This is a genomic window from Xanthomonas sp. DAR33341 (genome assembly GCF_003992815.1).
Taxonomy (GTDB): Bacteria; Pseudomonadota; Gammaproteobacteria; order Xanthomonadales; family Xanthomonadaceae; genus Xanthomonas; species Xanthomonas cissicola.
Map to the genome: position 1 here is coordinate 1 of NZ_QEYV01000025.1, position 56,825 is coordinate 56,825.

The following is a 56,825-nucleotide window of genomic DNA, read 5'->3' on the forward strand; positions in this document are numbered from 1 at the left end:
TCATCGTCCTGCACCGCATCGCGCACATCCTGTGCCAGCGTCGCCTTGACGATGATCGAGCGGATCGCATCGGTGGCCTCTGACAGCGGCACATCGTTGCTCAGGCGCTGGAAGGTGTCGCGGCTGTTGTAGCCGGAGCCATCCTTCAGGTAATGCTCGTACATCGACAACAGATCCTGGCAGGCCGTGATCAGTGCAGCGACATTGCCACGCACCAGTGCGTGACCGATCTGATCGAAACTGTGCAGGCAATCGGCAAGCCAGTGCAGGTCGTAGCGCGCGGTGGTCGGCTCGGGGGCGTTGTGGCCGCGGCTGTAGGCGCTGTAGCGACGCAGGCTACGTGCCACGCGCGCCACATGCGCGAACAGCGTGCCGATCTCGCTGGCGATATCCAGCCGCTGCACCAACACCATGGGAATCACCTGGCCGGCAGCGGCCGCCTGCTGCTCGGAGGCGTTCTGCTCATGCTGTTCCAGCGATTGCTTGAGCACGGCATAGCTACGCTGCAGCGATTCCAGTTCCAGCGTGGTGGCCGCCGCACGCGCCTTCAGTTGCGACAGCGCCGCCTGATAGCGGCCAAGGCTGTCCTGCGTGCTGGCAAGCTCGCCGGATTCGGCACGCAGCTGGCGGCCACGTACGAACGCCAGCCCGGTAGCGATCAGCGCCCAAAGTGCGAATGCAGGCACCAGGTAGATCAGGATGCCCATGGGGATTCCTCGAAACGTTGCATATCTTGTCGGCCTGCAACGCGCAGACTTGAGGCTGATCCTTGGCGCATGCCCTGATTCGGGACGTCGTGCTCAGGCACGGCAACGACATGTTGCCGGCGCACAGGATCTCAGGTGGCGAATGGCACCCCGAAGAGGCCCGACAGCACGCCACTGCGGGGTAAGGGAATGCACGAAGAGGGGGCTGCGCGCGGGAGCGGCCCGGACGATGCAGCGGTGCCCCCAAGCGCGCTGTTCGGCTGGTCAGCGCAGAATGCCCGGCAAATCCAGCCCTTTTGCCTTCGCGCAATCGGTTGCAATGGCGTAACCGGCATCGGCGTGGCGCATCACGCCGGTGGCCGGGTCGTTCCAGAGCACGCGTTCCAGGCGCTTGTCGGCGGCCTCGCTGCCGTCGCAGACGATCACCATGCCGGCATGTTGCGAGAAGCCCATGCCGACGCCGCCGCCGTGGTGCAGCGATACCCAGGTGGCGCCGCTGGCGGTATTGAGCAGGGCGTTGAGCAGCGGCCAGTCGGAGACCGCGTCCGAGCCGTCGGCCATCGCTTCGGTTTCGCGATTGGGCGAGGCCACGCTGCCCGAATCCAGATGGTCGCGGCCGATCACCACCGGTGCCTTCAGCTCGCCGCTGCGCACCATTGCGTTGAAGGCCAGGCCCAGCCGGTGGCGGTCGCCCAGGCCGACCCAGCAAATGCGCGCGGGCAGGCCCTGGAAGGCGATCTTGTCGGCTGCCATGTCGAGCCAGCGATGCAGATGCGCATCGTCGGGAATGAGTTCCTTGACCTTGGCGTCGGTCTTGGCGATGTCGTCCGGGTCGCCGCTGAGCGCGACCCAGCGGAACGGGCCAATACCGCGACAAAACAGCGGGCGGATGTAGGCAGGCACGAAGCCGGGGAAATCGAACGCGTTGTCGACGCCGGCCTCCAGCGCCATCTGGCGCAGGTTGTTGCCGTAATCCACGGTAGGCACGCCCAGTGCGTGGAAGGTGAGCATGGCGCGGATGTGGTTGGCCATCGAATCGCGCGCCGCCGCTTCCACTTCTTTGGGCGCGCTCACGCGCTTTGCGTCCCACTCTTCCACGCTCCAGCCCTGCGGCAGGTAGCCGTTGACCGGGTCGTGTGCAGAGGTCTGGTCGGTCAACAGATCCGGCTTGATCCCGCGCAGCAGCAGTTCGTCCAGCACGTCGGCGACATTGCCGAGCAGGCCGACCGACAGTGGCTTCCTCGCGGTGCACGACGCTTCGATCAGGCGCAGCGCTTCATCCAGCGAATCGGTCCAGGTATCGAGATACCCGGTGCGCAGGCGCATGTCGATGCTGGAGCGGCGGCACTCCACCGCCAGGCACGAGGCGCCAGCCATCACCGCCGCAAGCGGTTGCGCGCCGCCCATGCCGCCGAGACCGCCGGTGAACAGCCACTTGCCGGCCAGGTTGCCGGCATAGTGCTGGCGGCCCATTTCCACGAAGGTTTCGTAGGTGCCCTGCACGATGCCTTGCGCGCCGATGTAGATCCAGCTGCCGGCGGTCATCTGGCCGTACATGGCCAGGCCCTTCTGATCGAGTTCGTTGAAGTGGTCCCAGTTGGCCCAGCGCGGCACCAGGTTGGAATTGGCGATCAGCACGCGCGGCGCATCGGCATGGGTGCGGAACACGCCCACCGGTTTGCCGGACTGCACCAGCAAGGTGTGGTCCTCGTCCAGACGCGTGAGCGCAGCAACGATCGCGTCGAAGGATTCCCAGTCGCGCGCGGCGCGGCCGATACCGCCGTAGACCACCAGTTCCTGCGGGCGCTCGGCCACGTCCGGGTCCAGGTTGTTCATCAACATGCGCAGCGGCGCTTCGGTGAGCCAGCTCTTGGCGGTGAGCGTGGTGCCGGTGGCGGCGCGGATGACGCGGGTTGCATCGTGACGGGTCATGCCGGGTTCCTTGCAATCAGCGGTTGGCCGCAGGCGGCGCGGTGTCGGAAGAGGGCGCGTTGGCGAAGTGCAGGCAGGCCTGCAGCACGTGGCGCAGTACCGCGCGCAGCGCGACGGCGTGTACCGGCTGCCACGGCGTTGGCCAGTTGTCGGGAGTGAGGCTGTCGGGTTCGCGCATGTAGCCGCGGCAGGCCAGTTCCATCTGCAAGGTGTGCACGCCGTGCTCGGGCTGCGCGTAGTGGCGGGTGATCCAGCCGCCCTTGAAACGGCCGTTGCGCACCGTGCTGGAGCCGCTGTTGCGGCACAGGCTCTCCACCGCATCGACCAGGCGTCGGTCGCAACTGCGGTCCTCGTTGCTGCCGATGTTGAATTGCGGCAATTCGCCATCGAACAGATGCGGGATGAACGAGCGGATCGAATGCGCGTCGTAGACCACGATCTTCGCGTGCCGCGCGCGCAGGCGCGCGATTTCTCCGGCAAGCGCGGCATGGTACGGGTCGAACCAGCGCGTGCGACGCAACGCGATCTGCGCCTGATCCGGTGCCGCACCATCTGCATACAGCGGCTGATTGTCGAAGGTGGTGAGCGGGCACAGACCGGTGGTGTTCTGGCCCGGATACAGCGAAGCCCCGCTCGGGTCGCGATTGACGTCGATGACCGAGCGCGAGATGGCGGTCCGCAGCGTGGTGGCGCCCAGCGACTGTGCGAAGTCGTAAAGCTGGTGTACCCACCAATCGGTATCGCGGCGCGCCAGCCACGGCGACACGAACTGGTCGGCCACGTCCTCCGGTAAATCGGTGCCGGTATGCGGAAAACTGATGATCAACGGTGCGTCGCCGCGGTGCAGTTCCAGCCAGTCGGGCAGGGCGTTCATCGCTGCGCTCCATGCACGCGTGCTGCGAGCGTGCGGCATGCGTTGCACAGCTGTGCGTTGCGGATGCGTCGCGTGCACGGCGCGGCGTCATCGCAAGTGCGTGTGCTTGGGGAGATAGCGAAAAACCGCAGTTGCGACCGCGACGATGCAGGTAACGATTCGCTGCATAAGCGCTGCCCACTCATACGTCCTGCTCCACACCCGGCAACGGGATCGCCACTGCCTGCGCCAGCGCGCCCGAGCGCACCAACGCGCTGGCAGCCAGCATATCCGGATGGAAATAACGGTCGTCCTGCAACGTGGGCACCTGTGCGCGCAACAGGGCACGTGCCGCTTCCAGCGCAGTGCTGGAGCGCAGTGGCGCATGGAAGTCGCAGCCTTGCACGGCAGCCAGCAGCTCGATGCCGATCACGTGCGCGGCGTTCTCGGCCATCGCCAGCAACCGGCGCGCACCGTGCGCAGCCATGGAGACGTGATCTTCCTGATTGGCCGAGGTCGGGATCGAATCGACACTGGCCGGATACGCGCGCTGTTTGTTTTCCGACACCAGCGCGGCGGCCGTCACCTGCGGAATCATGAAGCCGGAGTTCAAGCCCGGGCGCGGTGTGAGAAAGGCGGGCAGGCCGGACAGCGCCGGGTCGACCAGCATCGCGGTGCGGCGTTCGCTGATCGAGCCGATTTCGCAGACCGCCATCGCCAGCATGTCCGCGGCAAAGGCGACCGGCTCGGCGTGGAAGTTGCCGCCAGACAGCGCTTCGCCGGTATCGCTGAAGACTAGCGGGTTATCGGACACGCCATTGGCTTCGATCTCCAGGGTGCGCGCGGCCTGACGCATCACATCCAGCGCCGCACCCATCACCTGCGGCTGGCAGCGCAGGCAGTACGGGTCCTGCACGCGCACATCGCCAAGCCGATGCGATTCGCGGATGGCCGAATCGGCCATCAGGGCGCGCAGCGCTGCGGCAGTGGCGATCTGTCCAGGCTGCCCGCGCAGCGCATGGATGCGCGCATCGAAGGGCGTATCCGAGCCCTTGGCCGCTTCCACCGACAACGCACCGGTGACCAGCGCGGCCTGCAGGACGGTTTCGATCTCGAACAGACCGGCCAGGGCGCAGGCGGTGGAAAACTGGGTGCCGTTGAGCAGGGCCAACCCTTCCTTTGCGCCCAGCACGCGCGGCTGCAGCTGCGCATGTGCAAGCGCGTCGGCAGCAGGCAGACGCTGCGCGCCGACGAAGGCCTCGCCAACGCCGATCATCGCCGCAGCCAGATGCGACAGCGGTGCCAGATCGCCGGAAGCGCCCACCGAGCCCTGGCACGGCACCACCGGCGTGATGCCGGCGCGCAGCATCGCGTCCAGCAGTGCCAGCGTGTCCGGCTGCACGCCGGACGCGCCCTGGGCCAGGCTGGTGAGCTTGAGTGCCATCATCAGCCGTACCACCGGCACCGGCGTGGGCTCGCCCACGCCTGCCGCATGCGAGAGCACGATATTGCGCTGCAGGGCCTGCAGATCCTCGCGCTCGATACGCACGCTGGCCAGCTTGCCGAAGCCGGTGTTGACGCCATACACCGGCTCGCCACGCGCCACGATGGCCTCCACCGTTTGCGCGCTGCGCAGCACCGCAGCAGCACATGCATCGTCCAACGCGACTTCGGCACCGCGATACAGCGCACGCCATTGCGCCAGCGTGACCTGGCCGGGTTGCAAGACAATAGAAACACTCATGACGACTCCGGATTCAGCACGGATGCCCGCGCCACACGCGGGCATGAAGAGGATTGAAGCCCATGCGATAGACCAGATCGGCCGGCGCATCGATGTTCCAGATCGCCAGGTCGCAGTCCATGCCGGCGCGCAGCTGGCCCAGGCGCGCGCTGCGCCCAAGCGCACGCGCAGCCTCGCGGGTGAACCCGGCGATGCATTCGTTCACGGTCATGCGGAACAACGTCGCCGCCATGTTCATCGCCAGCAGCGGGCTGGTCAGTGGCGAGGTGCCCGGGTTGCAGTCGGTGGCCAGCGCCAGCGGCACGCCGGCCGTGCGCAGCGCGGCGATCGGTGGCAGCTGGGTATCGCGGGTGAAGTAGAACGCGCCTGGCAACAGCACTGCCACCGTGCCGGCAGCGGCCATCGCCGCAACGCCGTGCTGGTCCAGGTACTCGATGTGATCGGCCGACAACGCGCCGTAGCGTGCGGCCAGTTCGGCGCCGTGCTGGTTGCTCAATTGTTCGGCGTGGATCTTGATGCGCAAACCATGCGCTTGCGCCGCGATGAAGACCTGTTCGGCCTGCGCCTGCGAGAACGCCAGATGCTCGCAGAACACGTCCACCGCCTCGGCAAGCCCTTGCGCGGCGATCGCCGGAATCATCTGCGTGCAGACCTGGTCGATGTAGGGCTGCGCCTGCTCGCCAGGCGGCACGGCATGCGCGCCGAGGAAGGTCGGCACCACTTCCACCTTGCGCTGCGCGCCGAGCTGGCGCGCCACGCGCAGCTGCTTGATTTCATCGTCCAGCGCGAGCCCGTAGCCGGACTTGATTTCCAGCGTGGTCACACCTTCGGCCAGCATCGCATCCAGGCGCGGCAGGCTGGCGGCCAGCAGTGCCGCATCGTCGGCGGCGCGGGTGGCGCGCACCGTGGCCACGATGCCGCCGCCGGCTGCGGCGATGTCGGCATAGCTGGCGCCGCGCAGGCGTTGCTCGAACTCGTTGGCCCGATTGCCGGCGTACACCAGGTGCGTGTGGCAATCGATCAGGCCGGGGCTGATCCAGCGACGCTGGCAGTCGTGCGCAGTGTCGGGCTGCAGTGCGGGCGCCCGTGCGGCCGCGCCGGCGTAGACGATATGGCCGTGCCGGCAGGCGACGATGCCATCGTCCACGATGCCCAGGCCGCCAGCGGCCGCATCCAGGGTCATCAGTTGCGCGTTGTGCCACAGAACGTCGCAATGCATGGCGCAGGCTCGTGGTGTCTGATATGTATATACAATAGATTCGGCGATCGAGGGTGTCCAGTGGCAGACCAACAGATGCAGGTGTTCTGGGCCGCCCGGGCATTGTTGCCCGACGGCTGGGCGAGCGGCGTGCGGATCGCACTAGCGCAGGGCCGCATCGGCGCGGTGCAGGTCGATGCGCCTGCTGCCCCCACCGACACGCGTTGCGAGGTATTGCTGCCAGGCCTGGGCAACCTGCATAGCCATGCCTTTCAGCGCGGCATGGCGGGGTTGACCGAAGTGAGTGGGCGCAGCGGCGACAGCTTCTGGAGCTGGCGCGAGCTGATGTACCGCTTCGTCGACCGGCTCGACCCGGACAGCCTGCAGGCGATCGCCGAGCAGGCCTATGTGGAAATGCTCGAAAGCGGCTTCACCCGGGTCGGCGAATTCCATTACCTGCACCACGCGGCGAGCGGTGCGCGGTATGCGCAGGCCGGCGAAATGTCCGAGCGCATTGCCGCCGCTGCCGCCAACGCCGGTATCGGGCTCAGCTTGTTGCCGGTGTTCTATGCGCACTCGGATTTCGGTGGTGCCGCCCCCAGCCCGGCGCAACGCCGTCTGATCCACGACATCGACGGCTTCGCGCGTTTGCTGGACGACTGCAGACACAGCCTGAAAGCGCTGCCGGACGCGGTGCTCGGGCTGGCGCCGCACAGCCTTCGCGCGGTCACTCCGCAGCAACTGGCAGCGCTGGTGCCGCTTACCGATGGCCCCATTCATCTGCATATCGCCGAGCAACAGCGTGAAGTGGACGCCTGCCTGGCCTGGTCCAAGCAGCGCCCGGTGCAGTGGCTGCTGGCCAACGCGCCGGTGGATGCGCGCTGGTGCCTGGTGCACGCCACGCATGTGGATGCACGCGAACTGCAGGCGATTGTCACCAGCGGCGCGGTGGTCGGGCTGTGCCCGATCACCGAAGCGAACCTGGGCGATGGCGTGTTCCCGATGCAGGCCTTTGCTGCTGCGGGCGGGCGTTTTGGAGTGGGTTCGGATTCGAATGTGCTGATCGATGCGGCCGAAGAACTGCGCCTGCTCGAGTACGGCCAGCGCCTGACGCTGCAGGCGCGCAATGTCCTGGCGCAGGGGCCTGTCTCGAGCGGGCGCTGGCTCTACGATCAGGCTGGCATGGGTGCCGCGCAGGCGCTGGGCCTCGCGCAGACCGGCATCCGTGCCGGCGCAGCGGCCGATCTGATCGAACTGGACGCCGCGCATCCGGCCCTGCTGGCGCGCAGCGACGACGCCTTGCTGGACAGCTGGCTGTTTGCCGCGCGTGGCACCGCGGTGCGCAACGTCTGGCGTGGCGGGCGCTGGGTGGTGCGCAACGGGCAGCATGTCGACCGCGCCCGTATCGCCATACGGTTTGCCGCGGTGTTGCGCAGCCTGCTGGGCCAGTGACATTGGCCATCGCACGATGCAAGAGTGGCCAGGTGGATGCCCAACGGCGCGCAGAAGTCGTGGTGTACGCTTTACACCTGCCGATGACGGGCCCCGGCCGCAACCGCCAGTGGCTGCGCCTGAGCCGCTTCAAACGGATGCGCGCGCAGTGCTGCTCCAGGAGCCGCTGCAGAGGCAGCAGCGTCGGCGGTGCAGGTGCACCGGTGCCCTCGTCCATGCAGCGTGCATGGTGCATGTCGCAACGTGCTGCTGGCGCACGCTGCCGACCATGTGGCATGCCGATTGAATAGCCGCTCTTTCCGGAGACCCGCGCGTTGAACGCCATCACCACCATCGTGCCTGGCACCTTGCATCAGCGCATCCGCCAGGATCTGGAACAACGCATCCATAGCGGCGACTGGCCGCCCGGGCACCGCGTGCCGCCCGAGCATGAGTTGATGGCGCAGTACGGCTGCTCGCGCATGACCGTGAACAAGGTGCTCGGCTTGCTGGCCGATGCCGGCATGATCGAACGCCGCCGCCGTACCGGTTCATTCGTGGCACGGCAGCACCCGCATCTGGAACAGGTGGCGCTTTCGATCCCGGACATCGAAGTGGAAATGACCACGCGCGGCCATGCGTACCGGTTCTCTTTGTTGTCGCGGCAGCTGCGCAACGTGCGGCAGCGCGTGCCGCAGGAACGTGCGCTGGGCAGCACCGGCAAGGTGCTGGAATTGCAGAGCGTGCACCTGGCCGACGGCCGCCCGTTTGCGCTGGAGCACCGCGTGATCGATATCGCCACCGTGCCCGACGCATTGGACCAGCCGTTCACGGAGGTGGCGCCGGGCAGCTGGTTATTGCGCAACGTGCCATGGACGCGCGCCGAGCACCGCATCAGCGCTGCCAGTGCCGATGCCGCGCAGGCCGAGCAGCTCCAGGCGGACGATGGCGCGGCCTGCCTGGTGATCGACCGCCACACCTGGCGCGGCGACCTGCCGGTCACCTACGTGCGCCAGATGTTTCTAGGCGGGTCGTACGATCTGGTGGCGCGGTTCGCGCCGGGGCTGCGTTGAGGTGATGTCGGCAGGCGACGGACGCTACCGCAGCGCTCAAGTCGCCGGGGATTGTTGGCTGAACGGTTATCGGCCGTGTTGAAGTCGCACGCCAAGATGGCGGCGACTGCGCTTCACGATCAGGTGCCCAGCTGAGCAGGCCAAGCCGCGCGGCACGATGACAGCCGCCAACGCCCCAGGATCAGATCGTGCTGCACTGACGCCAGCGCACCGGCTCGGCGGTGCCCGGGCGCGGGTTGAGCTGCACGCGCACCGTGCGCAGGTAGGGGTAGCGTTCCAGCTCGCGGCAAATCAGCGGCCATGCCGCGCCGTCTTCCACCGTCCGGTCCACGACCAAGGTCGCCTGGGTCAGCCAGATGCCGCGCACCAGCCCCGGTGTCTGCGCCAGCGCCTTGGAGACCTCGCGCTGATAGCCCTGGATGGTGGCCGCATCCGGTTCTGCGCCTTCACCCACCGCGGCCGGGGCCGCCGCGGTGGGTGAAGGCATCGGCTGGGCGGGACTGGCGGGAGGCGTAGCCGCAGCAATCACGCGAGCCGGTGCGGGAACAGGCGAAGACGCCGCAGTGCGCGGTGCAGCCGGCGTCGGAGCCGGCGGGCGCAGCGCCAGCACCGCCATGGCTGCCAGCGTCGCCAGCGCCGCGCCGGCGATGACGCTGTGGCGGATCGCGCGGCGGCGCGCCGCCCCGACCACGCCGGCTTCCACGTCGCCAGGCAGATAAGGTTTGAGCAGCGGCCACAGACGCACACCGTCCAGGACTTCGATCGATTGTTTCTCCGCGGCGGCGATACCTTCGCGCTCCATGCGGCCTTCGGTCACCATCACGCCGCCGTTGGCGCCAGCCAGCCGCGCCATCGCGCCGAGCTCGTTCACTGCCGCCACGCCGATGCGATAACCGCGCCCGTGCTTGCAGGCCACCAGCCGGGTGCCATGCTCGGTCTGCATCATGAAATCGGCAGTGGGCAGGCCGTCCTGCGGCAACTGCGTGGGCTGCCATCCCCGTTGATCCTGCAGAACGCGCAGCACCACGGCGGAAAAATCGCGCCAGTGCATGATGGCCAGCGCACGTACGCCTTCATGCACTTCATTGGCGCGTCGTCGCACCAGCCAAAGATAGGCAGACACGGCCAGCCAGAGCAGCAGTGCAGCCAAGGGCGCCAGAATCCAGGAAGGCATGAGCATCAAGCAATGGCGCGTATAACGAATCGTGCGTGTAGAAGAATCCTTCGCGAAAGATTCGTCAATGGATCGTGCGCGGCGATATCGCGAGCCGTGATCCAGATAGCGAAAGACCCGCCAGTCCGAAGCCGTGAGGGGAGGGGAGCAAACGGACTTCGTAACGCAGGACTGGCGGGTCGTCCCCGATTGTCTGAAAAATCATGTTGCTTTGCAACATCGGGAGGTAGGGCTGTGTCGAAGCGCTAAGGTCCTGATTCCAAAGGCTATGCGGATCTGACTCGCCTCCTGGCTTCACGTCGAACCATCGCCAATGCCGGGCTGCCGCTTCAACAAGCGCACCACGCAGGGCAATTGCCCGCACCAGGTCAGGTGGCGCAGCCGGTGCCACTGCTTGAGGTGGCTGGGGGCGACCACGCCGGCACGCATCTCGAAGCGTAGTCTGCACACCAGCACCAGCACCAGCACCAGCACCAGCACCAGCACCAGCGATGATTTTCTCACCGTCCCGTGCGACAACCGCGCCGTCCGATGACAGCGCGGTTGCTTTCACCGTTGCGCTTATTCCGGGTCGAACGCACCGGGGTTGCTGGACGACGATGCCGCCCCGGCGCCCGCGCCGCCAGCACCGGTCGTCTCGCTGGCAGCCTGCGCCGCCTGGTTGGCGGTGCGGTTGGCGCGCTTGGTGGCCGCCGTGTTTGCGCGGACCTGGGCCTTCAGCGACTCGACCTCGCGCCGCAGGTTTTCCAATTCTTCCTGCTCGGGAATGTTGAGCGTGCGCAGGACACCCTTCACGCGTTCGTCGAAGGCCTTGCCCAGTTTGTCCCAGCCGCGCACCGCAGTGTCGCGTGCCTGCTCGAACTGGGTTTCCACCTCTTCGCGCAACTCATCCACGCTCTCGGCCGCCCTGCGCTGACCGGTGCGTTCATACGCGGCGCCTTCGCGTACCAGCGAGTCGAACAGCTTGCTGCCTTCGTTCTGCACGCGCCCGAGCGCGCCCAGGCCAGCAAGCCACACGGTCTGAGCCGATTCGCCAAGCCGGCGCGAGATCTGTTCCGCCTGCGCCTGGAAGCCCTGGGCCGCGTTGCCGCGGTTACCGTTGTGATCGTATCCGGTCGTCATGCGATGCTCCTGTAGGTTGCCAACGTGACATTGCGTTCACCCTAGTGCCGACCCTGCATCGGGCAGGTGAAGCAGTGCCCGATCAGGCGGACTGGAAGCATCTACCCGCACGCGCCCGAGCAGGTGACTTGAGGCTGAAGCAGCGCAGCGCCAACGGTACGATTCAGGCGAGTTTTTCGGCCAGCAGGCGCCGGATTTCCGATTCCACCATCGGCTGGACGGCCGACAGCAAAAAGCCGAGCTCGGCGGTGACGTGCACTTGCTGCGGCAGCAGCGCGATCGCCCCGTCCACGCCGGCACGTGCGATGCGCAAGGTGTCGCCTTCCCAATGCGAAGCGACGCCGTAGCGATCGGTCAGCTTGCGCGCCGCCTCGTCGATGGCCGCGCGGGCCTGGGCCGGCGTCAAGGAATGGTCGTGGCGGATATCGATGTTGGACATGGGTGCGATGGGTCAGGCGAAAAGTGAGGGCGCATTGTGCGCATGCGCGGGCCAGGCTCCAAGTGCGGCCACGCGTGGCGTCGCTGTCGATGTCAGACATGCGGGTCTGCGAGCTGCTGCCGCGGCGCCTGCTCAGCCGACGGCAGCGCGCCAGCACGCTCCGATCACTCCTGGATGGCCGCGCATGGGGGCAAACCTGCTAGGCTGCGGCGGGTGCGCGACCTGCAAGTTCACTTCACCCACCGGCAGCAGCCGGATCATTCCCTCAAGCCCGGCGTCCACCGGATCGTCCGTCATGCCTCCGGCAGCGTGCGGGTGGTCGGCGATGCGCAGGGCGCATTGCTGTTGGCGCAGTTCTGCCTGGACCAACGCGGCCTGTGGCTGCAGGTCGCCAACGGAATCCGCGGTATCCACGTCAATGGGCGCCCGGTGCGCCGCATGGCGCTGCTGCGTGCGGGCGATGCGATCTATGCCGATGGCGTGGAAATGCTGTTGCGCAGTGCCCCGTCCAGTGCGCCGGCCAACGATACCCAAGACGACACGGCCAGCCTCGGCGAGGTCTGCCTGCTGTTGCGCGGCATCGGCGGGCGTCATCACGGTCGCAGTTTTACCCTGGATCGCGCGCGTCTGGTCGGCAGCGATGCCGCCGCCGATATCGTCATCGACGACCCGGCATTCGCGGCGCAGCATGCGCGCCTGGAACGGCACGGCGACCGTGTGCTGATCCGCGATCTGGGTTCGGAAGAGGGGAGCTGGATCAATGGCGTCCAGGTGCGCGACGGCTGGCTGCAGGCGGGCGATCAGGTCGTCTTCGATGCGCGCCACCGCTTCGTGGTGGAAGTGCCGCGGACGCACCACAGCACCACCTGGGATCTGCCCGATACCGAACCCCTGCCGCCGCCGAGCGCCGTTGCAGAGCCGACGCGCGCACCGGTGAAGGTGGCACGCTGGCCCTGGTTGCTGCTCAGCGCGGCGTTGCTGGCGGCGGCGTTGAGCGCCTTGCTGTGGTTCGGCGCGCGCTGAGTTTTTTCCAGACGCGCCAGCCCAGCAACACCGCAAGAATGCCGGCGTACAAGGCCGGCTCGCGGATATCGGATTTCACCAGCCACCAGAAATGCAGCACTGCCAGCAGGCCGATCGGGTAGATCAGCATGTGCAGGCGGCCCCAGTTGCGCTTGAGCCGACGCATCCACCCCTGGGTAGAGGTGATCGCCAGCGGCATCAGCAACAACCACGCCGCAAACCCCACCGTGATGTAGGGGCGTTTGAGGATATCCTCGAAAATCTGCGTCCAGAAGCCGCGCAGGTCCAACGTGAGGTAAGCCGCCAGGTGCACGGTGGCGTAGAAGAATGCGTACAGGCCCAGCATGCGGCGGAAGCGGATCACCACTGCCTGCCCGGTGAGTTGGCGCAACGGCGTGATCGCCAGCGTGATCAGCAACAGACGCAGCGCCCACAGCCCGGTGCGGTGTTCGATCTCGGCCACTGGGTCGGCGCCCAGCGCATCGCTGCCGCTTTGCCACACCTGCCAGAATTGCCAGCCGAGCAGGGCGATCGGCGCCAGCGCGGCGGCATGCACCAGCGTCTTGGCGGCGATCACGGACGTGGATGTCTTGGCCATGCGATCTCGAAGAAGGAAACGATGCTGAAGCGTAGGAGCGCACCCGGGCGCGACTGGCATGACCGATAAAGCCAGTCGCGCCCGGGTGCGCTCCTACGCCGGGTCGATGTCAGAGTATGTGTTGCCTAGAACCACTTCTTCAGATCCATGCCCGCATACAACGAAGCGACCTGATCGGCATACCCGTTGAAGGGCTTTGTCGCGATGCGTTCGGCAAACAGCTTGCTGGCGGTGCCGGCGATGCGGCGTTCGGTCTTCTGGCTCCAGCGCGGGTGGTCCACCGCTGGATTGACGTTGGAAAAGAAGCCGTATTCGGAAGGTTGCAGATCGTGCCAGGCGGTCTCGGGCATTTTTTCGACGAAACGGATTTCCACGATCGATTTGATGCTCTTGAAGCCGTACTTCCACGGCACCACCAGCCGCAGCGGCGCGCCGTTCTGCTGCGGCAGCGGCTTGCCGTACAAACCAGTGGCCAGCAGGGTCAGCGGATGCATCGCCTCGTCGATGCGCAAGCCTTCGCGATATGGCCAGTTGATTGAACGGTAGCGCACGCCCGGCATCTGTTGCGGGTCGGCCAGGGTGGTGAATGCCACGTACTTCGCCTTGGAAGTCGGCGCGAAGCGCTTGAGTACCTCGCCCAGCGGCACGCCCGTCCACGGGATCACCATCGACCAGCCTTCCACGCACCGCAGCCGGTAGATGCGTTCTTCCGACGCGATGCCCTTGAGCAGTTCGTCCAGCGACAGGCTGCCGGGCTTCTCGCATTCGCCGCCCACCTTCACCGTCCAAGGCGACAGCTTCAAGGTCTTGGCCGCCTTGGACGGATCGGTTTTGTCGGTACCGAACTCGTAGAAGTTGTTGTAGCTGGTGACGTCTTCCAGCCGGGTCAGTTCCTCGGCTGTGCGAAACCCGCTGCGCGCCTGCGCCGGCGTCACCACGGTCTTGGGCGGCGGCGGCGGGTCGGCCTCGGCGCACCCGGCCACGCCCAGCGCGGGGGTCAGGGCAAACAACTGCAGCAGCCGGCGACGGTCGCGGTAAACGGACTCATCGGTGATCTCGCTGGACGGCAAGTTCAAAGCATCGCGAAACGACATGGCAGGCTCCGGCAGTGGCTGCAGCGGTAAGAGTAACGAACCAGGACACAAGTTCGCCTTGGCGCATCGCTACGTTACGTCAGGCTCAGTCAAAAGGATGCAGCTGCAACTTTTTTGTCCGCTGCCAAGCCCGATGCGCTGCGGCATACTAGAAGGCTAGCTCGACAAGGTATGCCATGACACGCGCGTTCAATTTCAGTGCCGGCCCTGCGACATTGCCGGAATCGGTCCTGCGCCAGGCGCAGGCAGAGATGGTCGAGTGGAACGGCGTTGGCGCCTCGATCGTGGAAATCAGCCACCGCAGCGCCGATTTCATGGCGGTGGCCGCTGCCGCCGAAGCCGATCTGCGCAGTTTGTTGTCGATTCCCGACGACTATGCGGTGCTGTTCACCGCCGGTGGCGCCACCACCATCCAGGCCCTGCTGCCGTTGAATTTCGCCGCGCCCGGCCAGGCGGCCGACTACGTGATCACCGGGCATTGGGGCAAGACCGCGATCAAGCAGGCGGCCACATATGTGGCTGCGCGCATCGCCGCCGACGCGCAGGCCGATGGCTTCGTCGACATTCCCGCTGCGGCCAGCTGGACCTTGTCGCCGCATTCGGCCTACGTGCACATCACCGCCAACGAAACCATCCATGGCGTCGAATTTCGCGACACGCCGGACGTGGGCACGCTGCCGTTGTTTGCCGACTTCAGTTCGTCGATCGCCTCCGAGCCGCTGGATATTTCGCGCTACGGCCTGATCTACGCCGGCGCACAGAAGAATCTTGGTCCTGTCGGCATTTCGGTGGTGATCGTGCGGCGCGATCTGCTGGAACGTGCCGGGCAACCGCGTGCGGACATCTTCAATTACGCCTCGCATGTCGCGCGCGATTCGATGCTCAACACCCCGCCGACCTGGAACTGGTATCTGCTCGGGCTGACCGTGAAGTGGATGCTGGAGCAGGGCGGAGTGCAGGAGTTTGCGCGCCGCAATGCAGAGAAGGCCGCGCTGGTGTACGGCGCCATCGATGGTTCCGGCGGCTTCTATCGCAACCTGATCAAACCGGCAGTGCGTTCGCGCATGAACATCCCGTTCTTTCTGCCGGACGAGCGGCTGGATGCGCTGTTCGTCAGCGAATCCAAGGCAGCCGGGCTGCTCGCGTTGAAGGGTCACAAGGCAGTCGGTGGCATTCGGGCGTCGCTGTACAACGCGATGCCGGTGGCGGGCGCGCAAGCGCTGGCCGCGTTCATGCACGACTTCCAGCAGCGTCACGGCTGAGTCTTCATCTACCTGCGGCGTCTGCCGCGCAGGCGCATGCGCGGCCAGCGCACATGCGCCGCCATTTTAGGAATGCCCAGCAATGGCCCCCAAGTCCAACAAGCCCACGGCCGCCACAGGCGGCAACAAAAAGCCGACCAAGACAGCGACGAGTGCTTCAGCCGGCAAGCCTGCAAACACGCCGGCTGAAAAGGCCGCGATCAAGACCGCCGCGCCGGTGCTGGCCGATGTGCGTGCCAAGATCGACGAGATCGACCGCAATATCCAGGCGCTGATTGCCGAGCGCGCCAACTTCGCGCATCAGGTCGGCAAGGCCAAGGGCAAGCTTGCGGCGGCGGTGGATTACTACCGCCCCGAGCGCGAGGCGCAGGTGCTGCGCATGGTGGTGGACCGCAACGAAGGCCCGCTCAGCGACGAAGTGCTGGTGCACGTCTACCGCGAAATCATGTCGGCGTGCCTGGCTCAGCAGGAGCCGCTGAAGATCGGTTATCTCGGCCCGGAAGGTACCTTCAGCCAGCAGGCGGTGCTCAAGCATTTCGGCCGCTCGGCGGTGGGCTTGCCGATGGCGACCATCGAAGAAGTGTTCCAGGAAGTGGAAGCCGGCAATGCCGACTTCGGCGTGGTGCCGGTGGAAAATTCGGGGCAGGGCACCATCCAGGTCACCCTGGACATGTTCCTGACCTCCAACCTGAAAATCTGCGGCGAAGTCGAGCTGCGGGTGCATCAGTACCTGCTCTCGCGCAACGGCCGGCTGGAAGATATCGAACGCATCTACGCGCATTCGCAGTCGTTCGCGCAGACCGCGGGTTGGTTGCGCTCGCATTTGCCCAAGGTGGAAAAGATCGCAGTGTCCAGCAACGCCGAAGGCGCACGCCGCGCACGCAATGCTGAAGATGCCGCGGCCATCGGCGGCGAAAGCGCAGCGCATGTGTATGGCTTGAAGAAAGTCATCATGAAGTCGATCGAGGACGACGACGACAACACCACGCGCTTCTTGGTGATCGGGCGGCAGATCTTTCCTTCGTCCGGGCACGACCGCACGTCGGTGCTGGTGTTCATCCACGACAAGCCGGGTGCGTTGTTCGACGTGCTCAGCCCATTCGCACGCCACGGCATCAGCATGAACCGCATCGAATCGCGGCCCTCGCATCAGGCCAAGTGGGAATACGGCTTCTTCATCGATCTGATCGGCCATGTCGAAGACGATGCGATGAAGCAGGCGCTGGCCGAACTGAAAGCGCACTCGGCACAGATCAAGGTGCTGGGTTCGTATCCGGTGGCCATTCCCTGAGCATCGAGGCTCGATACGACAATCCATGCCGGCGCGCCGCGACCTTGTATCGACGGCGACGCCGCATCCTTCTTCAAGCGCATCGTCGGCGTTGGCGATGCCGCAGCCATCGGATCACATGCATGAGCAGCAGCACGCACCACTGGATTGCCCGACGCGGCACCGCACTGCAGGGCAGCCTGGCCATTCCTGGCGACAAGTCGGTTTCGCACCGCGCGGTCATGTTCGCCGCGCTCGCCGACGGCGTTTCGCAGATCGATGGGTTTCTTGAAGGCGAGGACACGCGCTCTACCGCCGCCATTTTCGCCAAGCTGGGCGTGCGCATCGAAACGCCGTCGGCGTCGCAGCGCATCGTGCATGGTGTGGGTGTAGATGGTCTGCAGCCGCCGACCGAGGTGCTGGATTGCGGCAATGCCGGCACCGGGATGCGTCTGCTGGCCGGCCTGTTGGCTGCGCAGCGCTTCGACAGCGTATTGGTGGGCGATGCGTCGTTATCCAAGCGGCCGATGCGGCGCGTGACCGGCCCGCTGGCGCAGATGGGCGCGCGGATCGAGACGCAGGACGACGGCACGCCGCCACTGCACGTGCGCGGTGGGCAGGCGCTGCACGGCATCGATTTCGTCTCGCCGGTTGCCAGCGCGCAGGTCAAGTCTGCGGTGCTGCTGGCCGGTCTCTATGCGCAGGGCGAGACTTCGGTGACCGAGCCGCATCCCACCCGCGACTACACCGAGCGCATGCTGTCGGCGTTCGGCGTGGAGATCGATTTTTCGCCTGGCAAGGCCCGTCTGCGCGGTGGACAGCGTCTGCGCGCGACCGATATCGCGGTACCTGCGGATTTTTCGTCGGCTGCGTTCTTCATCGTCGCGGCCAGCGTCGTTCCCGGCTCGGAAGTGGTGCTGCGCGCGGTCGGATTGAATCCGCGCCGCACCGGGCTGCTGGCCGCGTTGCGCCTGATGGGCGCAGATATTGGCGAAGAAAACCATGCCGAACACGGCGGTGAGCCGGTCGCCGATCTGCACGTGCGTTACGCGCCATTGCGCGGTGCGCAGATTCCCGAGGCGCTGGTGCCGGACATGATCGACGAATTCCCGGCCTTGTTCGTGGCTGCCGCTGCAGCGAGCGGGCAGACCGTGGTGACCGGCGCCGCCGAATTGCGCGTCAAGGAGTCCGATCGCCTGGCGGCGATGGCCACCGGCCTGCGCACGCTTGGCATACAGGTCGACGAAACGCCGGATGGTGCGACCATCCATGGCGGCAGCATCGGCAGCGGCGTGATCGAAAGTCATGGCGACCATCGCATTGCCATGGCGTTCGCCATTGCCGGCCAGCTATCCACGGGTCAGGTGCAGGTGAACGACGTGGCGAATGTGGCGACCTCGTTCCCGGGCTTCGACACCCTGGCACAGGACGTCGGATTCGGGCTGGAAACTGCCGGGCATCGGTAACGCGTCTGTTCTCCGCCGAGTGGCTTGGAAGGGTCTGCCAGCGAGTCAGGAGGCAAACGACGGCCGCGACATCTCCACCGTTGAGGGCAAAAAGCCGCAGCGCTGAGCAACTCCTTACCGCTGCGCGGTGAATTCCACCGGCACCTGCACGCTGCTCACTACTGCATGGCCGTCGCGCGTGGCGGGCTCGAAGCGCCACCGACGCAAGCTCTCCATCACCGCTGCATCCAGCCGCGGGTCGTCGCTCCCGCTCCGCTCGACGATGGTCACATCGCTCACCCGGCCCTGTACATCCAGTTGCAGACGTGCGGTGCGGCTGCCCTGAATGCCGGCACGCGCCACGGCGGCGGGGTAGCTCGGCATTGCGTTGCCCGGGAGCGGCTTGGCTTCTACGCTGCTGATCGCTGGGCGAGCAGGCTGGTGCGCCACCATCGTCATCGCGCGCGGGCCATCGGTCGTTGGCAGGATCTGCCGACTTTCCACCGGCAGCGGCCGCGTATCGGGAGCGAATGACTCATCGCTGTGGCGTGCCCACCACCAGCTGGGCACCACGACGAGCAGCGCCACCAACGTTGCCCACATCCAGGGCGACGCGCCGTCGCTCGCCACGTTCTGCTGCCGCTCTTGGGGGCGCCGGCCGTGTCGCGGCAACGACGATGGATGAGTGGATGAAGGATTCGAAGTGACGGACATGGCCGGCCTCCTGCGCATCTGGGGATGACGGAACCAGTCTGGTTGGCGATACCTGAGGGAGAGCTAAGGCAGCCGGTAGAGGAAGCGCCAGAGCTTGCCGGATGTTCAGCTTAGTCAAGCTGACATTGCGGCGCGGTTAAACAACATGGCGCTTCCGGCTGCGGGGCGTTCACAGAGCCTGCCACCTCAGGCCTGGATACGCGCAACGCAGTGACAAGGACCAGCTGCGAAGGGTTAGCTGCGCTTACTGCGCCGGCTTGAACTCGAATGGGATGTCCATGCTGCCAGCGACCGGCTGACCATTGCGCTGCGCCGGGTGGAAGCGCCAGTGCCGCACCGCTTCCATGGCCGCACGGTCCAGATCGCGCGAGCCGCTGCGCTGCACCAGGGTCACGCCACCGGGATTGCCGGCGGCATCCACGTCGACCCGCACCACCACATCGCCGGCATCGCCGCGACGCAGCGCAGCGGGCGGGTAGCGGGGCGGCGGCATCTGGCCCTGGATCGGTACCGGGCGATCTCCGCCAGCCACCGGCGCGTTGACCGGCACGGCGCTGCCAGCGGCACCTGGCACCACATTTTCCGGCAGCGGCGTCGGAGCGGGTGGGGCCGGTGGTGCGGTGTCCACCAGGGTGGGGGTTTCGGCTGGCGGCTTGGCCTGCGGCATGTCGCTGGCACCGTCCTGGGCGGGCAACGGCGCCGGCAGCGGCGCGATGGTGTCGTCGGTCTGCGCGCCTGCGGTCGGCTGCGCCGGCGAGGCCTTATAGAAGTCGTCCTTGCGGCCGGTGGCCCAGACCAGCAGGAACAACAGCAGGCCGGCAGCGAAGGCGATGCCGGCGATTTTCAGCGTGTGGCGGGGCAGACGCAGAACGATAGGGCGATCGGACGCGGGACGGGGCGCGGGCATAGGACTCACCTGAAGAATCGTCGCAATTCTGGCATAGCCGTAGTGAATTGATCGCAGCAGGTGGCGGAACAGGCGATAATCTCGCGCTATTCCACTGACGCACATATTCCGATGCTAGATCCGGCCCTGCTTCGCCAACACCCCGCCGACCTTGCCGAGCGCCTGCGCAGCACGCGCGGTTTCTCCCTGGACACTGCGGAACTGGAGTCGCTGGAGAGCGAGCGCAAGCGTATCCAGGTGCGCACGCAGGAACTGCAGAGCCAGCGCAATTCCAAATCCAAGGCGATCGGGCAGGCCAAGGCCAAGGGCGAAGACGTGGCCGCGCTGATGGCCGAAGTGGCCGGGTTCGGCGATGAGCTCAAGGCGTCCGAAGACGCGCTGGATGCGATTCGCGCCAAGCTCGAAGGCATCGCGCTTGGCCTGCCCAATCTGCCGGCCGAGGGTGTGCCGCTTGGCAAGGACGAGAGCGAGAACCTCGAGCAATCGCGTTGGGGTACGCCGCGTCAGTTCGATTTCGCCGTCAAGGACCATGTGGAACTCGGTGCGCCGCACGGCTGGCTGGATGGCGAAACGGCAGCCAAATTGTCGGGTGCGCGGTTCACCGTGCTGCGTGGTCCGGTCGCGCGTCTGCACCGTGCGCTGGCGCAGTTCATGCTGGACCTGCATGTGGGCGAACACGGTTACGAAGAAACCAACGTGCCGCTGCTGGTCAATGCCGATTCGATGCGCGGCACCGGTCAGCTGCCGAAATTCGAAGACGATTTGTTTCAGACCGAAGTCGGCGAGTCGCGCCGTTATCTGATCCCCACCTCCGAAGTGCCGCTGACCAATATCGTGCGCGAGGAGATCGTCGACGCCGAGCGTCTGCCATTGCGCATGACCGCGCATTCGATGTGTTTCCGCGCCGAAGCCGGCAGTGGTGGCCGCGATACGCGCGGCATGATCCGCCAGCACCAGTTCGAAAAGGTGGAGCTGGTGACCGCCTGTGCGCCGGAAGACAGCGATGCCGAGCATCAGCGCATGACGCGCTGCGCCGAAGTAGTGCTGGAACAACTCGGTCTGCCGTATCGCAAGGTGTTGCTGTGCACCGGCGACATGGGGTTTTCCGCGATCAAGACCTACGATCTGGAGGTATGGTTGCCGTCGCAGAACACCTATCGCGAAATTTCGTCCTGCTCCAATTGCGGCGATTTCCAGGCGCGGCGCATGCAGGCGCGCTGGCGCAATCCGGTCAGCGGCAAGCCGGAGTTGCTGCACACGCTCAACGGCTCGGGCACTGCCGTGGGTCGCGCGATGATCGCGGTCATGGAGAACTACCAGAATGCCGATGGCTCGATCGATGTACCGCAGGTGCTGCGTCCGTACATGGGCGGGATCGAGCGGATCGGCTGAGCGCCGCTAACAGGAAGGCGGCGCCCATCACCAGGCGGCGCGGGCGGTGTTCGGTGCGCATGTCGCGTTCGGGCACTGCGGTTGCCCGGCTAGACCCTCGCTCACCAAACGCGTGCTCGCGACGCTTTGGTAGCCGACAAATGCGAGTGTGGAGTGCAGTCTGCGTTGTCTGGCGCACATCGTTTGAGGCGTTTGAGCGCGAGCTCCTTTGCTAGTGGAGATTGACGAAAAAAAACGGGACCAGCGCTGGTCCCGTTTGTCGTTTACGGCATGTCGCCGTCATGACGATCTTTCGATGCGTCGACGCATCACGCCGCACGCTTACGCGCCAACAGCAGCCTCTTCTTCAGACAGCCCGGCCAGCGCCGAGGCCAGCGCATCGGCGCGATGCTGCGGCGAATACGCCACGCCTTCTGCGCGCACGAAGCTGATGTCGTCGACGCCCAGGAAGCCCAATACCTGGCGCAGATACGGCTCCTGAAAATCGTTCGTGGGATCGGCATACAGGCCACCACGCGCGCTGGCAATGATGACGCGCTTGCCGCCGGCCAGGCCTTCCGGACCATTGGCGGTGTACTGGAAGGTGCGCCCGGCGACTGCAATGCGATCGATCCAGGCCTTGAGCGTGGAAGGGATGGCGAAGTTGTACATCGGTGCGCCAATCACGATGACATCGGCCTGCAGGAACTGCTGCATCACCGCTTCGGCGGCCGCGGCCTCTGCCGGATCGGTCTGCGCCAGCGTTTGCGCGGTCAGATGCGGAATCGGGTCGCGGTCGAGGTCGCGATACGACACGTGCACCTCGGGATGGAGCCGGCGCTGCTGCTCCACGACGGCGGCGCTGAGCTCGCGGCTGATGGAATTGGCGCCGAGCGCGCTGGAGTCGAGGTGCAGCAGTTTCATGACGGTGACCTGTGGCAAGCGGCATCGCCGCGGAGGTGTGCAGCCTAGGTCGTTGCTCTGTTGGAATAAAGGTGATTAAATATCACTTATCGTTCTATCCATGGATACATGCGCCATGCACGACCTGAATGACCTGTATTACTTCGCGATGGTGGTGGATCACGGCGGCTTTGCCGCTGCCGAGCGTGCGCTGGGCATCCCCAAATCGCGCCTGAGCCGCCGCATCAGCCAGCTCGAGACCGACCTGGGCGTGCGCTTGTTGCAGCGCTCCACGCGCCGTTTCGCGGTGACCGACGTCGGCACCAGCGTGCACCGGCATGCGCAAACCATGCTTGCCGAGGCCCAGGCCGCGCGCGAGGTGGTGGATCGTCTCAGCGCCGAGCCGCGCGGTCTTGTACGTGTGAGCGTTCCTGTTTCGCTTGCGCAGATCCAGTTGCCCAAGTTGTTGCCGGAATTCCTGGCCAAGTATCCCAAGGTGCGGCTGCAGCTCAATATCAGCAATCGCCGCGTGGATGTCATCAACGAGGGTTACGACATTGCGCTGCGTGTGCGCTCGCGCCTGGACGACGACGGCAGCCTGGTGATGCGCAGCTTCGGCCAGGTGCAGGAACTGCTGGTTGCCAGTCCCAAATATCTGGATCGCGCCGGGCGCCCCAAGGACCCCAGCGAGCTGGCCAACCACACCACCATGAGCACCAGCGAAGACGAAGCGCATCAGCGCTGGGAGCTGCACGGCCCGAACGGCGAAATGCGCCGCGTCGATCTGCAGCCACGCCTGGCCGGCTTCGACTTCCCGCTGCTGCAGTCGATGGCGCGCGACGGCTTCGGCATCACCATGCTGCCGGAAACCGTATGCGCCGAAGCGGTGCGGAGCGGCGAGCTGGAAGTGGTGTTGCCGCACTGGTCGCTGCCGCAGGGCATCTGCCATGCCGTGTTCGCCTCGCGTCGCGGCCTGCTGCCGGCGGTGCGGGTGTTCATCGACTTCCTGGCCGAACACCTGCCCCAGGAAATCGAACGCTCGCGCCTGGATTGCGGCGGCAATTGCGCCGAACTGGCGGAAAAGCTCAAGCGTGCCGCCGGCACGGCGCCGCGCCTGGTGGTGGCCGAAGCGGGCTAAGCGTCCGTGACGAAGCTGGCCAAGGCCTGGGTTGGCCGCGGAGGCCGGTCTGCGTGTACGTTGGCAGTCCGCTAGCTGCGGGCAGCCAGTTCGCCGCAAATGTTCGGCAGGCTGCCTGTGTGCTCAGGCGTCTTCGGCCGACCGCACCGTGTAGCGGCCGAGCACCATGAGTGGCCCGGTATGCTGCGCCAGCTAACGGCGGCGGCGTCACTGAGCAAAACGCGCCCGGGCATGCGAGAATGCGCGCCCGGGAGCGATCCTGGGAGAGCGGGCCGCACAGGATGTTCGTGCGGCCACAGCCAGGGCCACCCGCGCGAGGCGGGTCGCCCGCGTGGCATCCGACGCCTTCGGCGGTCACGCGCAGCAGCATCGGAGAGATGGCCGAGCGGTTTAAGGCACCGGTCTTGAAAACCGGCGAAGGGTCAAACCTTCCGTGGGTTCGAATCCCACTCTCTCCGCCATACGTCGTTGCAAATCGCAGAGGTGCCGTGACGTTCCGCCGCGCACACCGCTCGTCCCATCTGCTGTCCCATACTCTGTGCGATGGTCGCCCTGACGATCAATGTGTCAGCGGGCTGATCGCTCAGCGGTGCGCTAGACCGTGCAGTGCAGGTGGTCGCGCTGCCGGCACCTGCATCGCTGCTATCGCTTTCAGGACGATCCGGAGCGAGCAGCGCTCACCTTACTACGGGAGCTGCACGCGCTTAAAACGCAGATGAGCCAGATCCGCGTCTGGGCATAAGCCCCTGTCCATCACTTGCTGTGGGCGCCTGCAGTGATAGTGCTGTATTGCCACTCCGCTTAGCTGCTGCTGCGATGCATGACACCTCCCTCCTGATCAACACCGACCTGCCTGCGCTGCAGGCCGCTGGCGATGCGGCCGGGATACTCTGGACGATCGGTCATTCCACCAGGACCTGGGAGGCGTTCGTTGCGCTGTTGGGCGCGCATCGGATTGAGGCATTGGTGGATGTGCGGCGCTTTCCGGGCTCGCGTCGCTACCCTTGGTTTGCCAGCGACACGATGGCGCAGGCATTGGACGCGGCGTCGGTGCGCTATCTGTGGCTGCCCGCGCTGGGCGGACGTCGCAAGGCGCAACCCGGATCGCCCAATGGCGCGTGGCGCAACGCGGCGTTTCAGGGCTATGCCGACCATATGACCAGCGCCGACTTCGGCGCCGGGCTGGAGCAAGCGACGGCCATGGCACGGGAGCGGCGTACGGCGCTGATGTGCGCCGAAGCGCTCTGGTGGCAGTGCCATCGCCGCTTGATTGCGGATCTGTTGCTGCACCGCCGGTGGCAGGTGCTGCACATTCTTGGCGAGACCGCGGTGCAGCCGCATCAGTTGAATGCCGATGCGCGCCCGGTTGGGCGCGATCTGATCTATCCGCCGCGGCAGGTTGGTCTGTTTTCCGCCGAGTAGGCGCCTGCGGTAAGTCGAGGCCCAGACGATCGCCGCGACCGTCGCTTGTCTATCGAACGCGATCGCGCGGGCTCACAGCACCGTTGCGTTGACCTTGAAGACGTCCACTGCGCGGGTGAGTTGCGTGGAGTGCTGTTCCAACGCGTGCGCGGCGGTGCTGGCGGCTTCGACCAGGCGCACATTGTGTTGGGTGGTCTCGTCCATCTGCGCGATGGTGTGATTGACCTGTTCGATACCGCCGGCTTGTTCGTTCGAGGCGGCGGAGATGTGGGCCATGATGTCGGTGACGTGCTGGACGCTGGTGACGACTTCGCCCATGGTGGTGCCGGCGGTGTGCACGAGTGTGGAGCCGTCGGCGACGCGTTGTACGGAGTCGTCGATGAGCCGCTTGATTTCTTTTGCTGCGTCCGAGGAGCGGTGCGAGAGCGTGCGCACTTCCGATGCGACAACGGCGAAGCCGCGGCCTTGTTCGCCTGCGCGTGCGGCCTCCACCGCGGCGTTGAGGGCCAGGATATTGGTCTGGAAGGCGATGCCGTCGATGACCGAAATGATGTCGGCGATGCGCCTGGAAGCGGCTTCGATGCCGGACATCTGTTCGATGACCTGGCCGACCACGTCGCGGCCTTCCGTGGCGATCGCGGCGGCGCCGCGTGCGAGCTGGTTGGCGCGGGCGGCGTGCTCGGCATTCTGCTTGACGGTGGAGGTCAGCTCTTCCATCGAGGCGGCGGTTTCTTCGAGGCTGGCGGCTTGTTGTTCGCTGCGCTGCGCCAGCTCCTGATTGCCGCTGGCGATATCTTCTGCGGCGAAGCCGATGCTGTTGGAGGTTGTCTGGATGCGGGTGACGATGTCGGTGAGGCGGTGCACGGTGCTGTTGGCGTCGTCGCGCATGGAGGCGAACACGCCGTGAAAATTGCCGGACATGCGCACGGTCAGGTCGCCATCGGCGATCGCGCGCAGCAGCCCGGAGAAGTTGGCCAGGTTGGTATCGGAGGTGGCCATCATGGTGTTGAGGTTTTCCACCATCAGGCGGAAGTCGTGCTCGAACTTCTCCGGCTGGCCGCGTAGCGCGAAGTCGCCTGCGCAGGCGGCCTGGGTCAGTTCCTGGATCTGCGCGTTGATCGCCTGCAGGTTGCGCTTGACCTGCTGCATGGTGGCAGTGATGGCGGATTTTTCGCCGGGATACTGCTCGATGTCCTGGGCAAGATCGCCAACCGCGTAGCTGCCCATGACCTCGGTCATGCGCAATTGGGTCTGCACGTGGGCGTGCACGAGCGCGTTGGTGTCTTGCACCATGTCGCCATATTCGCCGGGGAAACGCCGTGCGTCGGTGCGGTAGCTGATTTCGCCGGCGTCGTGGCGCGCAGCCATGCTGCGTTGTGCGGAGATCACTTCCTGCAGGCGCCGCTGCATCTGCTGCATGGCGCGCAGCAGTTGCCCGGATTCGTCGTTGCCGGTCGCTGCGTCCTGGCTGCGCAGGTCGCCGTCGTTGATGCGCTGGGCCAGGCGCAGCGACTGGCGTAGCGGCAGCACCACACTGCGCGTGAGCAGGAACGCGATGGCGGCGCCCAGCAGCAGGGCGACCACGGTGGACATCACCATCAGCATCGCAAAGCCGCGCGCGGTGGCAACGGCCTGCCTGGCGGCTTGGCGGTTCTTGGCTTCCTGCAGATCGATGAAGGCGTTGATGCTGGCCAGCCAGGCAATGAAGGCCGGGCGCGCTTGCTGCAGCAGGTGCTGTTGTGCCTGCGCCTTGTCGGCCGCATCGCGGAACGCGCGCACTTGCGCGATCAGCGGCAGGGTGCGCTGCTCGATGGTCTTGATCTGCTGGAGAATGTCTTTCTCTTCCGCATCGGTCGAGCTGGCGATCATGTCGTCGAGCGGTTGCGCAGAGCGTGCGTAATCGGCAGCGAGCTTGTCGATCGATTGTTCGGCGGCGTGGCGGTTCGCGGGGTCGTCCATGAGCACGACATCGCGCAGCGCGATGGCGCGGTCGTGGACACTGCCGCGGAAGTTGATCGCGTAGCGCTGCTTGACGCTGTTGACTTCATTGATGGCAGTCAGCTGCTGGTCGATGCTGCGAACGCGTTGGATGCCGACCACGGTCAGGATCACCATCAAGACGATGATCGCGAGAAAGCCCAGGGCCAGGCGCTGTCCAATGCGCAGATTCGGGAAGAAATGCATAGGGGTTCGATCGGTGTTCCGACTGGCGGACGAGCGGGGGAGTCCCGGCAACTGCAGGGAGACGAAGGCGCGCGCGACACCGCAGGAGCCAGCGCAACGGCCGCCGCTCTAGTGGTGTCTCGACATGTTCGTTAGCGACCTCTAGCGTTGGAACTGAAGCCGTAGCGTCTGCCGGTTCAGGTGCTGGTGGGGCTGTCCACTGCGTGCCGAGCGATCTCCTCGCTCGCAGCGGGCTCACGGCGGCAGCGCTGCCGCGCACGGCGCACCGGCGCCTGTCAACGGCGCTTTAGGGATAACGCGAGAGATCCGGCGCCTTGATCGCCGGCGTCATCCACTTCGCAGCGAGGTTCTGCACGCTTGGCTGGCTGGCGAGTTTGAGCGCGCCATGCAGCAGATGGATGCCGAGCCGGCTATGCGGGTTCATCAGGCGTGGGCCGATCTTCGGCACGCCCTGGGCCTGCTCGACCATCGGACGCATGGCGGTGGCGTAGGCCGCGAAGGCCGCGTCCAGTGTGTCCGCCTGGGCGATCTCGTTGGCCAGCACATACGCGCCGGTCACTGCCAGGGTGGCGCCGATCCCGGCCAATGGCGTCGCGCACCAGGCCGCATCGCCGGTGAGCACGGTGCGGCCGCTGTGCCAGCGTTGCATACGCACCTGGCGTAGGGCATCGAAGTAGAAATCGTCGGTGCCGTGCATGCCATCGAGTACGCGGGCCGCTTGCCAACCGGCGTCGGCAAAGCGCTCGTGCAGGTAGGCCTTCTGGGCGTCGACGCTCCAGTCCTGTTCGCCCTCGGGCGGTTTCTGCAGCGAGAGCATGGCGCGCGTGGTGCCGTGCCGGTCGGGTCGCAACGAGATGCTGCGCCCGCCGGTGGTGTGGTACCAGCGCCACAGCCGGTCGTCGTCGGCGCTGCGCGGGATGGTGAAATAGGCGATGGTCAGATCCATCCAGCGCGGATCGTTTTCCCCGGGGAAAACCTGTTCTCGCGTCGAAGAGCCCACGCCTTCGGCGACGATCACTGCGTCGAAGCGTTCGCTGCATCCGCTTTCGAAGGTAACGGTTGCGGCATCGCTGCCGGCAGCGTCTTCGACGCTGGCGATGCGGTCGCCGAAGCGATATGCCACATGGCTGCGCGCGGCATCGTAGAGCAGGCGGGCCAGATCGCCGCGCAAGATCTCCAGTTCGGCGGTAGGGCCATCGCCATCGACGTCTTCGGTCTTGAAGGTGGCGACGGCCTGGCCGTGCGCGTCGATCCAGGCGGTGCCTTCTTCGCCGGTTCCCTGCGCCAGCGCGGCACGTTCCAGGCCCATGCGTTGCAGCACCTCACGGCCGACACCACGGACATCGATATTCTGGCCGCCATCGCGAAACCGGGTGGCGCGTTCCGCCACGGTGACATCGAAGCCGCGATGGGCGAGTGTCCAGGCGGCAGTGTTGCCGGCGATGCTGGCGCCGGTGATGAGGATGCGACGCGGCATTGCAGTCACCCGGGGCAGGAAATATCAGGCATGATATTACACGTCTTGCCCGTGACGCTCCATGTTCGCGATCAGCCGGTGCATCAACGCGACGGTCTGCTGCACCTCGTCGGTGGAAAAGCCTTCCAGCGCCACTGCGTTCATACCCAGCAGCGCACGCCCACCGAGCTCGGCAATCTTGCGCCCGCGGGCGGTGAGCGCCACCAGCGCGGCGCGGCGATCCTGCGGGGTCGGGGTGCGCTTGATGAGCTTCAGTCCCTCCAGCTTGTCCAGCAGCGCCACCATGGCCGGCTGCTTCACGGCCGAGGCGATGACCAGGTCGCGTTGCAGCATCGGGCCTTTCCAGGACAGCAGCATGATCGGGCCGATCAGCGCCAGCGACACGCCGTGCGGCCGCAGGTGGGCGTCGACCAGACGGTTGAAGACCCGCGCCGCATGGTTGGCCAGATACCCTGGCGCGACCGCAGCCTGCGGATGGATGAGTTCATTTTGATCAAGCATTTGGACGACCGTGCGTTGCCCTGGGGGCCATCGGGCAATGTTACGTCTCCTGCAGTGCGGCATGGCGGTCGGCGCCGCGTGGCAACGCGCGCAAGCCTGGCGGCTTGGCTGTCAAGGCGATATCGCGCTGCTGTGCTGCCGAAGACGGCACGGCCCCATGCGCGCAGGCCAACGGCCGTGCCGGCCGTGGCGTAGGCTGCGTGCAGCCGCAAACGCAGGCGTGGAAGCTGCCTGGTTCAGTCGCCGCAGACGGGTGTGGCTGGACGCCACCTGCCATAGGCCAGATGATGGGCGACCGCGCGCCGCTTGGTCTTGCCGACGAGTCGTGCGCCTGCGGCGACCTGGTCTTTTCAACGGTTGGACATGATGCACGGATGGGTGATGGAGAAGCTCACGGCAGGCGACCTCGCGGTCGTGCGCGGCGCGTGCCGTAGCGGCGACCTGCGTGTGGACGCACAGCGGGTACGCCGTCTATGAATGCGGAATTTCCGCACGGCAACAGCGTCATGGCGCAGGCGGTGCGCAACCACCCCTGGGCGGCGAGCCCGCTGGGACCCACCGCACAGTGGCCATCGCCATTGCGCAACGCGGTCGATCTGATGCTGGGTTCGCCCGAAAGCATGTATGTGGTGTGGGGCGATGCGCTGACCTTTTTCTACAACGACGCCTACACGCCGATCCTGGGGCCGCGCCAGGCGCAGGCGCTGGGCGCGCCGCTGCGCGTGCTGTGGGCCGATGCCTGGGAGGCGGTGCGCGAGCCGATCGAGGCGGCTTTCGTCGGCCAGGCATCGCGCTTTGAGGAAGTGCCCATCGGCATGAACCGTTACGGCGTGCCGGAGCAGACCTGGTGGACGTTCTCGTTCTCGCCGATCTACCTGGACGATGGCCGGGTGGGCGGCGCGTTCTGTGTCACCAATGAAGTCACCGCGCGCAAGCTGGCGCAGGCGCGGCTGGCCGACGAACACGAGCGCCTGATCCGCCTGTTCGAGCAGGCGCCGATGTTCATGGCGTTCCTGAGCGGGCCCCAGCATCGGGTGGAGTTCGCCAACCCGTGTTATTCGCGTCTGATCGGCCACCGCGATGTGATCGGGCGGCCGTTGGCCGAGGCGCTGCCGGATGCGGTGGAGCAGGGGCATGTGCGTCGCCTGGACGAGGTGTACCAGTCCGGGCGCGCGTTTTCGGCCAATGCGCTGCCGTACATCGTGCAAGCGGTGCCGGGTGGTCCCACCGAGCGACGCTTGCTGGATCTGGTCTATCAGCCGATCGCAGGCGCCGACGGCACCATCTCCGGCATCTTCGTGCAGGGTCTGGACATCACCGACCGCATCAGCCTGGAACGCGCGGTGCGCGAGGCCGAAGTGCGCAACCGGCAGATCCTGGACAGCGTGATGGACTACGCCATCATCGCCACCGATATGCACGGGCGGGTGACGTCGTGGAACGAAGGTGCCCGGCGCATTCTGGGCTGGAGCGAGACCGAGATGCTCGGGCAATCACTGGAACGCATGTTCACGCCGGAAGACGTCGAACAGCGGCAACTCTTGATCGAAGCGGCGGCAGCGCTGGAAAGCGGCAGCGGCATGGACGAGCGCTGGCACGTGCGCAAATCCGGCGAGCGGTTCTGGGCCAACGGCTCGCTGATGGTGTTGCGCGAAGAAACCGGCGAGGCGATCGGGTTCGTCAAGGTGTTGCGCGATCGCACCGCCGAGCGGCTGGCCAGCGAGGCGCTGCAAAAGAGCGAGCGGCGCCTGGACGCACTGGTGCGCGCGTCGTCGCAATCGATTTTTTCCGCCAGTGCCCACTGGCGCGAATTGCGCCAACTGGTGGGCGACGGCGTGCTGAGCGACGCGGTGTCGGCCACGCCCGACTGGCAGACGATGGTGCACCCGGACGACCGTGCGCGGTTGGCGCAAGCGCTTGCGCAGGCGACTGCCAACAAGTCTGGTGTGGATGTGGAATACCGGGTGCTGGGCGCAGATGGGCATGTGGGTTGGACCTTGATGCGCGCGATTCCGTTGCTCGATGAGCGCGAGCAGATCGCCGAATGGTTCGGCACTTCTGCCGACATCACCGACAAACGCGTGGCCGAAGAGCAGCTGCGTCAACTTACCGAGACGCTGGAAGAGCGCGTGCGCGAACGCAGCGCGGCGTTGTTGCTTGCCGAAGAGAAGCTGCGTCAAAGCCAGAAGATGGAGGCGGTGGGGCAGCTGACCGGCGGGCTGGCGCACGACTTCAACAATCTGCTCACCGCCATCAGTGTTGGCCTGGAACTGCTGCAGACGCGCATCGAACAGGGCAAATACGACCGGCTGGAGCGCTATGTGGAAATGGCACAGTCCAGCGCGGCGCGCGCCACCGCACTGACCCAGCGGCTGCTGGCGTTTTCGCGCCGGCAGACGCTGGCGCCCACCGCACTGGATGTGGAAGCGCTGGTGCGTGGCATGCACGACATCATTGCGCGCACGCTGGGGCCGTCGATCGCGCTGCAGCTGCGTCCGGCGGACCAAGCATGGCAGGTGCTGGTGGACGCGCCGCAGCTGGAAAATGCGCTGCTCAATCTGTGTATCAACGCGCGCGACGCCATGCCCGATGGTGGGCAGCTCACCATCAGTCTGCACAACCGCGCGCTGGATGCCGCTGCCGCGCAGCAGCTGGAGCTGCCACCTGGCGATTACGTGTGCCTGAGCGTGCAGGACACCGGGACCGGCATGACGGCCGAGGTCATGGCCAGGGTGTTCGAACCGTTTTTCACCACCAAGCCCATCGGCCAGGGCACCGGGTTGGGCCTGTCGATGATCTATGGGTTCACCCGCCAGTCCGGCGGGCATGTGCGCATCGATTCGGAAGTGGGCGTAGGCACCACCATGGCCTTGTACCTGCCGCGTTTCACCGGCGTGCTGGCGCAGGACGACATGGCACCTGCCGATGCGCCGCTGCAGCGCAACGCGGCGCACAGTCGCACCGTGTTGTTGGTGGAGGACGAAACCGCGATTCGTGTGTTGATTTCCGAAGTACTCACCGAAGCCGGATACCGCGTGATCGAAACCGCCGAGGGCAGTGCGGCGGTGGAGCGCTTGCGCTCGCAAGAGCACATCGATGTGCTGGTGACCGACGTCGGCCTGACCGGCGGCCTCAACGGGCGTCAGGTTGCCGATGCCGGGCGGCAATCGCGTCCTGCATTGCCGGTGCTGTTCGTCACCGGCTATGCGGCCAGTGCCGCAGTGGGCGCGGGCCAGCTCGACGATGGCATGGAAGTGCTGACCAAGCCATTCCAGGCCATCGAGCTGGAGCGGCGGGTGGCGCAGTTGCTGGAGCGTCGCGCGCGCTAATCGTTGCCGGTGCTGCTGTGAGCCGCTCGCTGCACTGGTAGCGATCGCCTGAGATGCGTGTCGCAGCGAACGTGGCGCAAAGATGCAGCGTGCGTACGCGGTTGGGCCTGCCTAGAGCGCCGTCTGCACGGTGCCCAGCAGATCGCGCAAGGAAAATGGCTTGGTCAAAAGATGCATGCCGGTATCCAGAAAGTCGGCACGTTTGGCGATTTCGCCCGCGTAGCCAGTCATGAAGACGATGGGCAGCGCGGGGTAGAGCATGCGCGCCTGATCGGCAAGGTCGCGCCCGTTCATGCCAGGCAGGCAGATGTCCGATAACAGCAGATCGAACGGACATGCCCTGGTGAGTTGCGTCAGCGCGTGTTCGGCGTCGGCAGAGGCCACCACGTGGTAGCCCTCGTCGCCAAGAATGTCTGCAGCCATTTCGCGGATTGCGTCGTCGTCTTCGACCAACAGGATGCGTGCGTTGGGTAATGCGTAAGCCACTACGGTCCTCGAGCGATCGCAATGCTGCGATGCTTCGCCCTGCACGGTAGGCGCACCTGCGTGACGGCAGTGTGGGACAGTGCAACACGATGCGTGCACCGCTGCAGCCCTGGTCATGCACTAGGCTTGGGAATCATCGTAGAACACGGCAATTCTGGTGATTTGCGATACCCGCAACAGCCATGACGTGCCTTGCGTCAAGTAAAGCAAACTGATCAGTTCAGTCGCTCCCACCGGGTCATACTGTCCGCGTGTTAAATTCAGCTCCATGAAGAACGTGACGCAGATGATCGCAAACCGCATCACTACTGGCAGTACCGGGCTCGACACTATCGTGCGAGGTGGGCTGCCCGCCAACCGCTTGTACCTGCTCGAAGGCCAGCCCGGTGCCGGCAAAACGACTTTGGCGCTTCAGTTTCTGTTGGATGGTGCGGCCAAGGGCGACAGCTGCCTGTATGTGACCTTGTCTGAAACCATCGACGAGCTCACCGAAGTGGCTGCTTCGCATCATTGGTCGTTGGAGTCCCTGCATATTTTTGAGCTGGCATCCGCCGAGGCGTTCTTGGGCGAACGGCGGCAGCAATCCATCCTGCATCCATGGGAGATGGAGCTGGATGGCACCATCAAGCTCATCCAGGCCGAAGTGGATCGGGTCAAACCGACGCGGGTGGTGTTCGATTCGTTGTCCGAGTTGCGCCTGCTTGCGCAGGATTCGCTGCGCTATCGGCGCCAGGTGCTGGCGCTCAAGCAGTATTTCGCGCCGCGCAACATCACGGTGTTCCTGGTGGACGATCTGACCGGCGAGCACGGCGAGCGCGATGCGCATCTGCACAGCCTGTGCCATGGGGTGATTTCGCTGGAGCGCATGACGCTGGAGTTCGGTGCGGCGCGGCGCCGGATGCAGGTGCAGAAATTGCGTGGCGTAGATTTCATCGCCGGCTATCACGATCTGGCCATCGTCACCGGCGGTATGCGCATCTATCCGCGTTTGATCGCCTCCGACCACCACCTGCCATTTGTCGGCGAACCGGTAGGCAGCGGAGTGGAGCGCATCGATGCATTGCTGCATGGCGGCCCGTTGCGCGGTACCAGCACGCTAGTGACCGGGCCAGCCGGCTCGGGCAAGACCAATCTGGCATTGCAGTTCGTGGTTGCCGCGTGCGAGCGCGGCGAGCATTGCTGCGTGCTGGAGTTCGACGAGCGCACCGGCACCTTGTTGAAGCGTGCCGAAGGCCTGGGCATGGATCTGCGCAAATATATGGACGCGGGTCTGCTGGAGTTGCACCAGATGGATCCGGCCGACGTCACGCCGGGCGAGTTTGCCTGGACGGTACGCGGCAGCGTGGAGGAGCGCGCGTGCCGCATCCTGGTGATCGACAGCCTCAACGGGTATCTGGCGTCGATGCCGCAGGAAAAGCAGCTGATGTTGCAGATGCACGAGCTGTTGTCGTATCTCAACCAGAGCGGGGTGACCACATTCCTGATCAACCCGCAGCAGGGGCTGGTCGGCAGCATGGCGACCAGTAGCACCCTCAATGTCTCCTACATGGCCGACACCGTCGTCTTGCTGCGCTTTTTCGAGGCGAAAGGACGCATCCGCAAGGCCTTGTCGGTGATCAAGAATCGCAGTGGCGCGCATGAAGATGCGATTCGCGAACTGCGCATCGGCAGCAGCGGCCTTCAACTGAGTGAGCCGCTGGAGAAATTCCACGGCGTGTTGACCGGTACGCCGCAGTTTGTCGGAGACGACGGCCCGTTGCTGGATCGTCCCATTGACTATCTGTGACGCGGACGGCTCCATCGTTCATATCATCGCGCCATTCGGACGCGATGCGCAGAGCATTGCCGGCATCGTTGGCGAACGCGGGCTAGCGCGCCGGGTCCATGCCACGCTGGACGCGCTGGCGGGCGACCTGCACGATGGTTCCGGCGTGGTGGTCCTGACCGAAGAAGCGATCCGCGGCGACCTGCATGCGTTGTCGCACATCCTGCAAGGCCAGCAGGCCTGGTCGGACATTCCGTTCGTGTTGTTGCGCACGCCGCGGGGTGCGCACAACCGCCGGCAGGTGCGTCTGCCGGCCGAGATGACCAACGTCATCGAGTTGGAGCGGCCGCTGAGCTCGGCCTCGTTGCTGAGCGCCATCTCCACCGCGTTGCGCGCACGGCAGAAGCAGTTCGTCATCCGCGACCAGCTGGCGCAGTTGGCCGAAAGCCGCACCGCGCTGGCGCAGAGCGAGGCCGAACTGCGCCGGGTGACCGATGCGCTGCCGGTGCTGATCGCTTTCATCGACAAGAACTTGGTGTACCGCTTTGCCAATCGTTCTTACGAAGACTGGATTGGTGTGCCGCCTTCCAACGTGATCGGGCGGCCGTTGGCGGATGTGGTCGGGCCTGCGGTGGTTCAAGAACGCCGCGCCTGGATCGAGGCCGCGTTGGCCGGTCAGACGTTGACCATTGAAACCAGCTGGCCGCATGCCGATGGCCGCCGCCGCGATGCGGAAATCCGCTACATGCCGCGCTTTGATGCGGACGGCAAGGTGGATGGATTCCATGTGTTCGCCACCGATGTGACCACACGTGCGCTGGCGCTGGAATCGATCCAGCAACAGGCCAACCTGCTGGAGGTCAAGGTGGCCGAGCGGACCGCCGAGTTGCAACAGCAGATGCTGGCGCGCGAATCCAGCGAAGCGGCGCTGCGCCAGGCGCAGAAGATGGAAGCGGTAGGCCAGCTTACCGGTGGCATCGCACACGATTTCAACAACATGCTCACCGGCATCTTGTCTGCGCTGGATCTGGCGCGGCTGCGCATCGACCAGGGGCGCACCGAAGGGCTGGGCCGCTTTCTGGATGTGGCCTCCGCCTCGGCATTGCGCGCAGCTGCGCTCACCCAGCGCCTGCTGGCATTCTCGCGGCGTCAGTCGCTACAGGCGCGGGATCTGCAGTTGAACGATCTGGTGGCGTCGTTGCAGGAGTTGCTGGCGCGCACGTTGGGCGAATCGGTGCGTCTGGAGATCGATCTTTGTGCGGAACTGCCGTTGGCATACGTTGACGAAAATCAGCTGGAAAGCGCACTGATCAATCTGGCCATCAACGCCCGCGATGCCATGCCCGACGGCGGGCAGCTGCGTATCGCAACCCGGCAGCTGCAGGTGGAAGATCAGCCGCTGGAACTCGGCCGTGGCATCGCCTTGGCGCCGGGGCGTTACGTGGTGGTGTCGGTCGCAGATACCGGGACCGGCATGCCCGCCGACGTGCTTGAACGCGTGTTCGAGCCGTTCTACACCACCAAGCCGATCGGCCAGGGCACCGGCCTGGGCATGTCGATGATCTACGGTTTCATACAGCAGTCCAACGGCCAGGTGTGGGTGGAATCGCAGCCGGGCGCGGGCACCACGGTCAGTCTGTATCTGCCCGCCGGGGTTGCGGCGCAAACCGCAGTGCCGCAGACGCAGAGCGATGCGGTGCTGGCAGGTCAGGGCCAGCAGGTGCTGGTGGTGGAAGACGACGAGCAGGTGCGGCTGCTGGTCACCGAACTGCTCAGCGAGCTGGGTTACCAGGCCGACGTGGTGGCCGACGCGGACGCGGCGCTGCCGATTCTTGCCTCGCCACGGCGGATCGACCTGCTGGTCACCGATGTCGGCCTGCCGGGCCTCAACGGGCGCCAGTTGGCCGAGATCGCGCGGCAGTCGCGGCGCGATCTGCCGGTGATCTTCATGACCGGCTACGCGGAAACGGCACGCGACCGTGGCGAATTTCTCGGCGAAGGCATGAGCATGATCGCCAAGCCATTCACGCTGGGCGAGTTCAGCGGAAAGCTGCACGAAGTGCTTGGGCCTTCGGCCTGAGTGCGGCTAACGCGATGTAGCGAGCCAGTTGAACGTGGGTGATCCATGGAAGCGGTGGGTACGAGTGGTGGCTTTCGCTCTTGCGTGCCGACCTCGCCTGTGTCGCGATTGCCTGCCTTTTCGTCAGATGCACTCAAGCTGGCGCAAGACGCGGCAATGCGATGACGTGCGTGCCCTGCAACTGCACGGCACGATGCGTAGCGCTTGATTGCACGATGCGATGACGCGGATTGTTTGCGCCAAGTGCCGCGTCTATCAAGTGAACCGGCTGCTTGGCATTGCGCGCCCGCGGTGCAATTGCACTGGGTTGCAGCCATCGCAATCAGACCGCATCACGCAGGGTGCGCTGCTCAGCGCGTCCCACGCGCGGATTGCCGCGCGCTGGCCATCGATTCGGCCACCGCGATCTTGTCTGCCACCGCTTTCTGCATCGGCGATCCGGTTTCCAGCAAACCGTGCAGATGCCGCCAGTGCGCCGTGGCCGCGGCGAAGTCCTGCTGTTGAAAATCGCTGATGCCCAACAACCAGAGTCCACGCTGGTTGTCCGGCTCGCGTGCGATCACCTGCTGCAGGCGTGTGCGCGATGCGGCGTCGATGGCGAAATCGTCGTGCGTGGCCATATCCGCCGCGACCCAGCCCACAATGGCGGCGCTGATATCGGGAGCGATTCTGAGCACTTGTGCATATGCCTCGCGCGCCTCGGCGGGGCGGTCGTTCTGCTCGAACGTCTTGGCCTGCTGCATGAAGCGATCCAACGCCAGCTCCTGCGCGTCGGCGATGGCGTTTGCCGCTCGCGCCTGCCCTGCAACTGCGGATGGTGGCAGCGGGGCCACGTGTGCTGGCTGCGCTGCATCCACATGCGTGACGATCGCCTCCGGCGCGCCCACCAGCCGGTACAACCCGGCCGTGGCCAGCGGCAGGCCCAGCGCCACCAGAATTGCCAAGCGGTAACGCGCATGACCGCTGCCGGTGGGGCGGCGCAGCAATGGTGCCAGCAACAGCAGCAAGGCCAGCGCCACCAGCACGGCGCTTGCGACATAAAAACCTGCCATCACCATTCTTCCTCCGCGTGCGGCGCCACCGGCGTGCCGGCGCGCGCACGTTTGCGCACGGTGTGGATGACCACGCCCGCACCAGCAAGCAGCATCAGCGCCGGCCCGAACCACAGCAGCCAGGTGCCGCGTTTGACCGGCGGGTCGTAGAGCACGAAATCCGAATAGCGATCGACCATGTACTGCTTGATCTGCGCATCGCTCCTGCCGGCCTGCAGTTGCGCGAACACCTGATGACGCAAATCGCGCGCCAGGCTGGCGTTGGAATCGGCCAGGTTTTCGTTCTGGCAGACCAGGCAACGCAGTTGCGCCGTCAAGCGCTGGTAGCGCGCTTCATCGCTGCGGTTCTTGAACGGCAGCGGATCCACGGCCTGCGCCGCCAGCGAGGGCGCCAGCAGCACGCCAAGCAGCAACACCAGCAGCAAGCGCACACGGCGGCCTTGCGTGCGCCAATGCCAGCGCCAATGCCACAGGCGTGTGTAGCGCGCCGACGCCATCACGGCGCGGCCTTGGGAAGCGATGCGATGGCCGGCAGCAGCTCGTCGTTGATCGCATCGGGGGTCAGCACGCCGATGTGTTTGTAGCGGATCACGCCCTGCGCATCGATCAGGAACGTCTCCGGTGCGCCGTAGACGCCGAAGTCGATGGCGGTCTGGCCGGCTTCATCGGCGATCACCACTGCATACGGGTTGCCGAGTCGCGCGAGCCAGGCGGTGGCATCGGCCGGAACATCTTTGTAGTTGTAGCCGATCAGCGGCACGCCGAGCCGGCTGGCCTGGGCCATCAACACCGGATGCTCATGCACGCATTCGGCGCACCAGCTGCCGAACACATTCAGCACGTAGGGGTTGCCCAGCAATTGATCGCGGCTCACGCGCTGTTCGGGCTGATCCAGCCGCGGCAACGAAAACGCTGGTGCCGGCTTGCCGATCAACGGCGAGGGCACATCACGCGGACTGTGCTGCATCGTCCGCAGGATGCCGACGCCGAACAGCGCCGCCAGCAACACGAAGCCCAGCAAGGGCAGCAAACGATTCACGGGCGCGATTCCTGTGCGATGACGCGCGCTGGTTGCGCCGGAGAGGCGACCGAGGTGTGTGCAGTCGCCGGCGCACGCAAGCGGCGTGCGCAGGCGCTGACGAAGCCGCCCAACATCATCAGCAGGCCGCCGGCCCAGATCCAGCGGATGAAGGGTTTGTAGTACAGCCGCAGCGTCCAGTCGTGTTCGATGTGTTGATCGTCCAGCGGCTCGCCCAGCGCCACATACAGGTCGCGGGCGATGCCGGGATCGATCGCCGATTCGGTCTGGATCCGCTCGCTGCTGTACAGGCGTTTTTGCGGATGCAGTTGCGCGACCACCTGGCCGTCGCGGCTGACCTGCACGCTGCCTTGTTCAGCCTTCCAGTTCGGCCCATCCACCAGCTGCACGCCATCGAAGCGGAAGTTGTAGCCGGCGATCTGCGCGCTCTGGCCGGGCGACAGCCGCACATCGCGTTCCACCGACAGGCTTTCGGAGACCAGCACGCCGGCAACGAACGCCGCCACGCCCGCATGCGCGATCAGCATGCCGGCCATTTCCGCCGGAAAGCGCCGCCCGCGCGGCATGTCGCGCCAGCGTTTGACCACGTACAGCGCGGTGCCCGCGGCCACCCATGCGGCCACACCCATGCCGGCGATCGCCTTGGCCTGGCCATCGGCAAACACACTGCCGACCAGGGCGCAGGCGATCGCGGCAATGCCGGCACGCGTGCCGAGCGCTTTCAACGGTGCGGCTTCGGCCTTGCCCCAGCGCAGGTACGGGCCGAACGGCAGCAACAGCACCACCGGCAACATCAACAACGGAAACAGCAGGCCGAAATAGGGCGGCCCCACCGACACCTTGCCCAGCGCAAACGCGTCGGCGATCAGCGGAAACAAGGTGCCCAGCAAGACCATGGCCGCGGCCACGGTGAGCAGCAGGTTGCCGATGAGAATGCCGGTTTCGCGCGAGGCAGCGGCAAACGGTTTGCCGCTGGCGATCTTGGGCGCACGCAGTGCATACAACAGCAACGAGCCGCCGACGACGGCAACCAGAAAAATGAGGATGTACAGGCCGCGGCGCGGATCGGCCGCAAACGCGTGCACCGAGGTCAGCACGCCCGAGCGCACCAGGAAGGTGCCCAGCAACGACAGCGAAAACGCCAGGATCGACAGCAGGATGGTCCACGCGCGCAGGCTGCCGCGTTTTTCGGTGACCGCCTGGGAGTGGATCAACGCGGTGCCGACCAGCCATGGCATGAAACTGGCGTTTTCCACCGGGTCCCAGAACCACCAGCCGCCCCAGCCCAGTTCCGCATAGGCCCACCAGCTGCCGGCGACGATGCCGGCGGTCAGGCAGGCCCAGGCCACATCGGTCCACGGCCGCGCCCAGCGCACCCAGGCCTGTTCCAGTTCGCCGCCGAGCAATGCCGCCACTGCGAATGCGAATGCCACCGAAAACCCGACATAGCCGGTGTACAGCACTGGCGGGTGGAAGGTCATGCCCGGGTCCTGCAACACCGGATTGAGTTCGTTGCCATCCAGCGGAATCGGCGACAGCCGCCCGAACGGATTGGAGGTCAGCAGGATGAACGCCAGAAAGCCCAGCGAGATCAGCCCCAAGACCGCCAGCACGCGGGCGGCGAAGCGCTGCGGCAGGTGCCGGCTGAAGGCGGCCAGCAGCACCGTCCAGGTGGCCAGGATGGCGATCCACAACAACAGCGAGCCTTCGTGGGCGCCCCACACCGCCGCAACGCGGTAGTACCAGGGCAGGGCGATGTTGGCGTTGGCGGCGACGTAGGCCACCGAAAAATCCAGCGACAACAACGACCAGGCGAGCAGGCCGAACGCCATCCACACGAACACCGCCTGGCTCAGTGCTGCAGGCCGCGCGATCCCCATCAACGCGGTGTTGCCGCGCCACGCACCGATCAAGGGCAGTACGCCCTGGGCGAGCGATAACAGCAGTGCCAGGATCAGTGCGATCTGGCCGAGTTCAGGCGTCATGGGCGGATCGCAAGGTGAAACGGAAAGAGGACGTCATCGACGTGCGTGGCAATGACCGCAAGCGCATCAACGCGGCGCGGTCAGCGGTGCGACGGTGGCGGGAACTGGCTTGCCTAGGTGGCCCTGCGCCATCGCATCCTTCAGCTCTTTCGGCATGTAGGTCTCGTCGTGCTTGGCCAGCACTTCGTTGGCGACAAAGCGCCCGCCCTGCATGCGCCCGTTGGCGATGACCGACTGGTTATCGCGAAACAGGTCCGGAAGAATGCCGGTGTACTCCACCTGGGTTGCTGCGTTTTTATCGATGACGGTGAAGCTGACCTTCAGCGAATCACCGGCACGCTGGATCGAGCCGGCCTTGACCATGCCACCGAGCCGGAATTGCTGGTAGCCGGCGGCTTCCCCCGCGCGGACCTGGCTTGGGGTGAACAGGTAGCTCATGTTCCGCTGCAAGGCGAACACGATGAGCGTGACGGCCAGCGCGGCGGCGGCCAGTACGCCGATCACCAGCCACAGACGTTGTTTGCGCGTGGCGTTCATGGCGCTTCGCGGTCCAGTGCCGGTGCCGGTTGATCGCGTACACGCCACGGTGCCTGCCGCTGCAACTGGCCGCGCAGTTCGCGCGGCAGCCGGCGGCGGCGCAGCCAGGGCGCTGCAAGATCGGCCAGCAGCGCCAGCACGAACAATGCGTAGGCGGTCCACACGTACTGGCCGTAGCCGCCCATCGCCAGAAAGGTGCTCATGCGGTGCGCTCGGTCAATACGATGCGGCGGACCCAGTCCTTGCCGCTTTCCAGTGCCAGCAATTCCACACGCACGCGGCCGAACAGGCTCGCAACGTAATAGCACTTGGTGGCCAGCATCATGGTCAGCAGCGGCCACAGCATGTCTGCGCTCATCTTGGAGGGGCCGAGCAGGCGCACGGTGGACCCCTGGTGCAGCGTGTTCCACCACACCACCGAGTAATGCACGATGGGCAGATTCACCAGGCCCACCAGTGCGAGCAAGCCGGCGGCGCGCATCGCCTGGCGGCGGTCTTCCACGGCGTGATACAGGCCCAGCACGCCCAGGTACAAGAACAGCAGCAGCAACTCGGAGGTGAGCCGCGCATCCCAGGTCCACCAGGTGCCCCACATCGGCTTGCCCCACAGTGCGCCGGTGCACAGGGTGATGAAGGTAAACGCCGCACCGATCGGCGCCGAGGCCATGGCGACCACTTCGGCCAGCTTGATGCGCCACACCAGCGCAATGAACGCCGAAACGCCCATTGCCGCATAGATGAAAAGACTCATCCAGGCACTGGGCACGTGGATGAAGATGATGCGGTAGGCATCGTGCTGCTGGTAATCCGGCGGTGCCAGTACCAGGCCGCCGTAAGCTGCGACCGCGCCGAGCAGCGCGGCCAGCCCCAGCGCCCACGGGCGCACGCTGCCGGCGACACGATAGAAGGTCGGCGGCGAGCTGAGTTGATGCAGCCACAAGGGAATCCACTTGGCCATGCCGGTGCCGTCAGTTGGAGTGTTTGGCGGGAGGCGCCAGCGCCTGCACTGCGGCGCCGGCGTTGACCTGCAACTGCCCGTCGGAGACCTTGCTGGTGCGCTGCATGAGCTCGCGCAACGCCTTGGCATCCATCGATGGTTGCAGCGACAACAGCAGCGCGGCCATGCCGCTGACGTGTGCGGTGGCCATCGACGAGCCGGAGGTGAAATCGTAGCGGCCGTTCGGTTGCGTGGTCAGGATGTCCTTGCCGGGTGCGCTGAGCACGCCGGGCATGGCCGGTGTTGCGCTGCTGCTGCGCACGACCAGCACGCCGGGTACGTCATTGGGAAAGCCATCCAGACGCCCGTTCGGTGGCATTGCCGCCACCACGATGCGGCCCTGTTGCACCAGCTGCTGCAGCATCTTGCTCAACAGCGGATCGGCGGGGCCACCCAGGCTCAGGTTGATCACGCGCGCGGAGCTGTTGTCGATCGCCGCCAGCGCCTTGGCCAGGGTGAAGGTATTGCACCGTGCGGTGGCGCCGACCGTGGGCGCGTACCAGCACGCCTTGTAGATACTCAGCATGGCCTTGGGTGCCATGCCGACGATGCCCTGGTGATTGTTGCTGCCGGCGGCAATGATGCCGGCCACTTCGGTACCGTGCGAATCGGTGCTGGTCTTCACCGGTTTGTCGTCGACCAGATCGTGCACGTCGCGGATGCGCGCCTTCAGATCGGGGTGGTCGGTGTCCACGCCGGTATCGACGACCGCGATCACCACGCCGCGGCCCTCGGTCACGGTCTGTGCGCTGGCGGCATCGGTGTCGATGAAGCCGCGTTGCATGTCCACGTACGGGTCGTTGTAGCTGGACAGCGAGGTCGTCTTTTCCGACGCATCGGTGGAGAACACCGAAAAATCCTGCACTGGCTGCACCAGCTCCACGCCTTCGTCGTCGGCCAGTGCACTGACCAGTTCATCGCGCGACACGCCCGGCGGCGGTTGCAGCACAGCGCAATACAGGCCCAGCGAGGTGATTGGCCAGGCCGAGACTTCGTGCAGTTTGTAGCGCTGCTTGATGCTGTCCATGCGCGCGGCAGCCTTCTGGCCGGCGCCGTAATAGCTGGATGCGTAGCCGATCAGGCTGGAGCCGGCGCGGGCCGGTGGCGCGGCGAGCGGGTTGGCCACCGCCAGCAGGATGTCGCGGCTGCTGTCGGGCGTTTGCGCATCGGCCAGTGGCGGGGCGGTGCCGGCAACATCCGTCGCCGGCTCCTGCAGGGCTGCGGCAGCGTGCGCGTTGGAGGGCGCGCCCAGGCCGGTGAACGCGGCGATCAGGCCAATGGCGAACAGGCGATTCATGGGGCCGAGACGATCTCCGCCAGCCGGATGCCCGGGGTGGCGCGTAGTTGCTGCACGGTCTGCTGCGGTTGGGCCGGGGGCTGCGGCGCGGCGGGCACCACGGTGTAGGCGCCCATTTCGTTGGGGCCGCCGACCACCTGCAACTGCTGCGCATGCAGCAGCCGGTCCCAGTCGGCCACGGTCATCCTTGCGTCCGGCACCACGCGGATGGCGCCCTGCGGCACCGGCAGGGCCGCCACGCTGCTGAGCGTGCGGTAGTCGTGCGATGGCGCGGGCGAGGCCAGCTTGACGCCCATCACGCCCAGCCCGATGGCCTGGACCAGCGCGGCGGCGGCCAGGGCGCGTACCGTCCAACTGCCGGAGCGGCGTGCGGCAGGCGCGCGCGCAGACGCGCTGTGCTGCTCCGGTGCATCCAGGCGGCCGAGCAGGCGTTGCAGACCGGCGCTCGGGTCCAGCTTCACTGTCGACGGCAGCGCCAAGGCCTGGCGCAGGCGGTTCTGCTGGGCGAATTCGGCGCTACACGAGGCGCACTTGGCCACGTGCGCGATCAGCCAGGTGTTTTCTTCCTCGGTGGCACTGTCCAGCAGTACCGCCGGCATCAATTCCCAGGCGTGCGAGCATTCCTTGCCAGGCGCGATGAAAAACGTCTTCATTGCATGGTCTCCGTGTAAGCGGCGCCGCCGGCCAGGCCGGGCAGCACATTGCGTAATTTGACCCGGGCGTGGAACAGCCGGGCTTTGATGGTGCCGACCGGGCACTGCATGATGTCGGCCACTTCTTCGAGCTTGTGGCCGACGCCGTAGACCAGTTCGACCACCAGGCGCTGGTCCGGCGACAACCGTTCCATGCCCTTGTCCAGCCAGTCGCGCAGTTCGCGGTCGTCGTTGTCGTCGGCGCTGGGGGCGTGGTCTTCCACCAGGGCGGTGTCGTCGATGGCTTCGCCGTCATGCTGGCGCAGGCATTTGAGTCCGCAGCGGTAGGCGATGCCCATGATCCAGGTGGAGACCTGCGAGTCGCCGCGGAAGTCGCCGGCCTTTTGCCAGGCGATCCAGAAGCAATCGTTGATGGCCTCTTCGATAATGTCCGGGCGGCGGGTCAGCCGCGACAGGAAACGGCACAGCCGGCCGTGATAGCTGTGGTACATGCTGGCCAGCGCGTCGCGATCGCCCCCGGCCATGCGGCGCAACAGCATGCGATCGGTGGCATCGCCCAGGGTGTCGGTATCATTCATCGGTGCAGGCATGGCGGGTCACCCACGTCAGTGCGCGCTGGCAGGCAAAAGGTTGCGTGTGGATCAGAAGGTTCTGGCGACCGTGCCCAGCCACGGCATGTCGCCGGGGCCGCCCTGCATGCGCGGGGTATTGCCGCTGGTGAGGATGCGCTCGGCTTTCAGTGTCCATCCGGCGCGGTTCCACTTCAGGCCCACCTGGCCGTACTGATAGCGGCCGGAGCGCGCTGCACCGTAGGCCATGGCCGGAAAGCGCGACGAGCCGGCACCGAGCGACAGGCTGACATCGTCGCGCAGCGGGACGTTGGCGGTGATATCGAACGCCACGTTCCACGGCGACCGGTCGGCCCGCGGGAAATTGAAGGTGGACAGCGAAAACGTCAGCAGGTCGCGGTAGGACCAGGCCAGGCTGGCTTCCTGGCGGTCGAAGGTGCGCGTGGCGCGGTCGGTCGGGTAGGCGTAGTAGAGCAGGCTGGCCTGCATCTGCCAGCGGTCGTCCAGCATCCAGGCACGTCCGAGCTGTGCGGTGACCGCGACCGGATCACTCCAGGCGGGGGACTGCAGCGCCACCGAGGTGGAAACCGACCAGCCGGGGGCGGGCAGCCAGTAGCCGGCGGCCTGCACGGTGACCTTGTTGGGCGCGATCGAGATGCCGCGGTCGATCAGGCTGGAGGTTAGCGCCACGGCACCACCGAAGTCCTTGGCCGGGGCGCTGCCGCAGGCGCCGGCTGCCAGCGTGAGCAGCAGCCACTGCAGCAGCGTGCGGTGCCGGTATGGTTGGCGACGCACCCGCGGTTTGCATGGTTGCTGGGCGGACACGGGCGGTCGCGCTTCGCAAAGCTGGCGACGTGCGGCACTGTCCGACAGTGCGCTCACGTAGAAGCCCGCGCGGGCGCAATGCCGTCGCGGTCGGGAGGGGAGCGGCTTGGAAGCTGGAACGGTGGGCAATGGCGTGGGGCGGTGTGTCAGACAGGGACGCGATGGTGCCCCAGGTCGGCGGACGAGACCACCGCAGCGGCGGCGATTGCGTCCGGATACGCGAAGGCACCGCGTCGGGCAACGCGAATCCATCCTGGCCGGCCGGTGGCGGCGGCGGCGGCCTGCAATACCTTGCTGTGCAGGCGGCCGCCACCGGCAGGTGCCACGGCTGGGCGCATTGGCAACCGACGCAGCCACGCCACCGGCAGAGCACGCGATGCAGGTGGTGCCCGCAGGACAGACGACCGGGACCGCGGGCATGCGCGCGCGGTGCGATTGGCGCGCCATCCGTCCGCCCCCTCGGGCGACGACGCGCCATGCCGCGTAGGCCGCGCCTATTTCAAGGTGTTGAGGTAGGCGATCAGCGCGTCGAGCTCCTTGGGGTCGTCCAGGCCGTCGTATTTCATCTTGGTGCCCGGCAGCGCCTTGGACGAGGATTGCGATAGATAGGTCTTGAGCTGGGCCGGGGTCCAGGTCCACTTGCTGTTCTTGAGCGCGTCGGAATAACCGCCGAAGTCGGCGACGGTACCGGCAGGGCGTCCTGCCACGCCGAACAGCGATGGGCCCTTCTTGTTCTTGCCCGGCTTGACGCTGTGGCATTCACCGCATTCGGTGAGGAAGACGTTGGCGCCGTCGGCAGCGTATGCCGAGGGCACGGGCAGTGCGCCTGCCAGCATCAGCCCGGCCAATGGGGCGCACAACACGGAGAGTTTGCGTGGTGAGTTCATGTGGATCCGTACAGGTGCGGGAGGGGTCAGAAGGCCAGGTTGACCGACAGGGTGAAGCTGTCGAGATCGCGCGGATTGGTGATCGGCGGGCCACGGAAGACGTTGGAGGTACTGCCGTTGAACTTGTCGAAACGGAACCAGCCGGCGGACACGCGCAGATTGGCCATCGAGGTATAGGTGCCGTCCTTGCCGAACGGGGTCCAGTACAGCAGGATCAGATTGCTGGTGGTGTCCGGGATACCCACCGGCGAATAGCGCGCCGCATCGAACGAGCCGCTGTTGATCATGTGCGCGGCCAGCACGCCGTAGGTCTGCTTGAAGGCGTAGTTCATGCTGAGGGTCTGATCGCGCACGCTGCCCCGGTCCAGCGCCGGCAGGGTGGGATCGGTCGGCATCAGCGGGCTGCCGTATTTGCGACGTTCGTAGATGTTGACGTAGGCCAGTGACAGCACGTGCTCGCGGGTGCCGAGGAATTGGTAGGTCAGGTCGTAGCCGAAATCGGTGAGGTCGTCGCTGGGCCCGGTGCGCAGCGGCTGGCGGCGCGTAGTGAGCGCGGTCAGGCCCACCGAGAAGAACTGGCGCTTCATGTCCTTCATGTAGGCAAGACGCGCATAGCTGGTATCGCTGAGCTTGCCCGGGTCGCCGTTGACCGGCCAGCCGAGGCGGTCCTGCGCAGACGGCGACAGCGCGCTGTAGCTACCCACTTCGCCGTACCAATTGCGGTCGTACAGCCCGTAGACGCTGGCGCCGATGACGCGGTTGGACAGCGCCGAGGAGCTGAGCATGGTGGAGGCACCGCCATTGGAGGCAGGGGTGAGCGTGGAGGCGTTTGGCAACACATGCACCGGGTCGGAAATGCCCGGGTTGTTGTTGACGCTGACACCGATCATGGTGTCCTTGCCCGCTATCTGGAACGGCTTGCCGACAAAGCGCAGATCGACGTCGTCCAGGCGCGTATCGAAGGTCGCATTGCCGCTGTTGTTGGAGCGGATCTTCGAATAGCCGCCGATGTTGTCGGTGAGGCGGCCGCCCAGATACAGATCGGCTTCGCGCAGGCGCGAGGTGCTGTCGCCGCGGCTGGGGTTGTTGCGCGACCAGGTGAGCTGGCCGGATACCGGGATCTTGGTGCCCTCGCCATCGGTATCGGTAAAACCGCCGAGCTTGAAGCGCATGCCGTAGGGCGTGAGCGAGGGGCCATAGGAACCGACATGGCAATCGGCGCAGGACGAGCCGGTCTGGCGCGCGAACGAGGGAATCGCCTGCGCCTGCGTGCTGGCCAGTAGCAACAAGGGGCCGGACACGCACAACAAGGACGTCAGGCAGGCAGTACGCGTGGCGGTGCAACGCGGGGCGGGCTGGAAAGCGGGCATGGAAAGTCCTTGTTCGACGGTGCGGGATGCAGGGGTGCGGGAATCGGCGAAGAAACGGATCACAGGTGGCTGGAAATGACGGTTCACGCCTGCTTGCCCGGTAAGACGCGACGCAGCAGACCGTCGCGTAGAACCAGGTGATGCCAGAGCGCGGCGCCGATATGCAGTAGCACCAGCGCCAGCAGCGCCCAGGCCGCATTCAAGTGCCAGGTGCCGAGGGTGTCGCCGAGGTCGCCGTCCGGCGCGACCAGCGCGGGCAAGGGGATGCCGAAGAAATACACCTGCTTGCCGTAGGCGCTGCTCAGCGACCAGCCCAGCAATGGCAGCGCGAGCATCAGGCCGTACATCGCCACATGCGTGGCGCCAGCGGCCAGGCGCATCGGCAGCGGTGCGGGCGGACCGGGCGGCAATCTGCGCAAACGCAGGCGTAACCCGATGCGTAACGCAAACAGCACCAGCACCAGCAAGCCAAAGTGGCGGTGGCCTTCCAGCAGCCACTGACGCAGTGCGCGGCCATCCAGTTCGGCGCGCAGCAGGATCAGCGTGGCGGCCATGGTCAGGCACAGCACGGTAAGCCAGTGCAGCACGCGCATCGCTTTGGGCAAGGGTGGTACCTGCGCGGCTGCGGGCGCCTGCTCTGCCGGGGGCACCGTGTCTGTGCCGCTGACGGGAGCGCTGGCGGGCGCCGGGGGGGAGGAACGCATCTGATCTGTCTTCCGGTGGTGGTCGTTGGTTCCGGCTGCGCGCTGCGCGGCCAGGCCTGGCTCCCCACGCCGGCCGAACGGCGGCCAGGTGAACGTGCACCGATGGGTGCGGCGATGTCGGAAAAAGGTTGCGTTGTTGCGGCACCTGGTTCGCACGTGCTGCACATCGAAGCGCTACGACACGATCGGTTGCGCTTGCGCGCACGGCGCTTCGCAGGGTCGCGGGCGCGCGCAACCTTTCGCGCAACCCGGCGCACTCAGGCATGTCGCACTACGTGCAGTCGGCGGTTACGCCTTTCCGATCATGGCTATCGAACGCATCCAGTTGCATACCCACGGTGACGATCGCGGCCTGCTCATCTCATTGGAGCAGCAGCGCAATGTTCCGTTCGAGATCCGCCGCGTGTATTACTTGTTCGGCACGCGCCACGACGTGCATCGTGGCCAGCACGCGCACCGCCAGCTCAATCAATTTGCAGTGGCCTTGCACGGCTCGGTGACGATTCTGCTCGACGAAGGCAATGGCAATGGCTCCAGCGAAGTGGTGCTGGACGACCCATCGCAAGGCCTGCTGCTCGGCCGCATGGTGTGGCGCGACCTGTACCGCTTCAGTGCCGACTGCGTGCTGATGGTGCTGGCCGACCAGCTTTACGACCCTGGCGATTACATCCTGGACTACGACCAGTTCGTGAGCGAAGTGCGCAATGGCACTGCGCTGCAAGCCCGCAGGCTGGAAGCATGAGCGTACCGAGGCAACTGGTGATCGTCGGCGCGGGCGAGTTCGCGCAGATCGCCTGCGAGTACTTTCAGCACGACAGCCACTTCACGGTGGCGGCCTTCAGTGTGGAGCGCGCTTTTCTGCTGCAGCCCACAGTGGCCGGGTTGCCGGTGGTGGCGTACGAAGAACTCGAGCAATGCTATCCGCCGCAACACTACGCGGTGTTCGTGGCGATTCCGGCAACGCAACTCAATCGCCTGCGTACCCGTTTCTTCCAGGATGTGGTGCGGCGCGGCTATCGCTGTGCGACGTATGTGAGCTCACGCGCGTTCGTCTGGCATAACGCGCAGATCGGCGCCAACTGCTTCATCTTCGAGGGCAACGTCGTCCAGCCGTTCACCCGCATCGGCGACAACTGCGTATTGTGGAGCGGCAACCATCTCGGCCACCGCACGGTGGTGCAGGATCATGTGTTCATCGCCTCGCATGCGGTGATTTCCGGCTATTGCGAGATCGGGCAGGGCAGCTTCATCGGGGTCAACGCCACGCTCAGCGACAAGGTGCGGATTGCCTCGGACAACGTCATCGGTGCCGGCGCGCTGGTGACGCGACATACCGAAGCCGAGCGTGTGTACGTGGGCTCGCCGGCACGCGCGGTGGCGGGCAGATCCAGCTTCGATGTGGAGCTTTGAGCGGTGTTCGCCTGGAACAAGCGCGGACTGGTGTTCGATGTCGCACGCCATGGGGTGGGCGGCTGGATGCACCATGCCGCGCTGACGCCAACACCGCATCGCCTGTCTGCTCAGGTGCTGCGGGTGTACGCCGGCTTTCGCGATGCGCAGGGCGTGAGCCGGATCGGCTACGTGGATGTGCGCGCCGATGCGCCAACGCAGATCGTCGGCGTCAGCAAGCAGCCGGTGCTCGACATTGGCCGTGACGGTTGTTTCGACGACAACGGCATGATCTTGGGCGATGTGGTGGCCGGGCCGGACGGGCTATACCTGTTCTATGTCGGCTTCCAGCGCGTGGCCAAGGCCAAGTTCCTCGCCTTCACCGGCCTGGCGGTCTCCCACGATGGTGGCGAGCGCTTCCAGCGGCGGCAGGAAACGCCGCTGCTGGATCGCGCCCCCGGGCGCAGCACGATTGCCGCGGTGCATTCGGCACGCTACGAACAGGGCCGCTGGCGGCTCTGGTACGCAGTGGGCGACGACTGGGAAACGATCGGCGGCCAGCCGTATCCGCGTTACCACATCCGCTACGCCCAGACCGACGACCTGCATTGCATCCCCACCGACGATGCTGTGTGCCTGCGTCCACATGGCGACGAATACCGCATCGGGCGTCCGCGCGTGTACCGGCTCGGCGAGCGCTATGTGATGTATTTCACCCGTGGCGACCTCCAGGGCGGCTACTTTCCCGGCATCGCCTTCAGTGGCGATGGGGTGCACTGGGAACGCGACGACCGTCAGTTGGGGCTTGCGTTATCCGATGACGGCTGGGATGCGCAAGCGCTGTGCTACCCCGCCTTGATCCAGCACGGCGAGCGTGTGTTGATGTTCTACAACGGCAACGCGATGGGGCAGGCGGGCTTCGGCCTGGCAGAGGCGGCGTTGCCGGTTGCGTTACAGGGCTGCCATGTTTTCGGTTAGGTCCTACGTGCCGGCCGATGCGCCTGCGTGGGATGCCCTGGTGGTGGCGTCGCGCAATGGCAATCTGCTGCATCGGCGTGACTATATGGACTATCACGCCGAGCGCTTCGTGGATGCGTCCCTGCTTGTCCAACGTGGGGACGCGGTGGTGGCGGTGTTCCCGGCGAATGTGCAGGGCAATTGCGTCAGCAGCCACGCCGGGCTCACCTATGCCGGGCTGCTGTCCTCGATGGCACTGCGTGCCGGCGCCGCCTTGCAGGTGTTCGAGCAGATTGCCGCGCACTACCGCGCGCTTGGCGTGCGCGAGATCATCTACAAGCCGGTGCCGCATATCTTTCATGCGTACCCGGCCGAAGAAGAGCTGTACGCACTGCATCGGCTTGGCGCGCAGCTCTGCCGGCGCGATTTGTCGTCGGTGATTGCGCTACGCGAGCCGCCTGCATTCAGCACCGAGCGGCGGCGGTCCATTGCCAAGGCGCGCAAGGCCGGGGTACAGATCCGGCGCGGGACCGAGCTCGATGGATTTCATGCGCTGCTGACCCAGGTCCTGCAGCGGCATGGCGTGGCACCGACGCATCGGCTGGATGAGCTTGAACTGCTGCAACGCCGGTTTGCGCAGCAGATCGTATTGCATGAGGCGCGCGCTGATGGGCAATTGGTCGCCGCCGCGTTGGTCTTCGACTTTGGCCGCTGCGTGCATACCCAATACCTGGCGGTCTCCGAGCAGGGCCGCCAGTTGGATGCGTTGAGCCTGCTGCTGGCCGACCTCATCACCGATGTCTATGCGCAGCGCGAATATTTCAGTTTCGGTATCTCTACCGAACAGGGCGGGCAGGTACTCAACGAAGGCCTGGTGGAACAAAAGGAACGCTTCGGCGCGCGCGCCGTGGTACAGGATGTCTATCGATGGTTGATGTAATGGATGTGCCTTTCCTGGATTTGCGTGCAGTCAATGCACGCTATGCCGATGAGCTCAAAACCGCAGCGGCACGTGTGATCGATGCCGGCTGGTATGTGCTCGGTCAAGAGCTGGCCGCATTCGAAGAAGAATTCGCCAGTTACTGCGGCACCACGCATGCAGTCGGCGTGGGCAATGGGCTGGATGCGTTGGGGTTGATCCTGCGCGGCTACCGTGAGCTGGGGGTGTTACGCGAAGGCGACGAAATCATCGTGCCGGCCAACACCTTCATCGCGACATTTCTGGCGATCAGCCAGAACCATCTGGTGCTGGTGCCGGTCGAGCCGGACCCGGTCACTTTCAACATCGACCCGGCAAGGGTGGAAAAGGCGATCGGGCCACGCACACGCGCCATCATGGCAGTGCACCTGTATGGGCAATTGGCCCAGATGCAGGCCCTGCAGACCCTGGCCCATCGCTACGGCCTGCTGCTGATCGAGGATGCCGCGCAAGCGCACGGGGCAAGCGCACGGGGGCAGCGTGCCGGTGCCTTCGGCGATGCGGCGGCCTTCAGTTTCTTCCCGACCAAGAATCTGGGCGCATTGGGCGATGGCGGCGCAGTCACGACGTCGGATGCACGTCTGGCCGAGCGCATTCGCGCGCTGCGTAACTACGGCTCGGAAGTGAAGTATCACCATCTCTGCCAGGGGGTGAACTCGCGTCTGGATGAAATGCAGGCTGCTTTCCTGCGCGTCAAGCTGGGCTATCTGGAGGACGAGATCGCGCTGCGGCGTGCAGTGGCACGGCGATATCTGCACGGTATCTGCAACCCGCTGATCGTGCTGCCCGCGCCGGTGGCCGAGCAACAGCACGTCTGGCATCTGTTCGTGGTACGCAGCCTGCAGCGCGATGCCTTGCAGGCACATCTGTTGCGGCAGGGCATCCACACGCAGATTCATTACCCGGTGCCGCCGCACCGGCAGCCGGCATACGCCACTTTGGGCGAGGCCTGCCTGCCGCTGAGCGAACAGCTGCATCGGGAAGTACTGAGCCTGCCGATGGGGCCGGCGCTGGACGATGCAGCAGTTGCGCATGTGATCGCGGCCTGTCAATCGTTCGGCAGCAACATATGAATCTCATGCGCAGCAGCGCCTACACCGGCGTTGCGACGCTGGCCAAGCTGCTGGCGGCATTGGTGGTGATCAAGCTGGTCGCCGTCTATGCTGGGCCGCAGGGTGTGGGCCGGCTTGGCCAGTTCCTCAACCTGATGTCGGTGCTGGCGGTATTGGCCGGTGGCGGCATCAGTACCGGCATCGTCAAGTATGTGGCGCAGTACCGCGACGACGCCCCCGCATTGGCGCGCCTGCTGAGTGCGGCGCTGTGGTACGCATTCTCCGCGGCCTGCGTGATCGCACTGCTGGCGATGGCGTTCAGTGGAGCGATTGCCGAGCGCCTGTTGGGCGATGCGAGCTACCGTCCGCTGATCTGCGTGTTGGCGATCGCGCAGCTGGGAATCGCACTGCTCAATTTCATATTGGCGCTGATCAACGGCTTCATGGATGTGCGACGGCTCGTCTTCGTGCAAGTGACAGGCGCCGTGCTGAGCGTTGCCTTGGTGGCGTGGCTCTCCAGCCGGGCGCAATTACATGGAGCGCTGCTGGCGCTGGTCCTGGGGCAGGTGCTGTGGCTGCTGGCTGCGGTCCCGGCGCTGCGGCGTAGCCCCTATTTTCAGCCTGCAATGTGGCGGATGCGCTTTGACGCGCAGATGACCCGTCGGCTGGCGGCATTTTCGCTGATGACGCTTACCTCGACACTGATGCCGCAGCTGGTGACCCTTGCGGTGCGCAATCATCTGGCGCTGCGGTTCGGCTGGGAGCAAGTGGGTTACTGGCAGGCGGTAAGCCGGGTTTCCGATGCCTATCTGCTGTTCTTCACCACCGCCATCAACGTGTACTACCTGCCCAAGCTGGCCTCGCTGCAAGGCGCTGCGGGGCTGGGCAGCGAGCTGCGCAGCGCGTATCGCCACGTCATGCCGGCGGTGATCGTGGCGGCGCTGGGCGTCTATGTATGCCGCGATTGGGTGACCTGGCTCCTGTTCGATCCCCAATTTGCCGCTGCGGCGCCCTTGTACGGCCCGCAGCTGCTGGGAGACGTGGTCAAGATCGCGGCGTTCGTGCTGTCGTACGTGATGCTCGCCAAGGCAATGACGCGGCTGTTCGTGATCTCCGAAAGCGTGTTCGCAGCGAGCTATCTGGCGCTGGTGTACGTGTTCACCGCGCGGTTCGGGCTGATCGGTGCGATGTATGCCTTCGCCGCCAACTACGTGTTGTATCTGTTGTTCAACATCGTGGTGGTGCGGCGCTATCTGGAACGGGCGGCATGAACGATCGGGCGTGTGTATCGGCACGTATACGCTGGCCGCTGGTGTCGGTGCTGATTCCGGCGTTCAACCATGCGCGTTTCGTGCAGCGTTGCCTGGATAGCGTCCTGGAAGACCCATATCCATGCAAGGAGATCGTGATCATCGACGATGGCTCCCGTGATGCCACCGGCGAAAAGATCAGCCAGTGGATCAGCGATCATGGACATCGGCTACCGGTGCACTTCGTGCAACGCGAGAATCGGGGAGTGGCCGCCACGCTCAACGAGCTGGCATTGCGTTCGCGGGGAGAGTATCTGCGGCTTGGCGCAAGCGACGACTATCTGTTGCCCGGCGGGCTGGATGCGCAGGTGCGCTATCTGCGCGGACATCCGCAAAAACTTGCGGTGATCGGCGATGCCTGCGTGGTCGATGCGCATGGCCAGTTGCTGCATGCCAGCGCCATGCGCGATCTGCACCGGGTCGACAAGGATCTGTATCGCTCCGAATCCGGCATCCGGCATGCGGTGATACGGCAGTGGGCAGTCAGTGGCGCCGTGGCCCTGCTACGGCGCAGCGCCTTGGACGCGCGCAGCCGGTGGGACGAGTCGCTACGAATCGAAGACTGGGATTTCTTCCTGCGCCTGGTTGCGGGCAATGCGCTGGGTTTCATCGATCTGCCGGTATGCGCCTACCGCTTGCATGGCAACAACCTCAGCAAGACCGCAGACGCGCCGGCGCGCATCGCCAACCTGTGCGAGTCGCGGCAAGTGGCATTGCGCTGCGCACCGCTGTTCGATGAGCCCGATCGCATGCTGCTGCATGCGCAGGCGCGTTACATCGCTGCCAAGGTGGAATTTCTGCGGCGCCGGCCGCACCGGATTGCCATGCATCTCGCGGTCTACGCAGGGTTGTCGCTGTCTGCCAGATGGCGTCCGAAACGCGTCGCGCGCGCGGCGGAGCTTGCATGAGCACGCTGTTGCGCCGTCCGGCGACCTATCTGGCATTGCCCATGTTGCTCAGCTGCGCGTTGACGTGGCTGACCTATGCGCTACCCGACGGCTACCTGGAAGGTATCGTGCTGCTGGCGCTTGCGGCAGCGGCCACCTTCGCGCTCGATGCGGTGCTACGCATACAGGTGCCGTCGGTCGAACGCTTTCGCCACTACCGTTACCCCGGTACCTGCGATGCATTTCTGGCGATGGGACTGGCCGCGGCGGTGACGATGTTCTGCATCGCCGATGTGGTGCTGTTTCCGATTCCCTTGTTCAGCGATCCCGCGTCGTACGCTACCTTGAGCCCGCTGCGTGCGCATGTGCGGCACATCTCCAATATGTGCTGGATCCTGCCGCCGATCGCCCTGCTGTGCGTGCGCCATCGTGGGTTGCGTGCGGCGATGGTGATGTTGGGGTTGGTGTTCCCGATCGTGGTGATCGATCGCAACCGCATCTTCGCTGGCCTGTTCTCGTTCGTGCTGGTGATGCTGTTGCGGCGCGACCCGGCACGTCGGTTGCCGTGGAAGACCGTTGGCCTGCTCGTGCTGGCCGGCGGTGGCGTGTTTTCGATCCTTGGCGCGTTGCGCTCCGGTTCCCTGGCCACCGTGGCGTTGCCGTTCAGCGCGTTCTACCGTGCCATGCCGCAGGGCGTGCAATGGTTGCTGCTCTACATCAGCGCCGGGCCGTATAACTTCGGGGCGATGCTGGCCAAGGGCTACGTCAACGCCAGCTTCCTGGTCAATCAACTGGTGCCGTTCACTGGTTCGATTGCCACCGCGGGGACCAGCATTCCGCTGGATGCGCCCAACATCAATGTAGGCACCGAGTTCTTCCCGTTCTTGATGGCGTGGGGCGCTCCCGGTGCCCTGCTTGCGATGTTGGCCTTGTACGCCGGGCTGGTGTGGAGCGTGCGGCGGCTCGATGGTTCGCTGTCGATCTTTCATGTGCTGATCTTCCTGCGCATCGCCTATGCCTGCCTGATGTCGCCCTTCGCGCCACAGGCGTTCACCTGGACCAACTTCGGCTTCGTCGCGCTGTGCCTGGTGCTGCATGCCTGCACGGTGCTGCTGCCCAACCGGCTGTCCCCACATCCGTCTGCCGCGTGAGCGTGCAGCACGCCCCTTATCGCCCCGTTGTAGAGCCGCGCCCATGAATCAACACGACGAAATCTATCTGATCGACCTGTGGCGCATCCTGCGCCGGGAATGGCGCTGGGCAGTGGCAGCGCTGGTGGTGGTGCTTGGCCTGACCTTCGCTTTTACACGCCTGGCAAAACCGCAATGGGAGGCCACCGCGTGGATCCAGGTTGGCGAAATCGGCCCGACCCCTGCTGGCCGCGACCCCAAGGTCGAACCGTTCCAGCGGGTGATCGATCGCATGAAAACGCGGTTGTTTCAGGATGCGGTGTTGCGTCGGGCGCAGGTGCCGCTCAATAGCCGCGCCGCGCAGCTGTATCGCGGCAGCCTGAAGCCGGACCCCGACCCGTACGCCAATCTGATCGGTGTGACGATCCGCGCGGAATCGGCGCAGCAAGCGCGCACGCTGGCCATGGCCACCGTGAGCCAACTGCAGACGCTGCACGGCGACACCCATGCAGCTGCGCTCGATCTTACGCGCGCCCGCCTGCAAGGCTTGAGCGAGGATCTGCG

At 65.7% G+C, this 56,825-nt stretch carries 53 protein-coding genes, 1 tRNA gene and 1 pseudogene (1 of these 55 running past the window's edge); 23 read left to right on the forward strand and 32 right to left on the reverse strand.

All coding sequences use genetic code 11. The annotated features are described in order from the left end of the window. The 5 genes from EO156_RS09870 to hutI all read right to left on the reverse strand — a co-directional run. On the reverse strand, window positions 1–707 hold a 707-nt coding region (locus EO156_RS09870), incomplete at its 3' end, for a hypothetical protein (protein ID WP_126936747.1). Window positions 708–971: 264 nt separating this feature from the next. Continuing rightward, window positions 972–2,639, reverse strand: coding sequence for a urocanate hydratase (hutU, locus tag EO156_RS09875; RefSeq protein ID WP_033482675.1), 1,668 nt, complete (start codon window positions 2,637–2,639; stop codon window positions 972–974). Window positions 2,640–2,655: 16 nt separating this feature from the next. Then, window positions 2,656–3,513, reverse strand: a complete 858-nt coding sequence (gene hutG / locus EO156_RS09880) for an N-formylglutamate deformylase (protein ID WP_003485831.1) — start codon at window positions 3,511–3,513, stop codon at window positions 2,656–2,658. 181 nt (window positions 3,514–3,694) lie between these two features. Further along, window positions 3,695–5,236, reverse strand: a complete 1,542-nt coding sequence (hutH, locus tag EO156_RS09885) for a histidine ammonia-lyase (protein WP_003485830.1) — start codon at window positions 5,234–5,236, stop codon at window positions 3,695–3,697. A gap of 13 nt (window positions 5,237–5,249) precedes the next feature. Beyond that, window positions 5,250–6,455, reverse strand: a complete 1,206-nt coding sequence (gene hutI / locus EO156_RS09890; RefSeq protein WP_029828694.1) for an imidazolonepropionase — start codon at window positions 6,453–6,455, stop codon at window positions 5,250–5,252. Window positions 6,456–6,515: 60 nt separating this feature from the next. Here hutI and EO156_RS09895 point away from each other — a divergent pair, with 60 nt between their 5' ends. From EO156_RS09895 to hutC, 3 genes and pseudogenes are all read left to right on the forward strand, one after another. After that, entirely contained in the window at window positions 6,516–7,886 is a 1,371-nt protein-coding gene (locus tag EO156_RS09895) for a formimidoylglutamate deiminase (RefSeq protein ID WP_016850581.1), read from the forward strand. A 59-nt stretch (window positions 7,887–7,945) separates the two neighbouring features. Continuing rightward, window positions 7,946–8,172, forward strand: a pseudogene (locus EO156_RS09900) (hypothetical protein). Window positions 8,173–8,200: 28 nt separating this feature from the next. Continuing rightward, window positions 8,201–8,938, forward strand: coding sequence for a histidine utilization repressor (gene hutC / locus EO156_RS09905; RefSeq protein WP_015472283.1), 738 nt, complete (start codon window positions 8,201–8,203; stop codon window positions 8,936–8,938). 181 nt (window positions 8,939–9,119) lie between these two features. Here hutC and EO156_RS09910 read toward each other — a convergent pair whose 3' ends face one another. The 4 genes from EO156_RS09910 to EO156_RS09925 form a co-directional block, all read right to left on the reverse strand. Next, window positions 9,120–10,118: a restriction endonuclease gene (locus EO156_RS09910; protein ID WP_029828696.1), complete on the reverse strand. Its 999-nt coding sequence runs from the start codon at window positions 10,116–10,118 to the stop codon at window positions 9,120–9,122. Between the two features lie 288 nt (window positions 10,119–10,406). Next, window positions 10,407–10,616, reverse strand: coding sequence for a hypothetical protein (locus EO156_RS09915; protein ID WP_124632060.1), 210 nt, complete (start codon window positions 10,614–10,616; stop codon window positions 10,407–10,409). Window positions 10,617–10,673: 57 nt separating this feature from the next. Further along, window positions 10,674–11,234 carry a phasin family protein gene (locus EO156_RS09920; RefSeq protein WP_003485818.1) on the reverse strand — a complete coding sequence of 187 codons (561 nt, stop codon included), beginning with the start codon at window positions 11,232–11,234 and terminating at the stop codon, window positions 10,674–10,676. 163 nt (window positions 11,235–11,397) lie between these two features. Further along, a complete protein-coding gene (locus EO156_RS09925) occupies window positions 11,398–11,673 on the reverse strand; it encodes a polyhydroxyalkanoic acid system family protein (RefSeq protein ID WP_003485815.1) in 276 nt (91 codons plus the stop codon). Between the two features lie 213 nt (window positions 11,674–11,886). Between EO156_RS09925 and EO156_RS09930 the strand changes: the two genes are divergently transcribed. Beyond that, a complete protein-coding gene (locus tag EO156_RS09930; protein WP_011051053.1) occupies window positions 11,887–12,696 on the forward strand; it encodes an FHA domain-containing protein in 810 nt (269 codons plus the stop codon). Here the strand turns inward: EO156_RS09930 and msrQ are convergent. Both msrQ and msrP read right to left on the reverse strand, forming a co-directional pair. Further along, complete coding sequence (msrQ, locus tag EO156_RS09935) at window positions 12,638–13,294, reverse strand: protein-methionine-sulfoxide reductase heme-binding subunit MsrQ (protein ID WP_016850380.1); 657 nt, start codon at window positions 13,292–13,294, stop codon at window positions 12,638–12,640. The two genes, EO156_RS09930 and msrQ, sit on opposite strands and share 59 nt — an antisense overlap. Before the next feature lie 125 nt (window positions 13,295–13,419). Then, window positions 13,420–14,388 carry a protein-methionine-sulfoxide reductase catalytic subunit MsrP gene (gene msrP, locus EO156_RS09940; RefSeq protein WP_003485811.1) on the reverse strand — a complete coding sequence of 323 codons (969 nt, stop codon included), beginning with the start codon at window positions 14,386–14,388 and terminating at the stop codon, window positions 13,420–13,422. 176 nt (window positions 14,389–14,564) lie between these two features. Here msrP and serC point away from each other — a divergent pair, with 176 nt between their 5' ends. The 3 genes from serC (at window position 14,565) to aroA (ending at window position 18,386) form a co-directional block, all read left to right on the forward strand. Then, window positions 14,565–15,650, forward strand: a complete 1,086-nt coding sequence (serC, locus tag EO156_RS09945; RefSeq protein WP_029828699.1) for a 3-phosphoserine/phosphohydroxythreonine transaminase — start codon at window positions 14,565–14,567, stop codon at window positions 15,648–15,650. An 82-nt stretch (window positions 15,651–15,732) separates the two neighbouring features. Further along, complete coding sequence (gene pheA, locus EO156_RS09950) at window positions 15,733–16,941, forward strand: prephenate dehydratase (RefSeq protein WP_003485797.1); 1,209 nt, start codon at window positions 15,733–15,735, stop codon at window positions 16,939–16,941. Window positions 16,942–17,063: 122 nt separating this feature from the next. Further along, a complete protein-coding gene (aroA, locus tag EO156_RS09955; RefSeq protein WP_003485795.1) occupies window positions 17,064–18,386 on the forward strand; it encodes a 3-phosphoshikimate 1-carboxyvinyltransferase in 1,323 nt (440 codons plus the stop codon). A gap of 114 nt (window positions 18,387–18,500) precedes the next feature. Here the strand turns inward: aroA and EO156_RS09960 are convergent, their stop codons facing one another. Beyond that, window positions 18,501–18,968 carry an energy transducer TonB gene (locus EO156_RS09960; RefSeq protein WP_016850382.1) on the reverse strand — a complete coding sequence of 156 codons (468 nt, stop codon included), beginning with the start codon at window positions 18,966–18,968 and terminating at the stop codon, window positions 18,501–18,503. A 355-nt stretch (window positions 18,969–19,323) separates the two neighbouring features. Continuing rightward, window positions 19,324–19,986 (reverse strand): energy transducer TonB, encoded by a 663-nt coding sequence (locus EO156_RS09965; protein ID WP_029828702.1) that lies wholly within the window; start codon window positions 19,984–19,986, stop codon window positions 19,324–19,326. A gap of 111 nt (window positions 19,987–20,097) precedes the next feature. On the opposite strand from EO156_RS09965, the gene serS reads away from it, so the two are divergent. Further along, entirely contained in the window at window positions 20,098–21,378 is a 1,281-nt protein-coding gene (serS, locus tag EO156_RS09970; protein WP_003485789.1) for a serine--tRNA ligase, read from the forward strand. A 321-nt stretch (window positions 21,379–21,699) separates the two neighbouring features. On the opposite strand, the gene EO156_RS09975 is transcribed toward serS, so the two are convergent. Further along, complete coding sequence (locus EO156_RS09975; RefSeq protein ID WP_016848930.1) at window positions 21,700–22,281, reverse strand: FMN-dependent NADH-azoreductase; 582 nt, start codon at window positions 22,279–22,281, stop codon at window positions 21,700–21,702. A 100-nt stretch (window positions 22,282–22,381) separates the two neighbouring features. Here EO156_RS09975 and EO156_RS09980 point away from each other — a divergent pair, with 100 nt between their 5' ends. From EO156_RS09980 to EO156_RS09990, 3 genes are all read left to right on the forward strand, one after another. Next, complete coding sequence (locus EO156_RS09980) at window positions 22,382–23,398, forward strand: LysR family transcriptional regulator (RefSeq protein ID WP_003485786.1); 1,017 nt, start codon at window positions 22,382–22,384, stop codon at window positions 23,396–23,398. A gap of 371 nt (window positions 23,399–23,769) precedes the next feature. Then, window positions 23,770–23,859, forward strand: a tRNA-Ser gene (locus EO156_RS09985). A 355-nt stretch (window positions 23,860–24,214) separates the two neighbouring features. Next, window positions 24,215–24,820 carry a DUF488 domain-containing protein gene (locus tag EO156_RS09990; protein ID WP_003481708.1) on the forward strand — a complete coding sequence of 202 codons (606 nt, stop codon included), beginning with the start codon at window positions 24,215–24,217 and terminating at the stop codon, window positions 24,818–24,820. Between the two features lie 72 nt (window positions 24,821–24,892). On the opposite strand, the gene EO156_RS09995 is transcribed toward EO156_RS09990, so the two are convergent. The 3 genes from EO156_RS09995 to EO156_RS10005 form a co-directional block, all read right to left on the reverse strand. Beyond that, entirely contained in the window at window positions 24,893–27,004 is a 2,112-nt protein-coding gene (locus EO156_RS09995) for a methyl-accepting chemotaxis protein (protein WP_016848931.1), read from the reverse strand. 286 nt (window positions 27,005–27,290) lie between these two features. Beyond that, window positions 27,291–28,481 carry an FAD-dependent monooxygenase gene (locus EO156_RS10000; RefSeq protein ID WP_016848932.1) on the reverse strand — a complete coding sequence of 397 codons (1,191 nt, stop codon included), beginning with the start codon at window positions 28,479–28,481 and terminating at the stop codon, window positions 27,291–27,293. Window positions 28,482–28,517: 36 nt separating this feature from the next. Next, window positions 28,518–28,982 carry a MarR family transcriptional regulator gene (locus tag EO156_RS10005; protein ID WP_005914855.1) on the reverse strand — a complete coding sequence of 155 codons (465 nt, stop codon included), beginning with the start codon at window positions 28,980–28,982 and terminating at the stop codon, window positions 28,518–28,520. A gap of 473 nt (window positions 28,983–29,455) precedes the next feature. Between EO156_RS10005 and EO156_RS10015 the strand changes: the two genes are divergently transcribed. Continuing rightward, window positions 29,456–32,311, forward strand: coding sequence for a PAS domain-containing protein (locus EO156_RS10015; RefSeq protein ID WP_016848934.1), 2,856 nt, complete (start codon window positions 29,456–29,458; stop codon window positions 32,309–32,311). 111 nt (window positions 32,312–32,422) lie between these two features. Here the strand turns inward: EO156_RS10015 and EO156_RS10020 are convergent, their stop codons facing one another. Further along, entirely contained in the window at window positions 32,423–32,767 is a 345-nt protein-coding gene (locus tag EO156_RS10020; protein WP_026006821.1) for a response regulator, read from the reverse strand. Between the two features lie 298 nt (window positions 32,768–33,065). On the opposite strand from EO156_RS10020, the gene EO156_RS10030 reads away from it, so the two are divergent. Together EO156_RS10030 and EO156_RS10035 are read left to right on the forward strand one after the other, a co-directional pair. Next, on the forward strand, window positions 33,066–34,583 hold the full coding sequence (locus EO156_RS10030) for an ATPase domain-containing protein (RefSeq protein WP_016848937.1): 1,518 nt from the start codon (window positions 33,066–33,068) through the stop codon (window positions 34,581–34,583). Beyond that, window positions 34,570–36,642 carry a PAS domain-containing protein gene (locus EO156_RS10035; protein ID WP_016848938.1) on the forward strand — a complete coding sequence of 691 codons (2,073 nt, stop codon included), beginning with the start codon at window positions 34,570–34,572 and terminating at the stop codon, window positions 36,640–36,642. Before EO156_RS10030 ends, EO156_RS10035 begins: the two co-directional genes overlap by 14 nt. A 350-nt stretch (window positions 36,643–36,992) precedes the next feature. On the opposite strand, the gene EO156_RS10040 is transcribed toward EO156_RS10035, so the two are convergent. The 14 genes from EO156_RS10040 to EO156_RS10110 form a co-directional block, all read right to left on the reverse strand. Beyond that, a complete protein-coding gene (locus EO156_RS10040; RefSeq protein WP_026006822.1) occupies window positions 36,993–37,700 on the reverse strand; it encodes a hypothetical protein in 708 nt (235 codons plus the stop codon). Next, on the reverse strand, window positions 37,694–38,191 hold the full coding sequence (locus EO156_RS10045; protein WP_016848940.1) for a cytochrome c-type biogenesis protein: 498 nt from the start codon (window positions 38,189–38,191) through the stop codon (window positions 37,694–37,696). The genes EO156_RS10040 and EO156_RS10045 overlap by 7 nt, the downstream gene beginning before the upstream one ends. After that, entirely contained in the window at window positions 38,191–38,733 is a 543-nt protein-coding gene (locus tag EO156_RS10050) for a DsbE family thiol:disulfide interchange protein (protein WP_005919663.1), read from the reverse strand. The genes EO156_RS10045 and EO156_RS10050 overlap by 1 nt, the downstream gene beginning before the upstream one ends. Continuing rightward, window positions 38,730–40,718, reverse strand: coding sequence for a heme lyase CcmF/NrfE family subunit (locus tag EO156_RS10055; protein ID WP_016848941.1), 1,989 nt, complete (start codon window positions 40,716–40,718; stop codon window positions 38,730–38,732). The genes EO156_RS10050 and EO156_RS10055 overlap by 4 nt, the downstream gene beginning before the upstream one ends. 66 nt (window positions 40,719–40,784) lie before the next feature. Next, window positions 40,785–41,255 carry a cytochrome c maturation protein CcmE gene (ccmE, locus tag EO156_RS10060; RefSeq protein WP_016848942.1) on the reverse strand — a complete coding sequence of 157 codons (471 nt, stop codon included), beginning with the start codon at window positions 41,253–41,255 and terminating at the stop codon, window positions 40,785–40,787. After that, entirely contained in the window at window positions 41,252–41,458 is a 207-nt protein-coding gene (gene ccmD, locus EO156_RS10065; protein ID WP_003481747.1) for a heme exporter protein CcmD, read from the reverse strand. Before ccmD ends, ccmE begins: the two co-directional genes overlap by 4 nt. Then, the gene (locus EO156_RS10070) at window positions 41,455–42,213 is read right to left on the reverse strand and encodes a heme ABC transporter permease (RefSeq protein ID WP_003481749.1); all 759 of its coding nucleotides are present in this window, start codon (window positions 42,211–42,213) and stop codon (window positions 41,455–41,457) included. Before EO156_RS10070 ends, ccmD begins: the two co-directional genes overlap by 4 nt. Window positions 42,214–42,223: 10 nt before the next feature. Further along, complete coding sequence (locus tag EO156_RS10075) at window positions 42,224–43,549, reverse strand: S8 family serine peptidase (protein ID WP_005924222.1); 1,326 nt, start codon at window positions 43,547–43,549, stop codon at window positions 42,224–42,226. Then, on the reverse strand, window positions 43,546–44,202 hold the full coding sequence (locus EO156_RS10080) for a zf-HC2 domain-containing protein (protein WP_015463069.1): 657 nt from the start codon (window positions 44,200–44,202) through the stop codon (window positions 43,546–43,548). Before EO156_RS10080 ends, EO156_RS10075 begins: the two co-directional genes overlap by 4 nt. Beyond that, a complete protein-coding gene (locus tag EO156_RS10085) occupies window positions 44,199–44,792 on the reverse strand; it encodes a sigma-70 family RNA polymerase sigma factor (protein WP_029828712.1) in 594 nt (197 codons plus the stop codon). Before EO156_RS10085 ends, EO156_RS10080 begins: the two co-directional genes overlap by 4 nt. 51 nt (window positions 44,793–44,843) lie before the next feature. Beyond that, the gene (locus tag EO156_RS10090) at window positions 44,844–45,653 is read right to left on the reverse strand and encodes a hypothetical protein (RefSeq protein ID WP_313905346.1); all 810 of its coding nucleotides are present in this window, start codon (window positions 45,651–45,653) and stop codon (window positions 44,844–44,846) included. Window positions 45,654–46,090: 437 nt separating this feature from the next. Continuing rightward, window positions 46,091–46,483 carry a c-type cytochrome gene (locus EO156_RS10100; protein WP_003481759.1) on the reverse strand — a complete coding sequence of 131 codons (393 nt, stop codon included), beginning with the start codon at window positions 46,481–46,483 and terminating at the stop codon, window positions 46,091–46,093. A gap of 26 nt (window positions 46,484–46,509) precedes the next feature. Beyond that, complete coding sequence (locus EO156_RS10105; protein ID WP_016851406.1) at window positions 46,510–47,853, reverse strand: hypothetical protein; 1,344 nt, start codon at window positions 47,851–47,853, stop codon at window positions 46,510–46,512. An 83-nt stretch (window positions 47,854–47,936) separates the two neighbouring features. Continuing rightward, window positions 47,937–48,446, reverse strand: coding sequence for a cytochrome b/b6 domain-containing protein (locus EO156_RS10110; RefSeq protein WP_026007286.1), 510 nt, complete (start codon window positions 48,444–48,446; stop codon window positions 47,937–47,939). Window positions 48,447–48,861: 415 nt separating this feature from the next. On the opposite strand from EO156_RS10110, the gene EO156_RS10115 reads away from it, so the two are divergent. The 9 genes in view from EO156_RS10115 to EO156_RS10155 are tightly spaced (at most 43 nt apart) and all read left to right on the forward strand, a layout consistent with a single transcriptional unit that may run on beyond the window. Beyond that, entirely contained in the window at window positions 48,862–49,299 is a 438-nt protein-coding gene (locus tag EO156_RS10115; protein WP_003481767.1) for an FdtA/QdtA family cupin domain-containing protein, read from the forward strand. After that, window positions 49,296–49,967, forward strand: a complete 672-nt coding sequence (locus EO156_RS10120) for an acetyltransferase (protein WP_016851408.1) — start codon at window positions 49,296–49,298, stop codon at window positions 49,965–49,967. The genes EO156_RS10115 and EO156_RS10120 overlap by 4 nt, the downstream gene beginning before the upstream one ends. A 3-nt stretch (window positions 49,968–49,970) precedes the next feature. Next, a complete protein-coding gene (locus EO156_RS10125) occupies window positions 49,971–50,924 on the forward strand; it encodes a hypothetical protein (protein ID WP_016851409.1) in 954 nt (317 codons plus the stop codon). Window positions 50,925–50,931: 7 nt separating this feature from the next. Beyond that, a complete protein-coding gene (locus EO156_RS10130) occupies window positions 50,932–51,843 on the forward strand; it encodes a GNAT family N-acetyltransferase (RefSeq protein WP_016851416.1) in 912 nt (303 codons plus the stop codon). After that, complete coding sequence (locus EO156_RS10135) at window positions 51,831–52,955, forward strand: DegT/DnrJ/EryC1/StrS family aminotransferase (protein WP_016851410.1); 1,125 nt, start codon at window positions 51,831–51,833, stop codon at window positions 52,953–52,955. Before EO156_RS10130 ends, EO156_RS10135 begins: the two co-directional genes overlap by 13 nt. Then, on the forward strand, window positions 52,952–54,205 hold the full coding sequence (locus EO156_RS10140; RefSeq protein ID WP_016851411.1) for an O-antigen translocase: 1,254 nt from the start codon (window positions 52,952–52,954) through the stop codon (window positions 54,203–54,205). The genes EO156_RS10135 and EO156_RS10140 overlap by 4 nt, the downstream gene beginning before the upstream one ends. Then, window positions 54,202–55,152, forward strand: a complete 951-nt coding sequence (locus EO156_RS10145; RefSeq protein ID WP_016851412.1) for a glycosyltransferase — start codon at window positions 54,202–54,204, stop codon at window positions 55,150–55,152. Before EO156_RS10140 ends, EO156_RS10145 begins: the two co-directional genes overlap by 4 nt. Beyond that, the gene (locus tag EO156_RS10150) at window positions 55,149–56,282 is read left to right on the forward strand and encodes a hypothetical protein (RefSeq protein WP_016851413.1); all 1,134 of its coding nucleotides are present in this window, start codon (window positions 55,149–55,151) and stop codon (window positions 56,280–56,282) included. Before EO156_RS10145 ends, EO156_RS10150 begins: the two co-directional genes overlap by 4 nt. 43 nt (window positions 56,283–56,325) lie before the next feature. Next, window positions 56,326–56,825: the 5' portion of a Wzz/FepE/Etk N-terminal domain-containing protein gene (locus EO156_RS10155; RefSeq protein ID WP_016851414.1), read on the forward strand. 352 nt of this gene lie beyond the right edge of the window; 500 of the gene's 852 nt are visible here — the first part of the coding sequence; the start codon lies at window positions 56,326–56,328; its stop codon lies off the right edge, out of view.

Bases quoted from the DNA above. Each gene is read 5' to 3' on its own strand.
- EO156_RS10055 (WP_016848941.1), bottom strand. From the start codon at position 40,718: ATGACGCCTGAACTCGGCCAGATCGCACTGATCCTGGCACTGCTGTTA.
- ccmD (WP_003481747.1), bottom strand. From the start codon at position 41,458: ATGAGCACCTTTCTGGCGATGGGCGGCTACGGCCAGTACGTGTGGACC.
- EO156_RS10045 (WP_016848940.1), bottom strand. From the start codon at position 38,191: ATGGCGTCGGCGCGCTACACACGCCTGTGGCATTGGCGCTGGCATTGG.
- EO156_RS10145 (WP_016851412.1), top strand. From the start codon at position 54,202: ATGAACGATCGGGCGTGTGTATCGGCACGTATACGCTGGCCGCTGGTG.
- hutU (WP_033482675.1), bottom strand. From the start codon at position 2,639: ATGACCCGTCACGATGCAACCCGCGTCATCCGCGCCGCCACCGGCACC.
- EO156_RS10005 (WP_005914855.1), bottom strand. From the start codon at position 28,982: ATGCTTGATCAAAATGAACTCATCCATCCGCAGGCTGCGGTCGCGCCA.
- EO156_RS10070 (WP_003481749.1), bottom strand. From the start codon at position 42,213: ATGGCCAAGTGGATTCCCTTGTGGCTGCATCAACTCAGCTCGCCGCCG.
- EO156_RS10115 (WP_003481767.1), top strand. From the start codon at position 48,862: ATGGCTATCGAACGCATCCAGTTGCATACCCACGGTGACGATCGCGGC.
- EO156_RS10150 (WP_016851413.1), top strand. From the start codon at position 55,149: ATGAGCACGCTGTTGCGCCGTCCGGCGACCTATCTGGCATTGCCCATG.
- EO156_RS09960 (WP_016850382.1), bottom strand. From the start codon at position 18,968: ATGTGGGCAACGTTGGTGGCGCTGCTCGTCGTGGTGCCCAGCTGGTGG.
- EO156_RS10015 (WP_016848934.1), top strand. From the start codon at position 29,456: ATGAATGCGGAATTTCCGCACGGCAACAGCGTCATGGCGCAGGCGGTG.
- aroA (WP_003485795.1), top strand. From the start codon at position 17,064: ATGAGCAGCAGCACGCACCACTGGATTGCCCGACGCGGCACCGCACTG.
- EO156_RS09990 (WP_003481708.1), top strand. From the start codon at position 24,215: ATGCATGACACCTCCCTCCTGATCAACACCGACCTGCCTGCGCTGCAG.
- serS (WP_003485789.1), top strand. From the start codon at position 20,098: ATGCTAGATCCGGCCCTGCTTCGCCAACACCCCGCCGACCTTGCCGAG.
- EO156_RS09975 (WP_016848930.1), bottom strand. From the start codon at position 22,281: ATGAAACTGCTGCACCTCGACTCCAGCGCGCTCGGCGCCAATTCCATC.
- EO156_RS10140 (WP_016851411.1), top strand. From the start codon at position 52,952: ATGAATCTCATGCGCAGCAGCGCCTACACCGGCGTTGCGACGCTGGCC.
- EO156_RS10080 (WP_015463069.1), bottom strand. From the start codon at position 44,202: ATGAAGACGTTTTTCATCGCGCCTGGCAAGGAATGCTCGCACGCCTGG.
- ccmE (WP_016848942.1), bottom strand. From the start codon at position 41,255: ATGAACGCCACGCGCAAACAACGTCTGTGGCTGGTGATCGGCGTACTG.
- EO156_RS09925 (WP_003485815.1), bottom strand. From the start codon at position 11,673: ATGTCCAACATCGATATCCGCCACGACCATTCCTTGACGCCGGCCCAG.
- EO156_RS09965 (WP_029828702.1), bottom strand. From the start codon at position 19,986: ATGCCCGCGCCCCGTCCCGCGTCCGATCGCCCTATCGTTCTGCGTCTG.
- EO156_RS10040 (WP_026006822.1), bottom strand. From the start codon at position 37,700: ATGGTGATGGCAGGTTTTTATGTCGCAAGCGCCGTGCTGGTGGCGCTG.
- msrP (WP_003485811.1), bottom strand. From the start codon at position 14,388: ATGTCGTTTCGCGATGCTTTGAACTTGCCGTCCAGCGAGATCACCGAT.
- EO156_RS10110 (WP_026007286.1), bottom strand. From the start codon at position 48,446: ATGCGCGTGCTGCACTGGCTTACCGTGCTGTGCCTGACCATGGCCGCC.
- EO156_RS10135 (WP_016851410.1), top strand. From the start codon at position 51,831: ATGGTTGATGTAATGGATGTGCCTTTCCTGGATTTGCGTGCAGTCAAT.
- hutG (WP_003485831.1), bottom strand. From the start codon at position 3,513: ATGAACGCCCTGCCCGACTGGCTGGAACTGCACCGCGGCGACGCACCG.
- msrQ (WP_016850380.1), bottom strand. From the start codon at position 13,294: ATGGCCAAGACATCCACGTCCGTGATCGCCGCCAAGACGCTGGTGCAT.
- EO156_RS09995 (WP_016848931.1), bottom strand. From the start codon at position 27,004: ATGCATTTCTTCCCGAATCTGCGCATTGGACAGCGCCTGGCCCTGGGC.
- EO156_RS10000 (WP_016848932.1), bottom strand. From the start codon at position 28,481: ATGCCGCGTCGCATCCTCATCACCGGCGCCAGCATCGCCGGCAACACT.
- EO156_RS10085 (WP_029828712.1), bottom strand. From the start codon at position 44,792: ATGCCTGCACCGATGAATGATACCGACACCCTGGGCGATGCCACCGAT.
- hutI (WP_029828694.1), bottom strand. From the start codon at position 6,455: ATGCATTGCGACGTTCTGTGGCACAACGCGCAACTGATGACCCTGGAT.
- EO156_RS10120 (WP_016851408.1), top strand. From the start codon at position 49,296: ATGAGCGTACCGAGGCAACTGGTGATCGTCGGCGCGGGCGAGTTCGCG.
- EO156_RS10105 (WP_016851406.1), bottom strand. From the start codon at position 47,853: ATGCCCGCTTTCCAGCCCGCCCCGCGTTGCACCGCCACGCGTACTGCC.
- EO156_RS09910 (WP_029828696.1), bottom strand. From the start codon at position 10,118: ATGCTCATGCCTTCCTGGATTCTGGCGCCCTTGGCTGCACTGCTGCTC.
- EO156_RS10100 (WP_003481759.1), bottom strand. From the start codon at position 46,483: ATGAACTCACCACGCAAACTCTCCGTGTTGTGCGCCCCATTGGCCGGG.
- EO156_RS10030 (WP_016848937.1), top strand. From the start codon at position 33,066: ATGAAGAACGTGACGCAGATGATCGCAAACCGCATCACTACTGGCAGT.
- hutH (WP_003485830.1), bottom strand. From the start codon at position 5,236: ATGAGTGTTTCTATTGTCTTGCAACCCGGCCAGGTCACGCTGGCGCAA.
- pheA (WP_003485797.1), top strand. From the start codon at position 15,733: ATGGCCCCCAAGTCCAACAAGCCCACGGCCGCCACAGGCGGCAACAAA.
- EO156_RS09920 (WP_003485818.1), bottom strand. From the start codon at position 11,234: ATGACGACCGGATACGATCACAACGGTAACCGCGGCAACGCGGCCCAG.
- EO156_RS10075 (WP_005924222.1), bottom strand. From the start codon at position 43,549: ATGAATCGCCTGTTCGCCATTGGCCTGATCGCCGCGTTCACCGGCCTG.
- EO156_RS09980 (WP_003485786.1), top strand. From the start codon at position 22,382: ATGGATACATGCGCCATGCACGACCTGAATGACCTGTATTACTTCGCG.
- serC (WP_029828699.1), top strand. From the start codon at position 14,565: ATGACACGCGCGTTCAATTTCAGTGCCGGCCCTGCGACATTGCCGGAA.